The sequence below is a fragment of the Stenotrophomonas sp. STEN038 genome, assembly GCF_056759895.1.
On the sequence record NZ_JBRRDW010000027.1, the window covers coordinates 1 to 57671 of the forward strand.

The window sequence follows — 57671 nt, forward strand, 5'->3', positions numbered from 1 at the left end:
GCTGGTAGGTTGGTGTGTTTGATTGGGAGGGCGCTTGCTCTGCGGGGATTGGGTTTGCTCTTTTCCGCCCCGGCCTTGGGGGGCGCCCCACTACCCAGTTAGAAGCTACCCCTCCCCAACCCTCCCCTTTGCTGCGCGAAAGGGAGAGGGCAAAGTGACAAAACCGTGCGCTCGTTAACACTATCTGCTGCAGCGCATCGCAACCCTAAAGATCACTGGCATATCGCCGCTATCTCTCCCAGTAACGTTTGTTCGGAGCAACGATGAGCACTGTGGCCCTGGCGCAGGATCTCGGCATCGAGTCCACCAGCGAGTTGAAACAACACCTGGCAACCCACCTGCCGCAAGCAGGCGAGTTGCGCGTGGATGCCAGCCAGGTAGGCCGTGTGCACACCGCCGCGATGCAGGTGCTGTGCGCCTTCGTGCTGGCCCGCCAGCAGGCAGGCAATGGCACCGTCTTCGACAACGCTACCGACACCTTCCGTGATGCCGCGCGCCTGCTCGGTGTCCTCCGGACCCTTGGTCTGGAAGCAACCCCTGACACAACGAAATCTGTGGAGAACGCTGCATGAGCGCACGAATCTTGGTGGTGGACGACTCGGCGTCGATGCGCCAGATGGTCTCTTTCGCCCTCACCTCGGCCGGCTTTTCGGTTGAAGAGGCCGAAGACGGCGCGGTCGCCCTGGGCCGGGCCAAGGGACAGCGTTTCAACGCCGTGGTCACCGACGTCAACATGCCGAACATGGACGGCATCTCGCTGATCCGCGAACTGCGCCAGCTGCCGGACTACAAGTTCACGCCGATGCTGATGCTGACCACCGAGTCGGCCGCCGACAAGAAATCCGAAGGCAAGGCCGCCGGTGCCACCGGTTGGCTGGTCAAGCCGTTCAATCCAGAACAGCTGGTTGCCACCGTACAGAAAGTCCTGGGCTGATCAGCCCACCTGCCCCACCGATCGGATACCGCGCCAATGAGCATGGACCTGCAGCGTTTCCACGCCACCTTCTTCGAAGAAAGCCGCGAAGGACTGGATGCAATGGAAGCCGGCCTGTTGGCACTGGAAGACGGCCAGCACGACCCTGAAGTCATCAACTCGGTGTTCCGCGCCGCCCACTCCATCAAGGGCGGTGCTGGCACCTTTGGCTTTGAAACCATTGCTGCACTCACCCACGTGCTGGAAACCCTGCTCGATGAGCTGCGCGCTGGCAAGCGCGCACTCGAAAGCAACGCGATCGATGCGATGCTGGGGTCGGTGGATGTACTGCGCGCTTTGCTGCGCGAAGTCGAACACGGACAGCCTGCCGACCCGGCAGCGGTCAAGGCGATAACCGACCGCTTGCAGGCCGTGCTCTCGGGCGCGGCGCCGGTTGCCGTAGCAGCAGTCAAGCAGGAAGAAACCCCGGATGCCTGGCAGATTGGCTTTGCCCCGGCACCATCGCTGTTCATGAGCGGCAACGACCCGCTGCGCATCATCCGCGAGCTGGAAACCCTGGGTTCCCTGCATGTGGAACCGCGCATGGCGCGCCTGCCCAGCTTCGACCAGCTCGATCCGCTGGAAGCCTACCTGGCCTGGGATCTGGGTCTGGTCGGCAAGGTGCCGCGCAGCCGCATCGAAGACACCTTTGCCTGGGTAGTCGATGACTGCGAACTGGATATCCGCCCTGCCGCGCCGCCCAGCCTTGCAGTGGATGCACCGGCCGCTGCGGTTGCCAACATCGCCGAGGCTGCCGTCAAGGCACCTGCCAGCGGCCAGCAGCACGAAGCCGAAAGCTCGATCCGGGTCAGCGTCGACAAGGTAGATGCACTGATCAACCTGGTCGGCGAACTGGTCATCACCCAGGCCATGCTCAAGCAGGTTTCCGGCGGACTGGATCCAGCCCATGCCGAGCAACTGCTGGCCGGCCTGGACCTGCTCGAACGCAATACCCGCGACCTGCAGGAGGCCGTCATCGGCGTGCGCATGCTGCCGGTGGATGCCGTATTCCGCCGCTTCCCGCGCCTGGTCCGCGACCTCTCCAGCCGCCTCGGCAAGCAGGTACGCCTGCGCACCATCGGCGAAGGCACCGAGCTGGACAAGGGCCTGATCGAAAAGATCGCCGATCCGTTGGTGCATCTGGTCCGCAATTCCATCGACCATGGCCTGGAAATGCCGGACGTGCGCCGCGACTCCGGCAAGGACGAGACCGGCACGATTACCCTGGCGGCATCGCATCAGGGCGGCCACATCGTCATTGAGGTCAGCGACGACGGCCGTGGCCTGAACCGCGACAAGATCCTGGCCAAGGCGCTGGAACGCGGCCTGAGCGTGCCCGACAACCCCAGCGATTCGCAGGTCTGGGATCTGATCTTCCAGCCCGGCTTCTCCACCGCCGATGCGGTCACCGACCTGTCCGGTCGTGGTGTCGGCATGGACGTGGTCCGCCGCAACATCCAGGCGCTGGGTGGCGAAGTACAGCTGGAGAGCCGCACCGGTGCCGGCACCCGCGTGCTGATCCGGCTGCCGCTGACGCTGGCCATCCTCGATGGCATGACCGTCTCGGTTGCCGGCGAAACCCTGATCCTGCCGCTGGCCTACGTGCTGGAAGCATTGCAGCCGCAGCCGGACGATATCCGCACCATGGCCGGCGAAGGGCGCGTTCTGCGCGTCCGCGGCGAATACCTGCCGATCCTGTCGCTGGGCCAGTACTACGGCTATCCCGACAATCCACAGGCCGACCCGCTGGTCGTCGTGGTGGAAGGTGACGGCCAGAAGATCGCGCTGGAAGTGGATGAGTTGATCGGCCAGCAGCAGGTCGTGGTCAAGAACATCGAGAACAACTACCGCCGCATCAGCGGTGTATCCGGCGCCACCATTCTTGGCGACGGCCGCGTCGCGCTGATCGTCGATATTGGTGGGCTGGTGCGCTCCCTGCGCACCCAGCAAGCAGCCTGAGGACACCGTAACAAGCACCTGACGCCGCACCCCCAGCTTCTGGGCGTGCGGCGTTTTTCCGTGCTCGCGTGCATGCAGGAAATAACTGCGATCGCAGGACAAACGCACAAGGCAGCTTGGCTGAATCATCGCCGCACAACGCCTTCAAGAACATTACAGGCGTGCCGATACCGCATCGCAATGCAATCAGGTATGTCAACCAACCTGGGTCGCCGTCGCGACCAGCAGCACGCACGACATTCCACAGGAGCGCCGGACCTGTGGATCGCCCCCTATGCCCGCCTACGGAGATGTCTGCAATGAAGTGGTTCCAGAATCTGTCGATCACGCGAAAGCTGGTGCTTGCGTTCTGCAGTACCAGCCTGCTCACCCTGCTGCTTGCGCTGTTCGCGCTGTGGCGGATGAACGTGGCCGACACCCAGATACAGCAGGTCAACAACAACTGGATGCCGGCCGTCCAGCAGCTTGGCGAAATGCGTGCCCAGCTCGGTGAATACCGCACCTTCGAGCAGGCCCAGCTCAACTACCAGGGCAATCCGGAACAGCTGGCCGACTACGACAAGCGCATGGCTGACAGCCGCAAGCTGATTGAAGCTGCTGAGAAGGCCTACGACGACATCGAAGCCGACTACAGCGCCACCGAGCTGGCCATGTACGACAACATGAAGCAGCAGCGCGCTGGCTATTTCGAAGCGCACGACCGTATCGCCGCCGCGATCGCCGCCGACGACTTCGTCACCGCCAACGCCATCTCCAGTGGCGATTCACGCAAGCTGCGCCGCGCCCTGTTCGATCAGCTCAAGCAGATGTCGCAGTACAACCAGGAGCAGTTGACCAAGCAGACGGCCGAATCCCGCAGCGCGCACCAGCGCTCGTTGATCGCCATCGTGATCGGTCTGGGCCTTGCCCTGCTACTGGCCGCCGCATTGGGCTGGGCGATCATCCGCGCCATCATGCTGCCGCTGGCCGATGCCGTGCGCGTGGCCGATGATGTGGCCGCCGGCAAGCTCGACCGCCGCATCGACGCCTCGCGCCGCGACGAGGTTGGCATGCTGCTGCAGTCCATGCAGCGCATGCAGGCGCAGCTGCAGTCAGTGATTGGCGCGCAACGCGAGATGGCGCGACAGCACGAGACCGGCATGATCAGCTACCGCATGGACGAAAGCGCCTTCCCCGGCGACTACGGCGTGATGGTCAAGGAAAGCAACGCACTGGTCGCTTCGCACATCCAGATGCTGCTGTCGGCTCTGGACGTCATCAAGCGCTATGCCAACGGCGACCTGTCCGTCGACATCGAACGCCTGCCCGGCGAGAAGGCCGTCATCACCGAGACCGTCGATGCGGTCAAGGCCAGCCTGTCGTCGATCAACAGCGAGATCAAGCGTCTGGCCGGTGCCGCCGCACAGGGTGACTTCTCCGTGCGCGGTGATGCCGACGCCTACCAGCATGATTTCCGCGACATGGTCAGCAGCCTCAACCAGCTGATGGAAACCACCGACGGCAACCTGTCCGAGCTGTCGCAGCTGCTGCAGGCCATCGCCCGTGGCGACCTGACCGCAAAGATGCAAGGCGATTTCCACGGCGTATTTGCCAACATGCGTGACGACGCCAATGCCACCGTTGAGCAGCTGACCGACATCATCGGCCGCATCCAACACGCCGCATCCAGCATCAACCTGGCCTCCAGCGAAATCGCCACCGGCAACAGCGACCTGTCGCGCCGCACCGAGCAGCAGGCCGCCAACCTGGAAGAAACCGCGGCCTCGATGGAGGAACTGACCTCCACCGTGCGCCAGAACGCAGAACACGCACGCCAGGCCAACCAGCTCGCCATCGGCGCGCATGGCGTCGCCAGCCAGGGCGGCACCGTGGTCGGCCAGGTCGTTACCACGATGAGCGCGATTGAAGCCTCGTCGAAGAAGATCGCCGACATCATCAGCGTCATCGACGGCATCGCCTTCCAGACCAATATCCTGGCGCTGAACGCTGCGGTGGAAGCCGCCCGCGCCGGTGAGCAGGGTCGCGGCTTCGCGGTGGTCGCCTCGGAAGTACGCACCCTCGCCCAGCGCTCTGCGGCTGCCGCCAAGGAGATCAAGGGCCTGATCGACGACTCCGTCGGCAAGGTCGGCGAAGGCTCGGTATTGGTGCAGCAGGCTGGCGCTACGATGGACGAGATCGTCACCTCGGTGCAGCGCGTAACCGACATCATGGCCGAGATCTCGGCGGCCTCGCAGGAGCAGAGCGCCGGCATCGACCAGGTCAACCAGACCGTGATGCAGATGGACGAAACCACCCAGCAGAATGCCGCACTGGTGGAAGAAGCCACCGCCGCCGCGCGTTCGATGGAAGACCAGGCCAACCAGCTGAGCGAAGCGGTGGCCGTGTTCCGCACCGACGCCGTGCAGGCCGTCGTCGCGCAGCCGCAGCCGTCCAAAGCAGCGTTTGCGCCGGCAGCCCCTGCCCCGGCACGTCGCCTGCGTGCAGTCGCCCCGGCACAACGCGGCAATGCCGCAGTGCGCGTCGACAACGATGGTGACTGGCAGGAATTCTGATCGCCAGCTTCACACGTATGAACGACGCCCCTGAATAGGGGCGTCGTCATTTCAGTGCAAGAAAACGCTCCAGCTCGGCCTGCAGATGCCGATGTACTGACAAACCCCCTACCTATCAGGCCAGCAGTAACCCATGTCTTTGCCCACTAATTTCCTCACCCGCAGTATTGCAATGCGCTTGATGCTGGGAACGGCATTGGTCGCGACCTTCGCATTCGGCCTCACCGCATTGTTCATCTACCTGCGCAGCAGCGATGCGCTGCTGTCGGCCTCGCGGGTCAGTCTTGAGAACATCGCCCAGCTCGAGGCCCAGCGCATCTCCACCGAGCTCGGCCACGGCTTTGAGGCCAACGACACCTTGTCGCGCAGCTTCCTGGCATTGCGACAGCAAGGCGGCTTCAGCCGCCTGAGCGCTGCGCAGGTGCTGCATTCGCAGGCATTGAACAATCCGCAGTGGGTCGGTGTTGGCACCTTGTGGGAGCCGCAGGCCTTCGACGGCGACGATGCCAACCATATCGATGCCGACGGCCATGACGCCAGCGGCCGCTTCATGAGCTACTGGGCCTGGCAGGACGGCGCACCGGTACAGGAACCACTGCGCGGCTACGACGTGCCCGGCGATGGTGACTGGTACCTGCAACCGGCCGCGACCAAGAAGCCGTCCGTGCTGGAACCCTACATCTACGAGATCGGCGGCAAGAAGATCCTGATGACCACGCTGGCAACGCCTATCGTCCAGGACGGTCAGTTCCTCGGCGTGGTGACGGTGGATTTTGCCCTGCAGTCGCTGCAGGATCGCCTGTCCAAGATGCGCCCGATGCAGGAAGGTTACGTCCGCCTGCTGTCGCCCGTGGGCACCATCATCGCCGACCGTGATCCGGCCAAGGTCGGCAGCAAGGCCGATGATGCGGACACGCGCACCATGCTGGCCAACACCGCCAGCGACAAGATCACCTTCGAACAACGCCATGATGCGGCTCTCGACGAAGAGGTAGTGGAAACCTATGTTCCGCTGAAGATCGGCAACGCCGAGCAGACCTTCGCCTTCGGCGTCGTGGTGCCGCGCGCCCTGTTGATGGAACAGGCACGGGCCCTGCTGTGGACCATCGTCGTGGTCGGCGTGATTGCCGCCCTGCTGCTGTGCGGCGCGCTGTTCCTGCTGCTGCGCAGATTCGTCTTCAAGCCGCTCAACGAGGCCGTCAAACTGTCCGACAACATCGCTGCCGGCAAGCTCGACAATGCCGTCAGCGTGCAGCGTGACGATGAGCTGGGCGCCCTGCTCACCTCGATGCAGCGCATGCAGTCCCAGCTGCAGTCGGTTATCGGCGCGCAGCGTGAGATGGCCAGGCAGCATGATGTCGGTGTCATCAGCCACCGCATGGATGAGACTGCATTCCCGGGCGACTATGGCGTGATGGTCAAGGAATGCAACGCACTGGTCGCTTCGCACATCCAGATGCTGCTGTCGGCTCTGGACGTCATCAAGCGCTATGCCAACGGCGACCTGTCCGTCGACATCGAACGCCTGCCCGGCGAGAAGGCCGTCATCACCGAGACCGTCGATGCGGTCAAGGCCAGCCTGTCGTCGATCAACAGCGAGATCAAGCGTCTGGCCGGTGCCGCCGCACAGGGTGACTTCTCCGTGCGCGGTGATGCCAATGCCTACCAGCATGATTTCCGCGACATGGTCAGCAGCCTCAACCAGCTGATGGAAACCACCGACGGCAACCTGTCCGAGCTCTCGCAGCTGCTGCAGGCCATCGCCCGTGGCGACCTGACAGCGAAGATGCAGGGTGACTTCCACGGTGTATTCGCCAACATGCGCGACGACGCCAACGCCACCGTCAGCCAGCTGACCGACATCATTGGCCGCATCCAGCACGCTGCCTCCAGCATCAACCTGGCTGCCACCGAAATCGCCACCGGCAACAGCGACCTGTCGCGTCGTACCGAGCAGCAGGCCGCCAATCTGGAAGAAACCGCGGCCTCGATGGAGGAACTGACCTCCACCGTGCGCCAGAACGCCGAGCACGCACGCCAGGCCAACCAGCTCGCCATCGGCGCGCATGGCGTCGCCAGCCAGGGCGGCACCGTGGTCGGCCAGGTCGTTACCACGATGAGCGCGATTGAGGCCTCGTCGAAGAAGATCGCCGACATCATCAGCGTCATCGACGGCATCGCCTTCCAGACCAACATCCTGGCGCTGAACGCCGCGGTGGAAGCCGCCCGTGCCGGTGAGCAGGGTCGCGGCTTCGCGGTGGTCGCCTCGGAAGTACGCACCCTCGCCCAGCGCTCTGCGGCTGCCGCCAAGGAGATCAAGGGCCTGATCGACGACTCCGTCGGCAAGGTCGGCGAAGGCTCGGTACTGGTGCAGCAGGCCGGTGCAACGATGGATGAAATCGTTACTTCGGTGCAGCGCGTGACCGACATCATGGCTGAGATTTCAGCGGCCTCGCAGGAGCAGAGCGCGGGCATCGACCAGGTCAACCAGACCGTCATGCAGATGGACGAAACCACCCAGCAGAATGCCGCGCTGGTGGAAGAAGCCACCGCCGCCGCACGCTCCATGGAAGACCAGGCCAACCAGCTGACCGAGGCAGTGGCGGTGTTCCGAACTGCTGCGGATAGCGGCAGCAAGTCAGCAAACAAGGCGCCGGTGGCGACCGTCACACAGCATCCGCAACAACGTCCGCGCCCGGTTGCCGTCAGCAACCGCAGCGGTCAGGCAGCGCGCAAGCTGGATGAGGCGAACTGGCAGGAATTCTGACCGTCCCGCCGTTACACAAAGCCCCCGGCCGCCAATGCCGGGGGCTTTTTTGTTTCCGCGGTTCACCAGCTTGAGCAACACGCTGAAAACCGCCACTTGAGAATGATCGTAAGAGAGCTGATGAAATAATCTGAAATGGTGAATGGGCGCACATTCACTCCAAGCGGCGCATCACTAAACCATCCTGATGTTTTTGAACGGCTAAGACTTGTGACGTGCACTCAGCTAATTGTGCTGAATCCTTCAGAATTCCGGACGTAGAACCCCCTACAGCGCAGTAAGAAAACGCCGTTATCGGCTATGACAACACCCGCATAGGCTTGCGGCGTGGACACTACGCTGCGCAATCCAGGGTTGGATGAGACCCCTCCGCAGCGTCCAAATCTGCAGTCGATCCGGAGAGTTAGAGATGGAGTTCTTTCGCAACCTCAGCATCGCCAGAAAACTCGCAGTTGCTTTCACCCTGACCACGCTCACCACGCTGGCCATGGGCGGCTTCGCCGTAGTGCGGCTGAACCAGGCCACGACCCAGCTGGAACAGGTCAGCTCGCGCTACATGCCGGCCGTGCAGTATCTGGAGCGGATGCGCGCCGATCTGGCTGAAATTCGCATCGCCGAGCTGTCGCAGCTCTCGCACCTGCATGAACCCGCCTTCGTCGCCGAGTACAACCAACGCATCAGCGATCAGCGGCAGAAGCTCGCTGAACACCGCAAGCAATACGAAGCCTTGCCAGCCGACACCACCCAGCAGGGCCTGTACGCGGAGATGGGCAAAACCTTGGATGCCTACTTCAGTGCACACGCGCTGATGGAGAAGGCGATAAATGAAGGCCAGTTCGAGCTGGCCCAGAGCGTCTCCAACGACCAGTCACGGATCAGTCGTCGCGATCTGTTTGATGCGGTCGAGAAGCTCAGCAGCCACGTCGCCTCGGTACTGGACAAGGAAGTGGCCAACGCCAATGCCGCGCAGGCCCGCAGCACCACCGCGATCCTTGTCTGCATGTTGCTGTTGGGCCTGTTGTCTGCCGCCTTGGGCGTGGTGATCGTGCGCGCCATCGTGCGCCCGGTGAATGATGCCCTGCGCGCCGCCGACGACGTTGCCAACGGCCGCCTGGACAGCAGCATCGACAGCAGCCGCAAGGATGAAGTCGGCGCCCTGCTGGCTTCGATGCAGCGCGTGCAGAACCAGCTCAAGGCCGTCATCGGCGCGCAGAACGAGATGGTGCGCGAGCACGACCAGGGCGCGATCAGCTTCCGTATCGACGAATCCCGTTTCCCCGGCGAGTACGGGCGGATGGTGCGCGAGGTCAACACCCTGGTTGCCCAGCACATCGGCGTCAAGATGCGCGCTGTCGAGGTAGTGCGCCACTACGCACGCGGCGATCTTTCGGTGGACATGGACCGTCTGCCCGGCGAGAAATTCGTCATCACCCAGGCGATGGACAGCACCAAGGCCAGCCTGTCCGCGATCAACAACGAGATCAAGCGGCTGGCCCATGCCGCAGCGGCTGGCGACTTCAGCCAGCGTGGCAATGCCGATCAGTTCGAGCACGATTTCCGCGACATGGTCGGTGGTGTCAACTCGTTGATGGAAACCACCGAAATCAACCTTGGCCACCTCTCCAAGCTGCTGCAGGCAGTAGCGCAAGGCGACCTTACCCAGCGCATGGAAGGCGACTTCCATGGCGTGTTTGCCCGCATGCGCGACGACGGCAATGCCACCGTTGACCAGCTGGGCGGCATCGTCGCAGGCATCCAGGCGGCCAGCGGCAGTATCAGCCTGTCGGCCAGCGAGATTGCCACCGGCAACGACGACCTGTCCCGCCGCACCGAGCAGCAGGCAGCCAATCTGGAAGAAACCGCGGCATCGATGGAGGAACTCACCTCGACCGTCCGCCAGAATGCCGAACACGCACGCCAGGCCGATCAGTTGGCACGTGGCGCCGCCGAGGTTGCCGCGCAGGGCGGCAGCGTGGTCGGACAAGTGATCACCACCATGAGCGCGATCGAGGCCTCGTCGAAGAAGATCGCTGACATCATCAGCGTCATCGACGGCATCGCCTTCCAGACCAATATCCTGGCGCTCAACGCTGCGGTGGAAGCGGCACGCGCAGGCGACCAAGGCCGCGGTTTTGCGGTAGTGGCATCGGAAGTACGCACGCTGGCGCAGCGCTCGGCCGCAGCGGCCAAGGAGATCAAGGGCCTGATCGACAGTTCGGTCGACAAGGTCGCCGAAGGCTCGCAACTGGTCCGCAACGCCGGTAACACCATGGACGACATCGTCGCCTCGGTGCAGCGCGTGACCACCATCATGGCCGACATCTCGGCGGCGTCGCAGGAGCAGTCCACCGGTATCGACCAGGTCAACCAGACCGTGATGCAGATGGATGAATCCACCCAGCAGAACGCCGCACTGGTCGAGGAAGCCACGGCCGCAGCGCGTTCCATGGAAGATCAGGCGCAGCACCTGTCCGCTGCGGTGGCACAGTTCCGCCTGGCTGGCTCGGTAAGCGCGACCTTGGCGAAAGTTGCTGCCAGCGCAAGCGCAGCACCGCCGCGCGGCCGCCCTGCACTGCGTTCAATCCCGAAGCCGGCGACTCGTGCATCTGTCACAAGCACCGACGATTGGCAGGAGTTCTAAGGCACAACTGCTTGCGGCGGGCGGACACTCTGCGGTCCCCCCGCCACCTGCAGGCTGCTCCGCACATTCCAGTCAGACAACGCGCTCGCTGACATCCGCCGCCAGCAGCGACACGCCCGGAAACACCCCATGCGCGTCATAGCGCTGCCGTAGTTTCTGCAGACGCCGCCAGGCATCGGCGGAGTAGCAGGTCGCGACCTCGCTCGAACGCGCCTCAAGATCGAACTCATTGATATAGCTGCCGGTGGCAAACTGCGCCAGCTGATCAAACACACCGCGCAGCCAATCACGGTTCAGATCGTCCTCGTCCTCGTCATTCCACTGCGCGTAGGCGGAGACGGAGAGCCGCCCATGGATCGAGTACGCAGCATCGGCATGCTCATGGTTCGGCCGCAGGATCAGCAGGCAGAACGTAGCTGGCGAAGGACGTTCCTGCATACCTGCAACCAGCACGTCAGCAACCTTCCCCACTGCATCGGTGAGGATGTTGTCGACCCGGTAGCGCTTGCTGACCATGGCCTGTTCGGTCTGGCGGTAAATGGGATCGAAGCTGTCGAGCACATGCTCGACGAACTCGCCCAGCCAGGGCTGCAGATCCATTTCCAGAGCCGCATGCAATGATCCGGCATTGGCGGCATCGTCGCAGAACACGCTGACGCTCAAGGCCGCAGGCACACCAGGTGCACCACCAAGCACAAGCATGACTTGAACACGATCATCATGCTTGCGTGCACACAAGGCCATCAGCAAGGGCTTGAGTTTGGCCGTATCCAGCGCGTAACTGCGCGCCAGCATCGCCCTGGGCGCAGGCCAGGCCCGAAGGTGAAACCGGACCACCACGAAGAACAGGCAGGGGCCGCCGCCTCGTGCCGCCCAGAACAGTTCCGCATTCTCGGTTTCGCTGACGTGCAACAAGCGGCCATCGGCGGTCACCACATCCAATGCAAGGATGTTGAAGGTGCTCATGCCGCCCCAGGCATCGCAGTTGATGCCCAATCCACCGCCCAGCAGGAACCCGGAAAGACCAACCTTCGCGCCGTGACCGGTAGGAAATGCCAATCCGTGCGGTGCCAAGGCATGCGTCAGCTGAGCACTGGTTGCACCCGGACCTGTGGTCACTGTTTCCTGCTCCGCATCCACCTCGATCGCGTTGAGCTGGGCCAGGTCCAGCAACAGGCCACCGCGATGCAGGAAGCTGCCTGCGTAACTGTGGCCCGAGCCTTTCACCGCAACCCTCAACCCGTGCAGGCGTGCGAAGTTCACGCTTTTGATCACGTCCTCCACCGACGCCGCTCGCACGATGTACTCCGGAAAGCGTTCAAAATGGCGCCGATTCCATGCCGTGCTGTAATACCAACTGGCGTACTCGGCATGATGACGGGACCTGACCTTGCCCTCCAATGTCTGCGAGAAGGCCCGATAGTCGTCGGGGAGCATCTTTGCGTGCTGCGGGTCCATGGTGGTTCCCTCGGATCATCCAGAAGACTGAAGTCAGACGGCGATAGCGCTTGTCGCTGAGTAAAGTGGCAACGGTTGCAGGCCAAGCCGAGTCTTGATGCGCGCGTTCAAGCGACCGGCTTCGATGGTGCGTATGCCTGCCCCCAGGGCCCATTCGTATGCATAGGCAAAACTGACGGTATAGGGGCTGTAATCGGTGAGGTCGTAGCGCATGCCGGCCGACCAGATGCACATCAACGTTCCATCCAGGAAGCAGATCAGGCCCCCGACCACCACGCCCTGGTCTTCCACCACCACCAGCCGGATCAGACCTGCACACGTCCGCACGAAACGTGCCAGCGTCTGCGCCGGGAAGTATTGCGGCGTTCCATTGCGCGCCGTGGTCTGCTGGCACAACTCGGTGAGCTGGTCCAGGCGGTGATCGAAGGGCGGACTGAGCAGACTGATGCCGCCGCATCCGGCAGCGAACTTGCGCAACTGACGGGTCATCTCATAGCGCCCATCCTTTGGCAACGCCTTGATCACGGCGTCGATATCTTCAAACCGGGTCATGTCCATGAAATAGCGATCGACGAGGTAGCGCACCGCCAGCCCCTGCTCCGCCAATTGCTGCCGGGCCTGATCACTGGCGACGTTCAACAGCCCCACATACTGCGCGTCCAGCTGCACCGCCAGCGTCTTGAGCGCAGCAACCAATTCATCCTCTGCTGCCGCTCCTGGCAGCACGATCACGCCGCTGTCAAAGCAGTGCATCGCGTGGCTGAAAAGCGCGCATTGCTCACGATCACTTTGAATGCCCGCAGTGCGCCCAAGCAAACCAAAAGGATCCACGGTCTGCACCAGCTGCAGGTACGCAGGCACGAAGCCGACCAGCCTCCCGTCTTCGCGGGCGAGCAGGTAGAACGCCCCCTTGATCGCCAACAAAGGTGAACGCTCGGCAGCGCACAGGAAGCGCCAATCGTAGAAGAACGAGGCGCCACTGGCGTGGTGAAACACGCGGTACTCAGCTTCATCCATCTGTTCGATGGAATTCAGTATTTCCACTTCAATGGGCATCGCTCTACCCTCGGGGACGCTCGCCGCCCCGGTGACCAGACCGAGGGCAGGAGCGAAGGCATGGTTCATCTACTGCAAGTGCATCTTGCCGAGCACCGCTGGTGGTAGCCAGCGCTGCTAGCGCTTGCGGCACTCGATGATTGCCGCGTGCGGCTCATCGACATAGGCCTGCAGCGCCGGCGGCACCTCGCCCAGATCGTGATCCGCCATCAGCCGCGGATTCGACCAGTTGATATCTTCCGCACCCGCTCTCAGCAATGCCGCCTCGATTGCCTGCTGCGACCAGTACCAGGCATGCACACTGGCTTCGTACTGGCGGTAGCGCAGATCCAGGCGCAGACGCCCGCCTTCCTGCCAGGGATTGGCGTCATCATCCGGCGTCAGCGTGAAGCCGCAGCCTTCGTAGTAACTCGGCGCTGGTGCGTAATGTGCATGGATCGGCAATGCGACCAAGCGACCACCGGGCTGCAGTGGCGACATCATCTCCGCCGCCATTTGATCCAACTCCGCCAAGGTCGTGGCGTAAGGCAGCACATAGACCGCCAGTACAAGATCGAAGTTGCCGTTGGTGGTTTCATCCAACGTGGAGTGGAAGCTGATATCCAGACCATCACGCTGCGCGCAGCGGCGTGCGTAATCGAGCATACCCTCGGCAAGGTCATATCCAACCACCTTGCGTGCGCCTGCGCGTTTCAACAGACGCGAGTAGTAACCGCTGCCACAGCCATACTCCAGGACATCAAGTCCATCGAGTGGGCCCAGCGCCGCAAACACGCTTGGGGTTTCGATGTACTTCCGGAATGGCCAGGTTGCCATGTCCTCGTAGAGCGAACCCAACTGATCGAACTGATCTGCGGCTTCCTTGCTCATCTGCTGTTCCCTTGCGTTGAGGGTACTGCCCGGAAGTTGCAGATGCTCACGGATCACCGAATGTTAACTTGTGACCTAAATCGCCTTTTTAGACTATTTCACGCTGTCATCTCGAACATTAAGCCGCCACTCAGGTTCCTCCGTATACCCGTCAAAAGCCCGGCAGTCCGGACATTCGGCAAACCGCTAAATTCCGAGCACGCGCAGACAGGTAGGTAAATCACCGGGTGCGATTACCGGGCTCGTAACAGACGGACTAAAGATGTTAAAAAGGCGGCCGTTATCACAGTTTGTACCGCGTCCGACGCGGGCACACTGATCACCGCCCAACCGTAAAGTGTCCATGCCCGACCACGAATCGACTGCACCGACGCCCTCGCCACATGCCGGCAACCTGTATGCCGATGACCGCTACATGGTGCGCAACCCGCACCAGGTAAGGCATCTGCTGCAGGCCATGATCGACCAGCGCTCGATGATCAATGTGCACCCGGACGGCCGCGACCAGTCCTTCCCTTCGGCGGTGCTGGAGGTGGACATGCAGGGCCTGATGCTGGATGCCAGCCCGGTGCCATCGATCAACCGCTCCGTGGAAACCGCAAGCACCCTGCTCTGCTTTGGCCAGGTCGACAAGGTCATGGTGCGCTTCCAGTTGCAGGACCACCACCGCGTTGAACGCGGCGATCACACGGCCTTTGAGATGCCGCTGCCGGAGGAGGTTTACCACCTTCAGCGGCGCGAGTTCTATCGCCTGGAAACGCCGGTTGGCGATTCGCCGTATTGCGTACTCCCAGACCCGGACGGCGGCGAAGCCACCCGTTGGCGCGTGCTGGACATCAGCGCAGGCGGCATGGCGCTGCTGCTGCCGCCGGACCAGAACCTCCTCAAACTGCAGAGCCGCTACAGCTGCTTGCTGGAGGTTCCCGAAGGGGCCCCGATCAAGGCCTCGTTTGTGGTCTGCAACCTGCGCCAGCAGAAACAGCCAAACGGTTCGGAGATGACCCGCATCGGCCTGCGCTTCGACGACCTGCCGCGCGGCGCCGACAACATCATCCAGCGCTACATTTTCAGGATCGATCGGTTGCGCAAGGCGCGTAGCAACGGGGAGTAAGCCAAGGCAAGAGCAATTCCCGCCTTTTCGTGGATGACCGCATAGGGCAAACGCACAAGCGACGGCCAACGACGCAGCCACCGCCAACCCGGCCCGAAATCACAGTCCACGCTCCTTGCGCCGCGAAACCCACCCTGGTCCCTAAAGTCCCACCCGGTAGCGCCGATACCGGTGCATCAGCCGCATCGCATCGGCAGCCCGCCAGGACCAGGATCCGCCATGAATGACTCCCGCAGCACGTCCGCCGATACCACCGGTGGCGAGTACCTCAGCTTCACTCTCGGCAACGAGCACTACGGCGTGGATATCCTCAAAGTGCAGGAAATCCGCGGGTATGACGCCGTCACCCGCGTCCCCGATGCCCCCGACTACATCAAGGGTGTCATCAACCTGCGCGGCACCATCGTGCCTGTCATCGATCTGCGCCTGAAGCTGCGCCTGGATGAGGCCCGCTACGACGCCTTCACCGTGATGATCGTGCTCAACGTCGAGGACCGCGTTGTCGGCATCGTCGTGGACAGCGTTTCCGACGTGATCCCCCTCAGTGCCGAGCAGATCCGCCCGACACCGGAATTCGGCGCTGCAGTCGATACCCGCTTCATTTCCGGCATCGGCACCCAGGACGATCGCATGCTGATCCTGCTGGATATCGAGACCCTGCTCGATACCGCCGACCTCGGCCAGCCGAGCGTCGCCGAAGAAGCCGCCTGAGCAGCAGTTTCGCAAAGTCGATCACAGTTCCATGCATGCAATTCAAGCCCGACGACTACGGGCCGATAGCGATTGCATGCCTGTCCTCCCCGACCGGCCACCTATCCTTTCCCGGAGTTTCCGATGTACAAGCATGTACTTCCGCTGTTTGCTGCCACCGTACTGGCGACCGTTGCGTTCGACGCCGCCGCCGATGCCGAGATGATCCCGCCGGAAACCGCCGCGCGCTTCGCCGGCAAGGACGGCATGGTCTGTGGCAAGGTCGAGAAGGCCCGCTACGCCGAAGGTTCCGAAGGCCAGCCGACCTTCCTGCACATGGGCGGCATTTTCCCGCGCCACACCTTCTCGGCACGCATCGCCGGCAGCAACCGCAGCAAGTTCGGCTTCCCGCTGGAAACCCTGGAAGGCAAGACCGTCTGCGTGATCGGCAAGATCCAGCGCGACGCATCGCGCGCCGAAATCGAAGTGGCGTCGCCGGCCAACCTGAAGCTGGCAAACATCAAGTAATCCGCCTTTCGTCACGCCGGCCCCGCCGGCGTGCCACCCCGCCCCTGTGACATGGCGGGGCCTGTTCCCGGAGATCGCGCAAGATGCAGTGGATCAACTCGCTGAAACTGAAGCCGAAGCTGATGCTTACTTTCGGCGTCGTGCTGTTCGTCATGTTGTTGCAGGGAATCGTCGCCTACCGCGGCCTGCACTCGCTGAACAACGTCACCACCGACCTCGCTGAAAACCGCATGCCCAGCCTTCGCACCACCGGTGAGTTGAGTGGCATGGTCAGCGAGTACCGCAATGCGTCCTACCAGAGCCTGGTACGCGCGAGCGATGACGTCAAAGCCGACGCGAAGGCACGTGCCACCGAACTGCGCATGCAGATCGACACCACCATCGCCGCCTATCCGAAGCTGATCGACAGTCCCGAACAGAAGAAGCTGTTCGACAAATTTGTCGCCGACTGGGGCAAGACCGCAGCATCCTATGACGCGGTCACCGAGATGCTGGCATTGGACCTGCCGGATGACGCCATCGACACCTTCGTCGGCGAAACCCGCAACCTGCATCGCAATGCCTACGCGGCCCTGCAGGCGCTGGCTGCAAATGACAACAGCCGCGCCCAGGCAGCCGCCAAGCAAGCCGCGGAAACCTATCGCGCATCGGCCCTGCTCATCATCATCGCTGTATTGGTCGGCGGTGCCGCCGGCCTTGCGCTGATCTGGCTGTTCGCCGGCTCGCTGGTGAAGGCAATGCGCGGCGCCGTGGATGTTGCCACCGAAGTGGCGAGCGGCAAGCTGGACGGCTCCATCGACGTTTCGCGCGCCGACGAAGTGGGTGATCTGCTGCGCGCCATGCAACGCATGCAGCGCGACCTGCGCGAACGCATCGAGCGCGACCAGATCATTGCCAATGAGAACCTGCGCATCCGCACCGCGCTGGATTACTCGTCCACCGGCGTGTTCCTGACCAACAGCGACCTGGAAATCGTCTACGCCAACCGCGCCCTGCTCGACAAGCTCAACGAACACCATGAGCAGATCACTGGCGCACTCGGCCACTTCGACGCCAGCAAGCCGCTGATCGGCCAGCCGGTTACGGTGCTTGAGCACCGTGGCGAAGTCGACGGCAAGGTATTGGAAGCACTCGACAAGACCGGCGTCGTCAAGCGCGAAATGCGCTTTGGCGAAGCCGAGTTCGCGCAGACCATTTCGGTGATCCGCGACGACAACAATGTCGCCGTTGGCCACGTCGTTGAGTGGCGCGACCGCAGTACCGAAGCCCAGGTCGAGAAGGAAGTTGCGCGCATCATCGAGGCTGCCGCCGCAGGCGACCTCAGCGGCCGCATCGGGACAGCAGACAAGGACGGCTTCTTCCTGCAGCTCGCCAGCCAGATCAACGGCCTGCTTGACGCCAATGCCAGCAGCCTGGAGCAGATTTCCGCACTGTTGTCGGGCCTGTCGCGTGGCGACTTGACCGTGCGCATGCACGGCCAGTATCAGGGCGTGTTCGCTACCATGCGTGACGATGCCAACGCCACCGCCGAGCAGCTGACCGGTATTGTCGGCCGCATCAAACAGTCCTCGGTATCGATCAACTCCGCTGCCACCGAGATTGCCGCCGGCAACAACGATCTGTCGCGTCGTACCGAGCAGCAGGCCGCCAACCTGGAAGAAACGGCTGCTTCAATGGAGGAGCTGACCTCCACCGTGCGGCAGAACGCAGAATCGGCGCGCCAGGCCAACCAGCTCGCCATCGGCGCTGCCTCGGTAGCCTCGCAGGGTGGCGAAGTGGTCAGCCAGGTGGTGACGACCATGACCCAGATCGAGCAGTCCTCGCGCAAGATCGCCGAGATCATCTCTGTCATCGACGGCATCGCCTTCCAGACCAACATCCTTGCCTTGAATGCAGCGGTGGAAGCCGCACGCGCCGGCGAACAGGGAAGAGGCTTTGCCGTCGTCGCCTCGGAAGTGCGCACGCTCGCACAGCGTTCGGCGGGTGCGGCCAAGGAAATCAAGGGCCTGATCGACGACTCGGTCGGCAAGGTCGCCGACGGCTCGGCCCTGGTCCGCAAGGCCGGTACCACCATGGGCGAAATCGTTGCCTCGGTGCAACGCGTGACCGACATCATGGCCGAGATCTCCGCTGCCTCACAGGAGCAGTCGGCCGGCATCGAGCAGGTCAACCAGACCATCGTGCAGATGGACGAGACCACCCAGCAGAACGCTGCATTGGTAGAAGAAGCCACTGCATCGGCCCGCTCGATGGAAGAACAGGCCGCACATCTGGCAAACGTGGTATCCGTATTCCAGCTGGAAGAAGGCGCTGCAGTCACCGACAACCCGGCTTACGTACGTGAACCGGCCCAGCGCCCTGCCGTCCAGGCCGCCGTACCGGCACCCCGCCGTCGCGCAGCCGCTGCCCGCACCGCTGTAGCCGAACTGGCTGACTCGGATTGGCAGGAGTTCTAAGTACCACTGTTGGCGTCCGCGGCAACAATGCCGCAAACCAACGCGATTGAGTCACCCGGAGTCCGATGCCAGTCCCTGGCATCGGATTTCTTTTTTTTGGGCGGCGTAAGCCGCGAAGCCGACACAACGCCGATCAAGGTAAGGCCAGCAACCCGAACCAGCACCGGATTCGCGGCTTACACCGCTCCCACAATCAAACGACGCGGCGAGTCGGCCAGCCTTCTTCGCATACGTGAACGGATTGACCAGTTTGGCTGACATCCTCCTCCAAGCCGCTCAACTCATGCCGCTCGCGGCCGATAAACCGTTATCCCCTCACGCAGCGCTGATACCGCAAGGTAACCAGCGGATTCGATGACTATTTCCTCGCTCTGGAACAACTACATTTCCAATATCTCTGTCAGGCGCAAGCTGAACCTGCTGACCGCGCTGATCGTCATTGGCGTCATCGCCTTGTCGGTCATCGCGGCGCGCATGCAGTACCTGGACCTGTACGAGACCCGCAAGGCCGCGCTGCGTGCCCAGGTGGAAATGAGCTATGGCGTGCTGGATCACTACGCCAAGGAAGCCGAAACCGGCGCAATGCCGCTGCAGGACGCGCAGAAGTACGCACTTGCCGCGCTGCAGAAAATGCGGTCCGATGGCGACGTCAACTATTTCAACATCTACAGCAACAAGTACGTGCTGTTGATGCATCCGTTCCGTGCCGACCTGGTTGGCAAGGATATGAAGGACTTCCGCGGTGAAGATGGCGTGCGCCTGTACTACGACCAGGTCGAGGCTGCACGCAAGGGCGGCGGCTACGTTGCCTACAGCTGGGCGAAACCAGGCAAGGATGGTGTGGTCGGCAAACTTGCCTATGCAGGGATGTATAGCCCCTGGAATTGGGTCGTCTCCAGCGGCGTCTACATGGACGATCTGCAGGCTCAGGCCCTGAAGTTCACCGCGATCATGACGGTAGCCGGCGGCGTACTGGTACTGCTGGTACTGGCGCTCAGCTGGATCATCGGCAATCGCATCGTACTGCCGCTGCGCAACGCAACCGCCGTGGCCACAGCCATTGCCAATGGCCGCATGGACAACCGTATCGCTGCCCCCAGCAAGGACGAGACCGGCCAACTGCTGAGCAGCATGTCGCACATGCAGGACCAGCTGCGCGCGGTGATCGGTGCGCAGGCCGAGATGGCACGCCAGCATGACGCCGGCATGATCCGCTATCGGATCGATGCCAGCAGCTTCCCCGGCGACTACGGGGTAATGGTGGAAGAAACCAATGTTCTGGTAGGCAATCACATCGACGTCAAGATGCAGGTGATTGCCTTGGCACAGCGCTATGCCGTTGGCGACCTCAGCCAGGACATGCCTTTGCTGCCGGGCGACAAGCGTGTCATCACCGACACAATGGCTGCAATCAAGAACAACCTCGCCGCCATAAACAACGAAATCAAACGCCTGGGCAGCGCGGCAGCGGCCGGTGATTTCAGCCAGCGCGGCGATGAAGACCGCTTCGAGCACGACTTCCATGCGATGGTCCGCTCGCTGAACACCATGATGCGGGTCAGCGATGACAATCTTGGGGAAGTATCACGCCTGCTGCAGGCGCTTGCTGACGGCGACCTCACCGTCAAACTCAGCGGCGACGCCCAGGGTGTCTTCGCCAGCATGCGTGAAGACGCCAATAGCACCGTCACCCAGCTTGCCGGCATAGTCTCGGGCATCCAGCAGTCGGCTGACAGCATCAATCTGGCCGCGGGCGAGATTGCCACCGGCAACGCCGATCTCTCGCGCCGCACCGAAATGCAGGCCGCCAACCTTGAAGAAACCGCTGCGTCGATGGAGGAACTGACCTCCACCGTGCGCCAGAACGCAGAATCCGCGCGGCAGGCGAACCAGTTGGCCATCGGTGCAGCCGGCGTTGCCTCCCGCGGTGGCCTGGTGGTCGACGAAGTGGTGACCACCATGGGTCAGATCCAGCAGTCCTCGCGTCGCATCGCCGACATCATCAGTGTGATCGATGGCATCGCCTTCCAGACCAACATCCTGGCGCTGAACGCTGCGGTGGAAGCTGCACGCGCGGGTGAACAGGGCCGCGGCTTTGCGGTGGTTGCCGCCGAGGTCCGAACCCTCGCCCAGCGCTCGGCGGCTGCCGCCAAGGAAATCAAGACGCTGATCGAGGATTCGGTCGAGCGCGTGGACGAAGGCTCGCAGCTGGTACAACAGGCCGGCACCACCATGGGCGAGATCGTGACCGCGGTACAACGGGTCACCGACATCATGGCCGAGATTTCCGCCGCCTCGCAGGAGCAGTCCGCAGGTATCGAACAGGTCAACCAGACTGTCATGCAGATGGACGAGACCACCCAACAGAACGCCGCCCTGGTTGAAGAAGCCACCGCGGCGGCACGCGCGATGGAAGAACAGGCCACGTTGCTTGACGAGGCAGTGGCGGTGTTCCAGCTGAGTACAAAACCTGCTGCGGCAAACCCGTCACCAGCGCTGGCCTTGGCCAGCTGAGCGCACAGACACCATGATCGATATGGACAGCAACGAGCGGGATTTCGAGTTCAACGACCGTGACTTCCGCCGCGTCTGCGAGCTGATCCACGCGCGCGCGGGCATCGCACTGGCGCCGGCCAAGCGCGACATGGTCTACGGCCGTCTGTCGCGGCGGCTGCGCAACCTGGGCCTGCGCTCGTTCAAGGACTACCTCGACCAGCTGGAGCAGCATGGCGGTGAGGAATGGCAGGCATTCACCAATGCGCTCACCACCAACCTGACCTCGTTCTTCCGCGAGCCGCATCATTTCGACAAGCTGCGCGAGGAGCTGCAGGCGCGTGCGTCACATGCACCGCTGAAACTGTGGTCGTGCGCTGCTTCCACCGGCGAAGAACCATACTCCATGGCGATAACGGCTTGCGAGGCGTTTTCGTCGATGACGCCGCCGGTACGCATCATTGCCACCGACGTCGACACCCAGGTACTGGCCACGGCCAGCCAGGGTGTCTATGCGATGGACCGTATCGCAGGCCTGGACCCAGCCATGAAGCGGCGCTACTTCCAACGCGGCAGCGGCCCCAATGAAGGCAAGTGCCGGGTTGTGCCAGCGCTGCGGGCCCTCATCGAATTCCGCCCGCTCAACCTGCTGGCCAACCGCTACGACGTGGGCGGCCCGTTTGATGCGCTGTTCTGCCGCAATGTGATGATCTATTTCGACAAGCCCACCCAGCGCGGCATCCTGTCGCGCCTTGTGCAGCACATGGACGACGACAGCCTGCTCTATACCGGCCACTCGGAGAACTACCTGCATGCAGCCGATGTGATCCAGCCCTGCGGGCGCACGTTGTACCGCCGCAGTCGAAGGAACGGCGCATGAAGAATCCACAGCAACATCCCGATGAGGTGATGCGCTACCGCGACACCCGTTTCCAGACGATTGCCGCCAAGCTCCTGCCCACCCAGTACCTGGTGGTGGATGACGATACCGCGTTGACCACCATCCTGGGTTCCTGCGTTGCCGCCTGCATCCGCGACCCCATCCTGGGGATCGGCGGCATGAATCACTTCCTGCTGCCCGAAGGCAACATCGGCGACGGCGCGCCTGCGCGCTACGGCAGCTACGCCATGGAACTGCTGATCAACGACCTGCTCAAGCGTGGTGCCCATCGCAAGCGGCTGGAAGCCAAGGTATTCGGCGGCGCCAATGTGCTCAAGGGCTTCACCAGCAATCCGGTCGGCACACGCAACGCGGAGTTCGTCCGCCAGTACCTGCGTGCCGAACACATTCCAATCGTTGCCGAAGATCTGTGCGGTATCCATCCGCGCAAGATCTGGTTCTTCCCGATAACCGGCCGCGTAGTAGTACAGCGCTTGCCGCATGCACACGATGCCGAAGTGGTTGCCACCGAAACCGCCGTCCGCGCCCGTCTGTCGCACACCCCGGTCAGTGGTGGCGTGGAGCTGTTTGAATGAGTCTGCAGGCGCCTTGCCGGGTTCTGATCGTCGACGATTCGGCCCTGGTCCGCCAGGTGCTGACCGAGATCCTCGCAGCCGACCCGGCCATCGAAGTTGTGGGTACCGCCGCAGATCCGCTGCTGGCGCGCGAGAAAATAAAACGGCTCAACCCCGATGTGCTCACCCTGGACGTCGAAATGCCGCGCATGGATGGTTTGGCATTCCTCGAGAACCTGATGCGCCTGCACCCGATGCCAGTGGTCATGGTGTCCTCATTGACCGAGCGCGGGGCCGATACAACCCTACAGGCTTTGTCGTTGGGTGCCGTGGACTTTGTCGCCAAGCCAAAGCTCGACGTCGCACGCGGGCTGGATGCGTACGCAGAGGAAATCCGTAGCAAGGTGAAGATGGCCGCGCGTTCGCGGGTACGCGCCATCGCCGGCGGTCCACGTCGACCGCTGCAAAAGCCGGCCAGCGCCAGCAGTCTCGGCTTCCGCACCACCGACCGTCTGATCGCCATCGGCGCTTCCGCTGGCGGCACTGAAGCCCTGCGCGTGGTTCTGGAGGCCATGCCAGCCGATGCACCGGCCATCGTCATGACCCAGCATCTCCCGGCCAGCTTCAGCACCGCCTTTGCCGAGCGCCTGGACCGGCACTCGGCAATGTCGGTGCGCGAGGCCAGCGACGGTGAGGCCATTCTGCCCGGCCACGCCTACCTGCCCGCAGGCGGTCGCCATCTACGGGTGATACGCGATGGTGCGCGCTGGCGTTGCCGGGTTGACGACAGCGTGCCGGTCAACCTGCACAAGCCCGCGGTCGATGTGCTGTTCCGCTCTGTCGCACAAAATGCAGGCGCCAACGCAGTTGGGGTAATCCTTACCGGCATGGGCGAAGACGGTGCACGCGGTCTACTGGAGATGAAACAGGCCGGTGCGACCACGATGGCCCAGGACGAAGCAAGTTCGGTTGTATGGGGCATGCCGGGCAGTGCAGTGCGCTTGGGTGCCGCCGACGAAGTGCTGCCGCTGGACAGGATCGCCGAACGGATTCTTGGCATCGCCCGCGGCTGACACCGCGGGCCCAGCTGTTGTGCCTGCCGATCAGCCTACGCTTCCGGCACGCACATATCGGCCAGCACCGCGATGATCGCGGGTAGCTCACTGGCGATGAACTGCGCATTTGCCGTGACCTCTTCGAGCTCGACTTCGGGCTGATCGCAAAGAAATTCAATTCGCTCGCAGATATCCATCAAGTGCGCAATCTGCAACAGGCGCACACCACCATTGATGCGATGTACAAGGTTGAACATTGCCCGCGGCTCGAACTCTGGCAGCAGGGCCGTCAGATCGGCCAGGTCACGCACGAAACTACTATGTGCCTCAGCGACCAGACTGCGTGTCATCGCTCTGTCGCCACCGGTCAGTTCCCGCAATGTCGAGTCGATGTCTTTGATCTGTTGCTGACGCGTCTGCGTTGCGCTTGCGCCCGTCGCCTCACCCAGCGCGACCAGCATGCTGGACAGTGTGCTAAGACTGACCGGCTTGAAGAGGCAATCATCCATACCCGACGCAATGCACTTTGCCCGCTCTTCCGGCTGCGCATTGGCGGTGAAACCGATGATCACGCAAGGTAGCAGGCCATGTGCTTTTTCATGTCGCCGAATCGCGCGGGCCATCTCATGGCCATTCATCACCGGCATATTGCAATCGGTGACCACGACATCAATGCGTTCCTCCAACCAGCAATCCAGGCCTTCACGCCCGTCAGCCGCGCTGCGCACGCTCTGCCCAAGGAATGCCAGCTGCTGGGTAAGCAGGCTACGGTTGGCCGAGTGGTCGTCCACCACCAGAACTTTCAAACTTGGATGAACGGCGTCTACCGTCTGCACCGCCTCGACAGCTCCCGGAATCGCAGGCACAACCTCCAACGGCAAGTTCAGCATCACCGAAGTCCCCTTCCCCAGCGAACTGCGAATGGAGATGTCACCGCCCATCAACTCGCAGAGAAACTTGCAGATCGGCAAGCCCAGGCCGGTTCCGCCGCGCATACTGCGGCCATGGTCGGCCTGTGCGAACGGATCAAACAGACGTGCGATGTCTGCATCAGCGATACCTATGCCAGTGTCTGCGACCTCCAGTTGCAGACGCAGTTGCGTCTCTGCCACTGAAGCCGTGCTGACCCGGATGGTTACCTGCCCACGATCGGTAAACTTGATGGCATTGCCGACGAGGTTGGACAGCACCTGCTTGAAACGCATCGGATCGATGGAGACGTCGCAGTCCACGCTTGGGTCAAGCTCCAGTATCAGGTGCAAGGTCTTCTGCCGGGCCAGGCCTTTGAACACCCGCGCTACCGATTCGATCATCTCACGCAGATTGGCATGCTTCGGGCTCAGGCTGACATGGCCAGATTCTATGCGAACCACATCCAGGATATCACCGATCAACTCCAGCAGGCCATGTGCCGAGTCATACGCAACCGCAATAGCCTGCCGATCAAGGCGACCTTGATCGGCGTGCCTCTGCGCGAGCTCCAGCATGCCGATGATCGCACTCATTGGCGTGCGTATCTCGTGGCTCATGGTCGCCAGGAAGGTGGTCTTGGCCCGGCTCGACTGATCCGCGGCGTCAAGCGCACGGCGCAACTCCTCCATCAGATGCAGACGGTCGCTCACATCGATCCATCCGCAGACCACGCCTTTGGCCTGCCCCTGCGAATCCAGATACGGGTAGATCCAGTGGTAGATGCTCAGCACGCGCCCGGGCAAGTGCAGCGTACGATCCACCTCCAGCGGCTTGCCGTTGGCCATCACCCATAGATAGTCCTCGTGGAAACTCTGGGCTTCCAGCGGATCGAGTTTCGCACCTTCCATCGAGGTTTTGCCGAGCACTTTCTTCTCGGTCACCGCCAACATGTCCAGGTAGTTGGTATTGCAGGTAACCAACCGTCCTTGCTCGTCACGAACATAGATTGGGTGCGGGGTGCCGTTGATCAACGAGCGCATGAAGTTCAACTGCTCACCCAACGCGTCCTCGGCCACCTGGCGACGACGGTACTGCGAGCGGATATGTACATTCCATATCAACGACACAAGAACAAGCAGTAAAGTCCCAGCGGTGATCTTGTAGATCAATGCACGGAAGTCCGTCCATGCAGCGGGTGACGCATCGGGGCGTGGCCGCCAGCGGTTCTGGAAGATATCCACTTCGTCCGGCGGAATCTGCATCATCGCCTTGTCGATGATGCTGGCCAGCTCAGGCATATCCTTGCGCGTGGCAATAGCCAACCACGCAGGCGTATCTTCAACCACGTCAGACACGCGCAGCTTTTCGTCATGCAGGACCGAAGTGTAATAGAGCGCCATCGGAAGGAACGCAATGGTGGCGTCTGCCTTGCCATCCTTCACCAACTCCATTGCTGCGGCCAGGGTGTCGGCCTCCATGAACTGGTAGTCCGATGCCAGCAACAGAATTTCCTTCAATGCGTGACTGGACGGCAAGGCAATGCGCTTGCCACGAAGGTCACTCAGTGACGGTGGATTCCTCTCATCCTCGCGCGTGATGATGCCGTATGACGTCTGCACGAACGGCCGCGAAAAGGTAAAGCGCTGCGCACGCGATGCGGTCGGCACCAGCATGGTCACATCTGCAGTTCCGGCCTCCAGTGCAGCCATCTGCTGATCAAGCCGGGACACCCGAACCGGCTCGAACTCCACGCCAGTCCGCTGCGCTATCGCACGCATGATGTCCGCACTCAAGCCACTGAAGCGACCGTCGGTATCAAAATAGGAAAGCGGGGCCGTATCGTTGCTGGCGACAAATCGCACCACCGGGTTCGCGTCAATCCAGCGCTGCTCTGCAGGGGTAAGCTCAATCCGTGCCGATGGCACGATGCCACCACCACCGGACCAGCGCTTCAGAATCTCACTTCCATGGGTCTGCTTGATCTGGATCAGCGCAGAATTTACCACCCGCTCCAACGTCAATGCATCCTCACGCACGGCGAACGCAAAACCACCTGTGTCGATGTCCGGAACCACCATCGTGCGCACGTAGTTGAAGTAGCTCAGATTGACCAGATAGTTGCTGGAGACCTTGTCGCCAAGGTAGAGATCTGCGCTACCAAAGGCGAGCGAGGCAAGTGCCTGCTCACGCGAACGGTAGTTGGAGATGACCGCGTCTGGATACAGATCGCGAATCTGGGACTGCGGGAGATAGTCCTCCGCCACCGCGATACGCATCCCTGCCAGCGTCGTAGGCATGCGCCGATGCTCGGCTTTGCGCACGTAGATTACCGGCGTATCTTCGACATAGCGGTGCGTCAAACGCACCGCATGCCCCGACAGCTCGTAGTTGTTGGCGCTTCCAACCATGTCGACGGCGCCGTCCTCCAGTGCACGCAAGGCTGCCATCCTGTCCGGATAGCGAACCACCCGGAGCTTCATACCAAGCATTTCACCAATCGCCCCGAATGCATCGGCAGTGATGCCCTCGAAGCCGTCATTGCCGGAGAAAACTTCAAGTGGCATGAAGCTCGGCGAGGCAACACCAAGCACCAGCGTGCCTTTGGTCCGCGCCCAGTCTTCGTCCCCTTTCCCAAGCTCAAGTGCGACAGTTGGAGTACTGCTACGCGCCAACAAGGTCACCTCCCTGGTCGGGCCGGCAGTCACGTCGTAGCTGACCGCCAGCAAGAAAAGGGCCACAGGAAACCATGCCGCACGGAGGAAGCGGCGCCTCGAAATGATGTGCGGCACGGTAACAATACTCAGATTCAATCAGTTGGTTGCGAGGCTGTGCTGCAGTTTGAAAAGCTCTGCATCGGTACGAACCCCCAGTTTCCGAAAGGCGGCTTGCTTCTGCCCACTAATGGTTTTCATGCTACGCATGAACTTCCGTGATATCTGCGATACCGACATACCGTCAAGACAGCAGCGCAGCACCTCGCGTTCCTTGGGCGAGAGCGACGGATCATTCAACAGGCGTTGCGCGCCCTTTACATCGGGAGACAAGCGCCCCGCAGGTGGCGGCTGTCGTCCCAGACGGTAGGCCAGCCCTGGCGATACATAGGTTTCACCCGAAGCCACTTTGCGTATTGCCTCAACCAGCAGTTCCGCGCTCTCTGACTTTCCAAAGAAGCCGTTCGCACCAACACTGAGCGACAGATTCACAACGGACGGTGTCTCCGTCGAGGACGAAATGAGTATGCAAAGCGTAGGAAATCTACGACGAATCAATCCGATCAGATGTAGCCCATCGAGCTCGCTTGCACCCAGCGCATAGTCAAGCACCAGCAGATCTGCCGGAGTTTCACTCAACGAAGCAAGCAGATCCCGACTGTTTGCATGGACGCCAACAACTTTCATATCCGGTTCGCGTGATAGGCGCAGCTCCAAAGCCATCTGAATTAAATAGTGATCGTCCAACACCGCAACACGGAGTGGCGCCATGATTGACCATTTCAATGAATCAACTCCTCTACACCGCAGATCCCAGTAACACCAGGTGGATACCGGACAGCATGCTGGTCGGCGCTCCCCATCACCCCTGGCAAGCGGCCAGGGCGATCACTCTTTCATCCAACACAAATGTGGCTATAGATCCAACGATCAAAGCCACCCGCCTCACTATGTCCTCAGCTATCCAAGAATGGCCCCAAGCCAGTCGCTACCGTCGATGTTTGGTGTATCAGGCGCACTGCTGTTCAGCCCCTTCGTAGCAACCGTGCTTCCCCACTATTTGGTCAACGGCAATCCTCAAACACGGTGGTAGATGCGAAACACCGCGATTGATCACCGGGTTGAGAACTAGGTCGAACCAACACTGACCCGGTGCCCGATTTTCTGCTGAAGCACCAGCAACGCCGACACTACCTATCACGTCGATACGACTTGTCTTCCCGCTGCCGTGGCACAAACTCTCGAAGTTCGATCGAAGCAGGCTATTGCCTGACGTGCACATTCCGTCAAAATTTTTGAGCGGTGGATGCTTGGTGAACCCGCCATCACGAATAGTCAGCCTGGGTGCATCGAAATAGCGGTACTGACGGCGAGGCTGAACCATGGAGATGCTTGGCAGCCGCTGATCCTGATGGCGCTTCAAGATCAGCGCTGCGGGATACCGCCTCGGCCACTGGCAACAGGGGACCTCCAGAATCTTTCAGGATCCTGAGATAAGAGACCGCCCCCACCTTTGAACGTCGCTGCGTACAGATGGTGGCCCCTTCCCGCGCCGATTGGCACACCATCAAGACTGGAAACCAAGTCGCCATGCCCCGCGCACTACTACCGATACGCATGCTCCTGATTGTCTGCCCGGAGATTCTGCGAACTGCATCCGATCATATGCGCTCGGTCATCCATGCAGTTGTCGACCAGAAGCTCGCGAAGGCTACTGGAAAGAGCGACCGTGGTTCCAACAGCCGAACCGTCACCAACCAGCGTCCTCAACATCGTCTGTGCGCGCTGCTCTGCCAGCGCTCTATTGCTAGCTTCAAGGCCAATTGCAGTGATGCGAACGACCTGGTCCATGGGACCATGGCCTACTCCATCCTTCTTCGATTGGCTGGAAACCACCACTACTGCGCCGCGACCTTCTGCGCGGAGATCGGAGTAAGCCGTCTTGCCGAATGCGAACGCTACGTCGCCGGACAAGCTGTACTCCTGCGCCGCCACCGTTGCCGTGTAGTTGCACTCCATCACAGCAGAGGCGCGCGACAACAAGTGAACCTGGCGCTGGCTGTTGGCAAGTTCCCTTTCCGCGTCCACCCGGCTGACCGCCGTCGGTAGCAATGCGCCCTTCTCGCCAACCTTCAGGAAATAGGTCTTGCCTCCTTCCAGGTTGGTTCGTGGCTGCGCGGCCTTGCCCTGATAATGAGGAACATCCCCCAACGCTGCATTCAGGCCATGCGTGCCCGGTGCAATGCACAACACTGTAAAAGCGCCAGGCAGGAGGCTGGTATGAAACTCACTATCCACATACACGTTGGCCGCGCTGGCATCCTGACCTGCGGTCCCATCACGGTAGTACACCACCTGGCTCTGATTGGCTGCCACCGCTGGTACCGGCCGATAGGTTTCGGCAAACGCAGACGCCGGAACTGCCGCGTAAGCCCCTGTGTACACGAGGGCGCAAACCGTTGTCGCAGCAATAGCTGAAGCCGCGCGTTTCATCGTTTCATTCAAAGACATGCCTTATTCCTCAATAACGTATTTGTATTTCGCAGCCTGGAGTAAAAGCGAATGATTCGCGCTCACAAAGAAGGGATACCCTCATCCAGGCTCTCAACCATGACCCGCTGCTCTACACCTACATCGCACCGACAAGCCACGATCCGTCACCTCGTTGCTGCCAGTATGTTTTCCGGGAAAGACCCCATACATAGGGAAAGTCTCAAAACGAGCATCGCAGCTTGCGATGCGGCACTCCCGCGATGCAGGTTCGCAGCGACATCCAAACGGTCCCTCGCCTGCAAATTGCCTTCCAGAAGAATCGCTTAGCCACCTGCACCCAGCCAGCCAACCAGCACCCCGGCGCTTGCGTACTGCCTCACTACGGCCTGATAACCATCAAATCGGCTCGATATTTCGGCGACCTGATTGTTGTAATGTTCGCTTTCTGAAGACAGGACATCGAGCAAGGTCCGCCGACCCAGGTGGTACCACTGCTCGTAGAACGCGGCGCGGATCTTGTTCGACTCCCCAGACAGGCCGCGGTAGAGATCGGCACGGTCAGCGAGCGAACGGGCATCTTGATTGGCGGCGCGAATACGGTGCTCCAGATCCCGGACCCGCTCCTCGGCCGCCATCCAGCCTGCCTGCGCTCGCTGCCGCGCAGCTTGTTCCGATGCACGGCCGGAGCCACCGCGGTACGCGGACCAGGACAACGTCAGCCCTGTCTGCCATGCAGACTCGCGGCTATAGGTGTTATCGCCCGTGTCCTTGCTCAACACCCAGTTGACCTGAGGCAGAAGCGCAGAGCGCACTGCATCGGCCTGCAGCTCCGCCGAGCGTGCCGACGCCCTGGCCTGCAGCACGGTGGGGTGGTGCTGCGCGGCGGCCAGCAGCCAGGTCAGCTCTGGCAATCGCATATCCCAGTATTGGGAGGCAGGCAAACCAGGCAGTGGACGGTCACCTACCATCCTGCGCAGGTTGATCTCGATATCACGTACTTTGGAGTCTGCCGTGCTGCGCGATGCTTCAGCCTGCAGCATTCGCGCCCGCGCCTGCGTCAACTCACTTACCCTACCGGCATCTACTGCAACGATGCCTTCCAGCATTTTCACCAGCTCAACCATGCGGTCTACATAGCGTTGACTGGCTGCGACAATGATGCGCTGCTTGGCGAGCTCGACCAGATTCGAGGTCACATCGTAAGCCGAGGACTCCAACTGTGCCTGCACCGCGGAATCAGCCGCGTCGACCAGATGACTACGACTCTCGATGGTCCTGCGGGCCCGCCCCCAGTCGAACAGCGTGGTGGTCATGCCCAAGCTCAGCGACGGATCGCGACTACGGGTAGCGGTGGCGGAGCCCAACTCACGGGAAAGCCCGCGAGCTCCGATGTTCAACTGCGGGTAGCGCTGACCCTTGGCTTCGGAGACATCAGCGTTGGACGCAGCGTACTGCGCCAATGCACCTGCCACCGCAGGGCTGCGGGTTGCAGCAGCATCAACCATACTCAGAAACAAACCGCGTAGCTCGGCCTCGGTGACCAAGCCTGGCCCTGAAGCGGATACCGCCATTGCGGCGATACCCTGCAAAGGCGAAGAAGCAACGAATCGCCCGACTACCGCAACCTGATCCTCATTCCGTGCTGAAGCCGCCTCGCCTGGATCTTCTGGCGTATCCGCGCTCGAAACTGGAAGTTGCTCGAACACAAGCACTTCCTCTTCCGGCCCAGCTGACGCCGGAATAGTGCAACTCTCGCGACCTGACCGGACGATGGCAGGAGTTGGTCTTTCCATCATCACGCCATCTTTCTGTCCGCTCCGTAGTGCCGCAGAACGCTGCGCGCGAGTGCCGACGTCGGCCATTCGATTGGTTGAGGAAACCTGCACGAACCGAAGACGCTCATTCGCAGCATCTGCAAACGCACTTGAAGAAACCATGAAAGCCAATGCAACGGCCTTGTATGTGACAGACACCTTCTCGACCCTACCCTTCTTCGGGAAGGCCAAGCCCTTGTCAAAATTGCTCATCCGCCACCTCAAAGTATTTACATCCAGAACACGGAAGACTGCTATTTCAGAACAGACAGTGGACCCGGCCGGCATTCCGCAATCGAGATCACTATGGCGATCCAATCTCGTTGTCCAGCCAGGCCAGTCAAGCAAATGCAAACCGTGGTGGCGTCCCTCCGGAGAAGTTCGTCTGAGCCAGCACAGCGCAGTGAGAGCCAACCCAGGAATGGGCGCTGCAACCTGGATGCAACACCTCCGTCTAGCGTGTGATCAACCACACACGGGACCGCCCAAGACACCGCGGGTATACCCACGACCTACTGAAACGGCGAGGAGCACGATCGTCATCGCGCATGACCATTGAATCCCCACTTGCAACTTCTCGAGACTCTGTATCAGATCAAACGCAACCTGCCTCATCACCCCGACGCGGCAACCCAGAAGCGCCGCTGTTGATCAACACAATGGCTGCGATCCGTCCATCCGAGCGGCGACACCCATCGCACACTGCAGAATCGACACAGGCAGTCTCCACGGAGTGCCGAGAATGATTCCCACACCCAGGCCAAACAACTGCGCATGGCTCAAAAAAAAGTCCTCAATGGTCAGCAGCGCCTGTTCGGAACCGTCTGACACTTTGACCAGCAGCAGATGCATCTCTGACCGCTTGACGACGATGTCCTCCGGTACACCGCTGCCATCGGCCCCAGCCAGGAGATAGCAGCCGTCAGCGATAGCCAAGGTGCGCGGCGCTACAGCTGCACCAGCCTCCTGCAGCACCAGGGTCTGGGCAACGGAGCCGCTATTCAAAACAGATATGATCGCAGCCATTTGATAATCCACCTTTGTAGTTGATTTCTATTGTGGAACTGCAACTGAACTTTCATCCAGAAACGCGGCTCCATCGATTGCCTCTTGAACCATTCCGCAGCACCTTCCGCGCGCCGGATCCAAACCACACACTGCCAACCTTGAAACGAGCGAACTCGCCATAGCATTTCAGGGCTTCATTCACGCTGCAGAATGCAAGCTCGGAATACACATCCCGGCTTACATTATGTTTTTTGACCAGTACGTGACATATAGGAAATTCATCGGAATCCCTATAAAGAGAACCGCCATGAAAACCAGGATAAGTTCGGGAACAGGGATCAAGCTGAGAACGAACGGCTTCAATCGCACACTAGAGAAACAGGCAACTACTGTTTCCTTGGTTTCCATCATGTCGTGAGCAACCACCCCGAATCATGGATTTACCGTGCCTGCAGCGTGCGCTCAGCCCTCTTCGCAACAGTGGAACGCAGGATCTGTTCCATACCCAAACCTGGTCTTGTACATTCACTGCATCCACATCACCCTGATAATCAGGGAGAACAAACAGGACCCGCAGGGTGAAGATCAGTCAACCTACCAATTGCTGCCCCAGGAGATTGACATCAACAATAGCGTTGCAGGCCAGCCAGTTTGCTCCGCCGTGAGTATCATCGGTGTTGATTGCCCAGCTGTCATGCAACGTGGTTCCGCTGGAAAGGTGAACTGAAGCAGTTGCGAAGGCTTCAGCAGTGCTGGCGCTACCGGCGATGACGTCGAACATATCCATGTCGCCATCCACCAGCAGCTCCTGCAGGGAAGGCATTGCATTTTCCCCCGCAATATCTCCCGTCGAACGGACTGCCGCAGCAACTACCACAGTCCATGCCTCCGATGCGTCGCTCAAGTTGCCCGCGACATCGAATGAAATGAAGGTGAAGCTGTGCGCGCCATATGCGAGCGGCGCGGGCGTATACGTCCAGTTGCCGTTCTCATCAACCGCCGCGAAACCAATTTCCTCACCGTTACTGAAGACCACGATGGTCGAGTTTGCTTCTGCTTTGCCAGAGAACGTCGGTGTCCGGTCATCGGTTGTCTGTCCGCTCACGATATCTCCGATCCAAACGCCGGCATTGTCATGTACCGACTCGATGCTGGGGGCATCGGGAGAGACTGTGTCGACGCGGATCTGATAGCTGTTGCTGACGTCACTTTCAGCACCACCTGCACTCACCGCGACAGCCGTAAACACGCGCACTCCATCGTTCACTGCCGTTGTTGGAGTGAAGCTCCAGCGACTGTTATCACCGACCAAAGCAGTGCCAAGCAGATCCCCATCCATGCGGATCTCGATGGTTTCGCCAGCCTTGCCATTTCCATTGATCGTCGGCATGGCGTCATCGGTCGTTCCGCCGTTCAGGAGGATACCCGTGTACTCGCCAACGTCGTCACGGATATTGGTGATCTTTGGCGTGGTGGGACTCGTATCATCTACCGAGAACGAGAACTCGCTGGATGACGAGCTTCTGTTGCCTGCAGCGTCAATCGCCTCAGCGCTCAACTCATGCTCTCCAGTTGCCAGTGCCTCAGCTGGCTCGAAAACCCACTTGCCGTCCGCATCCGCAACTACACGGCCGATCTCGGCTCCGCGATCCCTGATGACAACCGTACTGCGCGCCTCGGCCTTTCCACTGATGGTCGGAATGGCATCATCGGTCGTCTCACCCTGGCCCAGGTTGCCTGTCTTGGCCCCCTTGTCGTCATACACCGTATCGATGACCGGCGCATCTGGTGCGAGCGTATCCACAACGATGACAGACACAGCCGACGCGCCACTCTCGTTGCCTGCCTTGTCCTGGGCTGTGACGGTGAAATCATGCCCGCCATTGAGCAAGGGCGGGTTCGGGGTGAAGCTCCAGTCGCCGTTGGGATTGGCCACAGCACTCCCCAGCAGACTGCCTTTGTCATAGATGTTTACTGTCGCGCCTGCATCTGCCTTGCCCGACAATGTCGGTGTAGCGTCATCTGTATGCTGCCCCTGGGCCAACGCACCCTGCAACGCACCGACATCGTCGTTTATCTCCTCGATTGTCGGCACATTCGGCGGGGTCAGGTCGACGACCAAGTCGAACGGACCAGCGCGCTCGCTCTCGCCGCTGGCGGTGGTCGTAACGGTAGCTGTCAGACTATGCGCGCCTTCACTCAGTGGCACCGAAGGAGTGATACTCCACCTTCCTTCGGCATCGACTGCCGACTCACCCAGCAGTACGCTGCCTTCGTACACTTTGACCGTGCCCCCAGCGGTTCCCCTGCCATGCAGGATCGGAGTGACGTCATCAGTGACGCCATTCCTGCCGATTTCACCGGTAACGCTACCCGCATTGTCGATTGCGCCATCGATGCTGACCGCGACGTTGGTGGTATCGACCACGAAGTCAACCGGGTCGGACTTTGGACTCACGTTGCCGGCCTGGTCCACCACTTCGTAGTTGAGACTATGGTTGCCGTCGCCCAGGCCCGGTGATGGAGTAAAGCTCCAGTTGCCATCGACATCACTCTGAACGCAACCAATTTCCGAGCCGTTGTCATAGATGATCACCGTGCCGTTCGGCTCGCCCTTGCCTTCAAAAGTTGGGGTGGCGTCATCCGTCACGGTGCCGTTGGTGATCGGACCAGTTACGCTGCCTGCGTCGTCAAAAAGTACAGCATCGTCTGAGCTCGGCTTTCCTGCGGGCGTGGTGTCGACAGTGATTGGATACTTTCCAGTCTCCACGCTGTAGTTACCCACACCATCGCTGGCTTTGGCGGTGAAATTATGCCGACCGTCCGCGAGGTCAACGGCGGGGGTATAGCTCCACACTCCATTTTCTGCAACCGCGGCGGTGCCGGACAGCACGCCGTCAATGTAGACCGACACAGTCATGCCTGCGTGTGCGGTGCCGCTTATGGTCGGGCGTGCATCATCGGTAATCCCGTTCTTCTGGATGTTGCCGATAACGTTGCCAACGTCATCGACCACTGAAGTGATCGCCGGGGCCGCGGGTGCGCCCTGGCCGACCAGCACCAGATCGAAGCCGTCCGATGGCTCGCTGGCTGTCCCAGCTTCGTTTACGGCTACGGCAGTCAAGGCATACGTGCCTTGCGCCAACGGAAGCGACGGCTCAAATGACCACCGGCCATCCGCATCCACCGGCACACGACCGATCTCAACGCCGCCGTTCCTGATGATGACAATGGTTTTGGGGCCAGCGCGCCCTTCGATGGTCGGCTTGGCGTCGTCGGTTGCCTCTCCCGTGCTCAGGAACCCGGTCTTGTCGCCTTGATCGTCGTATACCGTCTCGATCACCGGCTTGTCAGGCAGCTGACTGTCGAGATGGATCACATACTTATCCGACGGTTCCGAGCTGTTGCCAGCTGGGTCCGTGAGCACAACTTCAAAGGCGTGCTCACCTTCGCTCAGCGCCTCCTCTGGAGTGAAGGTCCAGAAACCGTTGCTGCCTACCTGCACTTCGCCAATGACCTTGCCATTATCCATGACGGTCACGGTGTCGCCAGCATCCCCCCTACCGGAGAGCGTTGGCTGGGTATCGTCGGTATAACCGCCATTGCTGACAAGACCGGTGACAGCGCCATGATCGTCAACAATGCTCTCGATACCCTGCTTGGCTGGTGGCGTAGTGTCAACGATCACCATGTACTCATCCGACGACTCGGAGCTGTTGCCAGCAGGATCAGTAACGACAACCTCGAATACATGCTCGCCTTCGCTCAGCGGCGCGTCCGGAGTGAAGGTCCAGGTGCCGTCCTCGCCAACCTCGACTTCACCAATGACATTGCCGTTGTCGATGATGGTGACGGTGTCACCTGCGTCGCCGCTGCCCGACAGCGTTGGCTGCTTGTCGTCGGTGACACCACCGTTCTCGACCGGACCGGTGACAGCCCCCTGATCGTCAGTAATGCTCTCCACGCCTGGTTTGGCCGGCGCGGTGGTGTCGACGATGATCACGATTTCTTCGGACGGATCCGAGCTGTTGCCGGACGGGTCCTTGACCACGATCTCCAGCGAATGTTCGCCATCGCCCAGATCCGCATCCGGGGTATAGGTCCAGTTGCCATTGCCATCAACGATGACTTCGCCAATGACCTTGCCATTGTCAATCACGACGACCTTGTCGCCAGGCTCCTGGCCCGAGCCCCCCAGCGTAGGACGGTTATCGTCCGTCACATCACCTGGATTTATGCTGCCTTTCAGTGGACCCTTGTCGTCGACTATCGAACCAATGCCTTTGTTCTCTGGCGCGACGGTGTCTTTTGGTTTGTTGCCTCCGTCGTTGTGGCGCCCGACTATCGCACCGCCAGCCAGCCCAGCAACCCCGGCCAATACCCATGGCAACACGCCAGCGCCTGCCAGGACCAGGCCGTCACCGAAGCCAATAAGCTGCGGGGAGCCCAACGCCAACGGCGAAGACATACCCTCCATCAGGAATGCGGCCGCGCTGTCGGTATCGCCATCGGCGGCAATGTACTCGTGGTACAGACCATCCTCACCCAGGCCAACTAGTTGACTGTCAGAGTCAACGAAGTTCTCGATGATCAGCTCCGGCTGATCCGGGTCAGAGCCCTCAAGTGCAACATGCAGATTTTTACCCACACGCTTGACGGTAATATTCTCCGGGCCCACACCAGCGTTGTTCTCTGCGAGCAGGTACTTTCCACCTTTGACCGCCTTGACGCGAACAGACTTGCCACCGCGGGCATCGGCCAGCGACTTATTCAGAACAATGGCTTTATCGTTGACTACGGAAACACTGACGTTCATCACTGAATTACCTGAATGATCATGGATTGATTGGCGGAGCAGTTATTGCAGGCGCCATATAATGCGAATCGATCGCCGGGGATCAGACTCATCAATGGAGAGATTATTGACTTCGCAATCCCGCCCTTACATAGGACAGGTCTCAAACCAAATCAACATATACATGCAGGTTAAAAATAAGACTTAAACTTTCAAATATGAAACATGAAATATCCGGAGCATCGTTCACGACCTGCACGGTTTACGGCGAAATAACCCTGAGCGGAATTCGCTCAGCACTATCCCAATCCGGAATCGCAATCGCGCCATCCACATCTAAATATTCAATAAATTCAGGGTGCTACGCCGTAACTACCGCTTGACCATGCTCCGCCAACCAACGTGCTTGGGTGCACTCGAACCATCACTGAAACAAGCAGAGGACCACGGCAACGTCCCAACCGACGGACATACCCCTGCCACCTTCAAGCATATCCACCGCTTTGCAGGGCAACAATGGTTTCATATTTGATCCCGCGCGACCAGAAAGCAACCAACTCCCTAGGCCAAGACCAATCGTTAGTTACATGGCGATTTACGCTGCGTTTCATCCGAGAACTCCAAGCACCAGAAGTTTCACATTTGATAACCGCAGCGGCATACATTTTCACACATTTGCTTGGCGCGATATTCCGACAGGAAATCAGTCAAGGTATTACTACGACCGTCAGGCTACTAGGTCAGGTGAGCAGGGTGCCATCCGGCGACTGCTGAAGGAGATTCCGAGAGTCTGCGAGACCCATGCTCGCGTCTTCGCTACGGCTTACCACGGTCACAGCACTATCGCTACTGAAGCATCATTCTGTTCAGGACAGTCGATGCGGGCACCATTGGCTGTAGAAAGCGGTCCGGTCACCGTCACTACCATATCGATCCACTGCACTGGCAACGCCTTTCCTTGCCCTGCCTGGCGTGAAGCACCCAACACCGCGAGCAACTGCGTGATCCAACTCATGTGTTGTTGCAGACAACAACTCCCCGCACCACCTCAGCGGCCAATGCAGTCCCGACTGGACAGGGCTGCAGAAGGCAGCAACGATAAGCGCCGCTGCCTTGTTCTATCAATAAGCTTCCAGCCTATAGTCCTGCGTATCCAGCCCGAAGCCATGCGCATGATTGAAGTCAACATCGTTCACCACGCTGCCGCCTCTGCCATACGCCAAGGTTGGCGAAGGGAAGAACTCATCATCGACCGCCGCCAAGACCTCCGATAGCACACCGAGCGCGGGTGCAACCGAGAACTCTGCAGCCCCCACCATCGCGGAGTTCATTACCACCACGCTCACACCCTGCTGAACCAGCAATTCCGCAGCCAAGGAGGAGTGCTGGAAAGCGTCATAGGTCACTCCTTCGCTCACCACAGCGGTGCTCTTCACCCAGTCGCCGTGATCGATGTTTCCGGTGAGCAGATCGCTAAGATTGACCCTGTCACCCGCATTGCCCTTGACCATCATCTGCACGCGAACCGCGTCGCCAGCGTGGAAGATGTTCGTGCCACCATTCCGCAGCACGTCCGACAGATTCAGCGTCAGCGTATTGTTTCCGCTACCCGTCAGATCAATGACTTCCATCGAACTGATCTTGCTGCCCGCTGCGGTCATATCCAGCAGATGATAGGCGCCAGCGATCTTCAAAGTGTCGATTCCAGCACCACCGTGAACGGCCGCGGTAGCCTGCCCAAAGTAGGTATGTGCGTACAGCGAGAGTGAAACAACGTCACCCGCTGCCGAGCCATGGAATGTCTCTGCAAGGGCATCGATCAGGTGCTGGTCACGCCTGTCTTCCGTATGCGTGACCACGTACTGACTGAACGAATCCAAGGTCACACTGGAACTCATTGCAGTTACGGTGAACGAGCCGATGTCCGCCAACCCGCTCTTGGTCCAAGTGAAATTTGCCGTATGTCGCGCTGTTGCATCACCAAAGACGGTCTGCTGGTGAAGAAGATTCCCGCTCTCATCGAACACGCGGATCTGCGCCCCCAGTGCGTTGTCGGCGCCACTCAGGCGCAGCGTTATCTGGTCCGCGGACTTGTTCAGTGTGAACGTTGCGTTTGCCTGCAGGGGATCGCGCAAGGTCAAACCGGCCAGACTATTGGTCGTAGCAACGGTCTTGGCCAAACTGCCCGTCGTCGTCACGACGAAGCCATTGCCCGTGTAGACATCATCCACCGGCGCAAGCTGCAGCATGTCGCTCAGCAAAGCCCGGGTATACGTTCCCACGACGCTGTACGGCGTCGACTGCGCGCCGATGGAACCGTCCTGGCCGATGATCTGCGCGGTTACTGAGAAATCGTAGTTGTAGCTCGCCGTGGAGTACGTAACCGATGCCGGCACATTGAGGATGACAAAGCCATTGCTGATGTTCAGTGGGGTCAGTATCTGGTCGTAGGTACTGGTTCCCCACTGGATGTGTACATTGTCGCCTGCCTTTGCACCGGTGGCAGCAAGCGACACAGTCATCTCCGAACCGTCCCGTGCCAACGCCGAGGTGTAAATGCTTGCAGCCTCCGGAATGCTGGTGATGATCGGCGCTGCCGAAGGCTCTGCCAGCGTCACCTCCTGTACCAGCACCTGGGTACCATGGTTAACGCCATCGCTTACGCGTACCTGCAAGCCCCAGCTGCTTGAATGGTCCGACATGTCGATGAAGGTCCAGTGTTTTCCATGCGTCACGGCGTCCAACCAGGTCTTGCCGCCATCCACTGATACCTGCACTTTCAGACTGCTTGCCAGAGGCCGTGACAATGTTCCCGTGACCTCCCGCCCTGCACTGCCATCGGCGGTCAGAAAATCGCCTTGCACACCCGTGTCCTTGCCGAGCGTGTCGATCTTCAGCAGGTTGTGGTCAGCGGAAGGCTCCAGACGGATGTACAAGTTGGCTGACTGCGAAACACCATGTATGTCAAGCGCCATATAGCCAAAGGTCTCTTCTTTTATGCCCTCACCGTGGTACAACTGCGAGAACTTTGACTTGTACACGTAGTCGCCTGCCTGATGAGCGGCGGACGCATACATATAGACCTCCAGCGTACCGCTCTCCGTAGTGATGCTAAGCAGTCCGATTGCCGAATCATAGATTCCTTTCACATTGACGCTGACGTTCGTCATGACCAGCGAGTTGTTGGCGGCAATGCGAAACACGCCCCCATCGAACGTGATCTGATTCAGATACTCATTGCCGTCACGGGTCAATTTGGCATCGTTGTCCAGGAGATTTCCAGAGACGCGGTCACCGATCACTGCCCCCAGAAGGACATCCGGCAACCGTTCCGGCGAAGGCAGTTCGATGGCTTTGCCGCCCGTGGCCAACCAATGGAAGGAGTACTCGGAGCTCGGATAGAACGGCGTCACACTAATTGGCGTGGAAACGATCGGGACATCCAAAACTTCATTACCAGTGGGATTGAGCAGCATGGCTTGCCATTTTTCCGCAGTAGCCTGCGAAAGGCTATTTTCCGTATCACCAAGGATGAACACCTGGTTCGCACCGTCGTTGGCTAGATGCGCTGCTTTGATGCTGTTCGCAGCTGCCAGAATGGTCTGCTCGTAGCTAGCGCCGCCATTTCCAGACAGCGAATACACCGCAGCAATATACCTGGCGTAGTCAGCATCCGCTTCGCTGCTGAAGGTGTACTTCATCGGTGCACTATTGGTCATGCTCAGCAGTGTCAGCGTCACAGCTTGACCATTGGCTACACCGAGGTACTCAGCCGCCAACAACTTCAACGTAGTCTGCACTGACCGCAAGGGTGCCCCCGCCATACTTGGCGAGTTGTCGATCACGACGATCGCATTGATGCTCATCGTATCCGCAGTCCGAAGTTCCCGCGGATGGTCGTCACCATTCTGCGCAACGATGAAGTCGAACTGGTCCGATGGCATGCTGATGTTGCCTGCTACGCCCATCGATTCTGCAGTGAGCCGGTGTGCACCCTCTACCAGATCCAGCTGCGGCGTGAAGGTCCACACGCCCCCTGCATCCGCCAGCACGCGACCGATCTCAATGCCGTGATCCTTGATGATGACGGCACTGCCCGCCTCCGCCGTGCCGCTGATGTCTGGACGGTAGTCATCGGTTTCCTCGCCCATCGCCAGATTGCCGGTCCTGCTACCAGCATCGTCGTAGACGCGATCGATGCTCGGCGTTGCAGCCTGAACGGCAACGATAGCGATCTCAAACACTTCCGAAAGCCCGCTCTGATTGCCAGCCGCGTCCTCGGCAGCCACGGCGAGCCCATATTTGCCATCAGCAAGCGCCATGTCGGGCGTGTATGTCCACTTGCCTGTGGCATCAGCGAGCACGCTACCCAGCAGCATGCTGCCATCATAGATGTGCACTGTACTGCCGGCTTCGGCCTTGCCCAGAAGGGTCGGTTTGTTGTCATCGGTGATCGCACCATTCTGCAACACGCCCTGCAGCAAACCCACGTCGTCCAGCACCTGCTCGATGCTGGGCTTTTCAGGCGAGGTCACGTCCACGGTCAGTTTGAACGGCTTGCCACGCTCGCTCTCGCCCTTGGCGACCAAGGTCACCGTCGCTTGCAAGCTGTGCGTGCCCTCGTTCAGTGCAACAGCCGGCGTGAACTGCCAAGTTCCATCGACATCGGCGATGGCCTGCCCCAAAAGCACGCTACCTTCGTAGATTTTGACAACCCCGCCGGCCGTGGCTGTTCCAAACAACGTTGGTGTACTGTCATCGGTTACACCGCCATTGAATACCTCGTCGATCACGCCACCTACGTCATCCTCCGCGTAATAGATGTTGATCTTTTCAGGACGTGTATCCACAACGAACTCGGACACGGCGGTGCGCTCACTGCCATTGCCGGCGCGATCCACTGCGGCATAGCTCAGAATGTGCACCCCATCAGCCAACCCGTGCTCAGGCGTAAAGCTCCAGCTTCCGTCAGACCCGACCAGTGTGCGACCAATCTCCTTGCCCTTGTCATAGACAATCACTGTGGCGTGAGCTTCGGCAGTGCCATTAATGGTGGGACGATCATCGTCCGTGATCATGCCTTCGGTGATATTACCGGTGATGCGACCTTGATCATCCAGCATACCAACAATGAGGGGCGCTTCAGGAACCGTCCGATCCACGAAGATCACATATGGATCAGAGAAGTCGCTGACGTCACCATCCGGATATTCGAGAATGATGCTTATTGCATGGCGACCATCGGGGAATGGCAACCTCGGCCTGAACGACCACTCACCGTTTGCACCCGATACAACCTGCCCCATCAGCTCCACGCCGCGATAGATGTAGACCAACACGCCTGGATCGGCCTTGCCAACGACAGTTGGCCTGCCGTCATCGGTGTTACCGCCATTTTCAACTACGCCCTGAATTGCACCCTCACCATCCAGAATGGCGTCGATGACCGGAGCATGGCCGGCAGAGAAACCCGCTGCGGAACCGCCCGGCTCTGCATTGGACGCGGCCCGTATCCATCGCATTGAAGCCTGCTCAGCACTTCCATCTGGATTTGCAGCCGTACCAGCAGCCGCAGTGTCGGGCTTGCCGAAAGCAACCACATCGCCCAATGCCATCGATCTACCAACGGTTGGCTCTTGGCAGCCAGATGAAACGGCAGCAACCTCCCCCACTACTGCTCGATTGTTCGCAGCCAGCGCAGTCTCGCCCTGGTCGTCGGCAGCAACACCCTCAGCTGTTCCCAGTGAAAACCCAGCAGCCATTGCAGGCACAGCTGACAGTGCACTGCCAATCGCCGAGTCTCCAGCGCCTGTGTTTTCAAGGGTCGTCAACGTCAGCTCGGAGATCGCGGTTACGAGAGAAATCATTGAAGTTTCGCCATCGCCCAGCTCATCGACAGTGACGAAACCAGCCGCAGTGATGGCTTGATAGTCCGTGTATTTGCCATCGACACCAAGACCTTGCAATTGCGCCGGGCAAGCATAGAAACCTTCGATAACCAAGCACGCAGGTGCAGCGCCGTCAATTCTGTGCTGCAAAGCCAGGCTATCGCCAACCCGGGTGACGTTGATCTCAGCCGCGCTGGACAAAATTTGGTTCTCCAGTACGTAGCGGACACCTTCGGCCGCTTTGATACGCGCAGCATTTCCGATCGCCCCCGCTACGAGCCGCTGTGAGCTGATCACAGACCCACCACCAATCACCGATATCATCGCTGTCATGTTCGATCACCGTTATTGTTGCCCACGTAAAAGTTTCACTAATGGCCCTTGGATATTGGAGGCCAGCTGAGAAATTCGTAGCTTTCCTGCCGAACTGATCAATCATCAGTTTTAGTGGCGAAACCAAAGCACTGATACTGCGATCAAACATAGTCGTCACTTCGAACAATCACTGATGAAGTAACTTCGGAACAGCTGCCGATTGCTTCGTCGGCAGTTCGTACCGTTCGTACAGTTCGTACAGTTCGCCACGACAATAGGCTTCAAGACCAAGCCCCCATATAGGGATAGTCCTGAAGATTGAATCAAGGACAGCGCTGCGCGCACTACATCAACCGTTGTGATGATCGACATCAACAAGTGCAGACCAACGTCCATTACTCACGTCTGCGCAACCCGCCCTCACGCCTGTTGCTGCAGGTAGCCGGCAAACCTCCCATGCGTTCGAATTGCAACGCTGAGCAGAAACCCGCTGCAACAGAGCGGGAATTTCTGCGCTGTGCAGGAACTGGAAATCGGACCCGCACTTGGCGCCAAACTAGCAGCGCGCATTTGGGACCGATCCTATTCGCCAACAACCTGATCAACCGCAGACTTCCGCTCCTCCTCGAGCGCGGTTATCTGATCGCACTCCTGGATAGCACCCATCTGCTATCGCAGATGCATCCCTCTGGATCTGCCATGACCACTACAAACACTGCGGCTGACAAAGAAGCAGCGATGACACAAGACCAGACAAACACCGAGGACACGTTGCTGCAGAGCGTTTCCTGGATGTGTGATCACTACGGCGTGAGCCGCAGCCCAGCCGCATTGGTTGTCGGCTTACCGTGGAACGGCACGCTGTCGTCCTCACTGGCTTTGCAAGCATTGAGCAACGCCGGCGTGACCGGTGGCGTGGTGAAGCGCGCTCTGGCACAGCTACCTTCACAGGTGATGCCGATCATCCTCCTGCGCAAGCAACAAGGTGGCTGTGTTTTGCTGGAACGCAGGGAGGTCAGCAACGAGGAGAACAAGCGCCAGCTGCATTACACGATCATTCTTCCAGAAGTCTCCGCGGAGCCCGTTGATCTCTCGCATGACGACCTGCACGCGATCTACGCCGGCCACGCCATCCTGGTAAAGCCCCGTGCCCATGTAGACAATCGTGCCGGCGACGCGCTGCCGGCAGCCAAGGGACACTGGCTGTTCAGTACCTTGTGGCGTTACCGTCGCTATTACCGCAGCGCCGCCATTGCCGCCGTACTTGCCAATGTACTGGCATTGGCCAGTATCTTCTTCACCATGAACGTCTACGACCGTGTGGTGCCCAACCAGGCCTTCGTCACACTGTGGTCGCTCGGCATTGGTGTGATCATCGCGATGGTATTCGAGGCCGTCATCCGCTTTGTGCGCGCGCACCTATTGGATGTGGCCGCGAAGAAGGCCGATCTGCTGCTGGGCGCAATGCTGTTCCGCCAGGCGCTGTCGGTGAAGATGGAACACAAACCTGCTTCGTCCGGCAGCTTCGCCAATCAGTTGCGGGAATTCGAGTCAGTACGCGACTTTGCTACCTCGGCTACCCTGGCGGCAATTTCCGACCTTCCGTTCGTATTGATGTTCGTCGGCGTCATTTTTGCCATTGGAGGCCCGTTGGGTTGGATTCCGTTGATGATCCTGCCGCTGATCATCATCGTTTCCCTGAGCATCCAGTGGCCGTTGGCCAACGTGATGAAGGAGAACCTGCGTGAGTCTTCGCTCAAACAGGGTGTGCTTATCGAATCCATTGAAGGCATGGAGACGCTCAAGTCCACAGGCGGCGCTGCCAACATGCAGCGCCGTTGGCAGCACTTCAGTGCTCTGCAGTCGGCCACCTCGATGAAGTCGCGGCGCCTGTCCAGCATAGCCACGGGTACCGTCGCCTTGCTACAGCAGCTGCAGACGGTGGCACTGGTCATCACCGGCGTCTATCTGATCACCGCGGGTACGCTCAGCATGGGCGCGTTGATCGGCACCGTCATGCTGGCCGGCCGTGCAACCGCACCGCTTGGACAGGTGATCGGCCTGGCCGTGCGCTTCCAGCAGGCCAAGGCTGCGCTGGAATCGTTGAACAAGCTGATGGAGATGCCGCAGGATCGCGACCCGACTCGGGACTATTTACCAGGTCCAGACCTGAGTGGACAGATCGCACTGAAGAAAGTCGGCTTCTCCTACCCCGCTCCACCCATGCAGCCTAATCCGCCGGTGCTGACCGATATCAATCTATCCATCGCCCCGGGAGAGCGCGTTGCTATCCTTGGCCGCATAGGCAGCGGAAAATCGACCTTGTTGCGGGTGATGTCGCGCCTGTACTCCCAAACCGAAGGGCAGATCTTCAGCGGCGGTCTGGATGTCGATCAGATTGATCCTGCCGATTGGCGCAAGGCGGTCGGCTTCGTCAGCCAGGAAGCACGCCTGTTCCATGGCACCTTGCGCGAGAACGTGATGCTGGGTTGTCCGGATGCCAGCGTGGACGAGTTCATGCGTGTGTTGCGGCTGACCGGTCTCGATCAATTTGCCGCTGCGCATCCCCGCGGCGTCAACCTGCCCATAGGGGAGAATGGAGATGGCGTATCTGGCGGACAGCGCCAGCTGATCTCGCTGGCCAGAACCCTGCTCGCTCGTCCGCGCCTGTTGCTGATGGATGAGCCCACCAGCGCAATGGACGCACAGACGGAAGCCCAGTTCCTCGAACACCTGCATCGCGCAACCCAGGGCCAAACGCTGGTATTGGTCACCCACCGACCTTCGTTGCTCAACCTGGTGGAACGAGTGATCGTTATGGATAACGGCCGCGTCGTTGCCGACGGAGCTAAGGCCGATGTACTCGCCGCGCTCAGCACCAACGCCAATAGCGAGACGCGTGCACCGGGCGCTGCACCAGCAACTGCAACCGCATCTCTTGGTTTCGCCGCTGCAGTTCCGGGCGCGGCAAAACCCCCAACAGCAGGCGGTGCTGCGGCCACAATCCGGCCTGCGCCGGCACGTGTCCGCCATGGAAAACCGCAGCAACAGGAGGTGCAGTGATGCTGCACTGGAGGAAGCCCAAAAACCACACTGCATCGATCAGCGCTGCCGATGCGGCGTTCATGGACGATGTCTCCGAATCCCTGCTCGCCCAGACAACGCCGGGCTCGCGCATCGTCACCTACCTGATGCTGCTGGTCCTCCTTGCCGGCATCACATGGGCACATTTCGCCCGCGTTGAGGAGATCACCAAGGGTGAAGCCAAGATTGTCTCCAGGAGCCGCGAGCAGATCATCCAGAGTCTGGAAGGCGGCATCCTGGCAGAGATGTCCGCGCAGGAAGGCGACGTGGTCGAACGCGGCCAGATACTGCTTAAGATCGACCCAACCCGCGCCAATGCCAGCTACCGCGAAGCCCTGCGCAAGATCATCTCGCTCAAGGCTACCATTGCCCGGCTGCGTGCCGAAGCCTATGGTGAGCCATTGGTATTCGATGCACAGGTCAGCGAATTCGAAGAAGAAGTCGCCAGCGAAACCCGTGCATTCAATGCCCGTCGTCGCGCCCTTGAAGAAGGGGTTGCGTCGCTGGAGCAAAGCTACGCGCTGTCCATGCGCGAGATCAATCTTGCTCAGCCGCTGGCCTCCAAGGGTTTGCTTTCGGACGTGGAACTGCTGCGCATGCGTAGGCAGGCCAATGACATCCGCTCGCAAATCGTCGAGCGTCGCAACCGCTATCGTTCCGATGCCAACTCCGAGCTGGTCAAGCTGGAGATGGAGCTGTCGCAGACCAGCGAAAACCTGGTCGGTCGCGCCGACGTGGTCGAGCGCACCACGATTACCGCGCCAGTCCGAGGCACGGTAAAGAACGTGCGGGTGAATACCGTCGGAGGCGTGATCCAGCCGGGCGAGCACATTCTGGAAATCGTGCCCTTGGAAGACCAGTTGCTGGTGGAAGGCAAGATCCGCCCTTCCGACGTAGCATTCCTGCGGCCAGGCTTGCCAGCGAAGGTGAAGATAACCGCATATGACTATGGCATCTATGGCGGCCTGGATGGCAAAGTTGAGTTGATCAGCCCGGACACGTTGAAAGACGAAGAGAAAGGTGGCGCTGGTCGTCCTGACAGCACCTATTACCGGGTGACCGTGCTTACCGACAAAAGTGCACTGGAAGCCGGTGGCAAAGAGCTGCCGATCATCCCGGGCATGATCGCCTCAGTGGAGATCCGCACCGGCGAGAAGACTGTACTGGAGTACCTGCTCAAGCCAGTACTGAAGGCACGCGAAGCGTTCCGCGAACGGTAATCGCCGCAGGCAGGCACCACCTTGCGTGGTCCCGGCAAGCACAGCGCGACTGGGGCTCCCCAGGTACTTTCCGCCAAGAACGGTACCTCCCAGCCGCGCTGTGCTTTCCCGGGCCACGCAGGGTTTTCTGCGTTTGTAGGAGCGGCGTCAGCCGCGAAGCTGGGGGCAACGAAGAACCGTGCACTCCGCAACCTGCCAATCCATCAGCTTCGCGGCTTACGCCGCTCCTACAAAGCTGCAAGTTTTGTTTGTGGGAGCGGCGTCAGCCGCGATGCTGGGGCAACAAAGAACCGCACACTTTGCAATCTGCTGGTGCATCGGCTTCGCGACTGACGCCGCTCCCACAAAAGCAACAACAATTACTGGTGTTCTTCGGCAACAAAAAACCCCGGCTTACGCCGGGGTTTTCCGTTCAACCTTTACTGCTCAGCTACAACTCAGGCGTTGACCGAATCGGCCACGTCCTTGTAATCGCTGATCTGGTCGAAGTTCATGTAGCGGTAGATCTCGGCGCCTGCCGAATCCAGCACGTCAACGTCGGCCATGTACTCCTCCTTGGTCGGGATGCGACCCAGACGCGAGCAGATCGCGGCCAGTTCGGCCGAACCCAGGTACACGTTGGTGTTGCGGCCCAGACGGTTCGGGAAGTTACGGGTCGAGGTCGACATCGCGGTGGAGCCTTCGCGGATCTGCGCCTGGTTGCCCATGCACAGCGAGCAGCCCGGCATTTCCATACGTGCGCCAGCGGAACCGAAGGTGCCGTACACGCCTTCCTTGGTCAGCTCGGAGGCGTCCATCTTGGTCGGCGGTGCAACCCACAGACGGGTCGGGATGTCGCGCTTGCCTTCCAGCAGCTTGGCGGCGGCACGGAAGTGACCGATGTTGGTCATGCACGAACCGATGAACACTTCGTCGATCTTGGCACCAGCCACTTCCGATAGGGTCTTCACGTCATCCGGATCGTTCGGGCAGGCCACGATCGGCTCGTGGATGTCGGCCAGGTCGATTTCAATGATGGCGGCGTACTCAGCATCCGCGTCACCCTGCAGCAGTTCGGGGTTGGCCAGCCATGCTTCCATCTTCTCGATGCGGCGGGCCAGCGAACGGGCGTCCTGGTAACCCTCGGCAATCATCCACTTCAGCAGGGTGATGTTGCTCGTCAGGTACTCGATGATCGGCTCCTTGTTCAGGTGCACCGAGCAACCAGCAGCCGAACGCTCGGCCGAGGCATCAGACAGTTCGAACGCCTGCTCGACCTTCAGGTCCGGCAGACCTTCGATTTCCAGGATGCGGCCGGAGAAGATGTTCTTCTTGCCAGCCTTGGCCACGGTCAGCAGACCGGACTTGATCGCGTACAGCGGGATAGCGTTGACCAGGTCACGCAGGGTCACGCCCGGCTGCATCTTGCCCTTGAAGCGCACCAGCACCGACTCCGGCATGTCCAGCGGCATGACGCCGGTGGCAGCAGCGAAGGCGACCAGGCCCGAACCGGCCGGGAACGAGATGCCGACCGGGAAACGGGTGTGCGAGTCACCGCCGGTACCGACGGTGTCCGGCAGCAGCATGCGGTTGAGCCAGCTGTGGATCACGCCATCGCCCGGACGCAGCGAGACGCCGCCACGGGTGGAGATGAACTCCGGCAGGGTGTGGTGGGTCTTGACGTCCACCGGCTTCGGGTAGGCAGCGGTGTGGCAGAACGACTGCATCACCAGGTCGGCCGAGAAGCCCAGGCAAGCCAGGTCCTTCAGCTCGTCACGGGTCATCGGACCGGTGGTGTCCTGCGAGCCCACCGAGGTCATCTTCGGTTCGCAGTAGGTGCCCGGGCGCATACCCTTGCCTTCCGGCAGGCCACAGGCGCGGCCAACCATCTTCTGTGCCAGCGAGTAACCCTTGCCGGTGTCGGCCGGTTGCACCGGCAGGCGGAACAGGTCGGTGACCGGCAGACCCAGCGCTTCACGCGCCTTGGCGGTCAGGCCACGGCCGATGATCAGCGGAATGCGGCCACCGGCGCGCACTTCGTCGAACAGCACGTCGCTCTTGACCTGGAATTCAGCGATTACTTCGCCGTTCTTCAGTGCCTTGCCGTCGTACGGACGCAGCTCGACAACATCGCCGTGCTCCATCTGCGACACGTCCAGCTCGATCGGCAGTGCGCCGGCGTCTTCCATGGTGTTGTAGAAGATCGGGGCGATCTTCGAACCCAGGCACACGCCACCGAAGCGCTTGTTCGGGATGAAGGGGATGTCTTCACCGGTGAACCACAGCACCGAGTTGGTGGCGGACTTGCGGCTGGAGCCGGTGCCGACAACGTCGCCGACGTAGGCAACCAGGTGACCCTTGTCCTTCAGCGACAGGATTTCCTGGATCGGGCCGCGCTTGCCGTCTTCTTCCGGCACGAACGGGGCATCCGGACGCTTGTTCTTCAGCATCGCCAGCGCGTGCATCGGGATGTCAGGACGGGTGGTGGCGTCCGGTGCCGGCGACAGATCGTCGGTATTGGTTTCGCCCGGCACCTTGAACACGGTGATGGTCAGGCTCTGCGGCACTTCCGGCTTGCTGGTGAACCACTCGGCATCGGCCCAGCTCTGCAGCACGCCCTGTGCATTGGCGTTGCCGGCCTTGGCCTTTTCCTGCACGTCGTGGAATGCATCGAACACCAGCAAGGTGTGCTTCAGGCCTTCAGCGGCGATGGCGCCGACTGCGGCGTCGTCCAGCAGCTGGATCAGCGGCGCGACGTTGTAACCACCGAGCATGGTGCCCAGCAGTTCGGTAGCGCGCTCACGGCTGATCAGTGCGTTCTTCTCGCTGCCGAAGGCGATGGCGGCCAGGTACGAGGCCTTGACCTTGGCAGCATCATCGACACCAGCCGGCACGCGGTTGGTGATCAGATCGACCAGGAACTCGGCTTCGCCAGCCGGCGGGTTCTTCAGCAGTTCAATGACGTCGGCCGTCTGCTGTGCAGTGAGCGGCAACGGCGGGATGCCAAGCGCGGCGCGCTCGGCTACGTGGTGGCGGTAGGCTTCCAACATGACAACTCCCGGGTGTAACGGTTAAAAAGTGGATGGGCTCAGGCTTGCGGCACGATCAGCTTCAAGCCCTTGAAGTAATCGCGATAAAACGTGTCGTTCCAGGTGATCAGGCCATCGCACTGCAGCAGTGCATGCGCGCCCACCATGAAATCGTCGATGCGGCGGGTATCGCCGCTGCGCTGCCGGTGGCGGCGGTGCATCTCGCCGGCACGCAACGCGGATTTGGCTTCCAGCGGATTGAAATGGACACCCATTTCCTCCAGAGCACCCTGCACCTCTGCGCCACCGCGCAGCGAGGCGCAGATTTCGGCCAGCGTGGTACCGCAGAGGACCACCCGGCCGCCGACCAAGGCCTGCCGCAGGCAGGCCTCCACCGCGTCGGCACGGGGGCCGTCGCTGAGCAGCTCGATCAGGACCGGGGAATCAACGGCGATCATCATGCCTCGCCGGCCTCGTCACGGACGGTCCGCACGGCCTGTTCGGCCGATTCAAACCCGTCCAGCGCGAACTTGCCGCGGGCGCGGGAAATGGCATCGTCCACGCTCTTGCGCAGGATGATACGGCTGCCATCCAGCTCAACCTTGAGCTGGGTGCCCTTGGTCAGGCCCAGCGCGTCACGTACGGCCTTGGGCAAGGTGATCTGCCCGCGTTCAGCTACGGTGGCTTCCATGGGACCTCCAATGAAGTATGTACGAATTATACATACTTCGGCCGACATACCCCAGCCATCCCCTGTAGAGCCGAGCCATGCTCGGCTGAGCTTCACCTGTAGTGCCGAGCCATGCTCGGCTGGGGCGTTGCCGGTAAAACCCCTCCCGAGCGCGGCTCGGCACTACCCCCTCCCTTTGGCGCAGCCAAGGGGAGGGTTGGGGAGGGGTAGCCCTTTGCTGTCCGGTGCAGCTGCGGCTTCGCGGCTTACGCCGCTCCCACAAACCAGATCTCCTTGGTCTGCCAGTTCCTGCTGGCAATGCCCCTGCCGAGCATGGCTCGGCACTACTGTGTCCGCGGGTGCACACCGTTACATGCGCGCAACAAGCCGTTGCCTAAACTGTGGCCAGCAACCATGCGCCCGACGGCGGATGCTTCGTCCATACTCGGAACAGTATTCACCTGACAGGGCCCATGGCTCTGAAAAGCCCGCGCAGCGCCCCGGCGCCGCCGCAAGCCATCTGCACTAAAAGGAGTCAGCGGTATGAGCGATACATTCTCCACCCGTAGCCAACTGGAGGTTGGCGGCCAGCAGTACACCTACTGCAGCCTTCCCAAGCTCGGTCAGAAGTTCGACATCTCCCACCTTCCCTACTCGATGAAGATCCTGCTGGAGAACCTGCTCCGGCACGAGGACGGCGGCCAGACCGTAGGCCCTGATCACATCGAAGCCATCGCCCGCTGGAACCCCAAGGCCGAACCGGATACCGAAATCGCCTTCATGCCGGCGCGCGTGGTGCTACAGGATTTCACCGGCGTGCCCTGCGTGGTCGACCTTGCCGCGATGCGTGATGCGGTCACCAAGCTGGGCGGCAAGGCCGAGCAGATCAACCCGCTGATTCCCTCCGAACTGGTCATCGACCATTCCGTGCAGGTAGACGTGTTCGGCCGCCCGGACGCACTGGACCTCAACGGCAAGATCGAATTCGAGCGCAACCAGGAACGCTACAGCTTCCTGCGCTGGGGCCAGAAGGCCTTCGAGAACTTCAAGGTGGTGCCACCGAACACCGGCATCGTCCACCAGGTCAACCTGGAAAACCTCGCCCGCGTGGTGATGGAACGGCAGATCGACGGCAGCAACTGGGCCTTCCCGGACACCGTGTTCGGTACCGACTCGCACACCACCATGATCAACGGCATCGGCGTGCTCGGCTGGGGCGTCGGCGGCATCGAGGCCGAGGCCGCGATGCTGGGCCAGCCCTCCTCGATGCTGATCCCGCAGGTGGTCGGCTTCAAGTTGACCGGCAAGCTGCCCGAAGGCACCACCGCCACCGACCTCGTTTTGACCGTCACCCAGATGCTGCGCACGCTCGGCGTGGTCGGCAAGTTCGTCGAGTTTTATGGCGAGGGTCTGCAGCACCTGCCGCTGGCCGACCGCGCCACCATCGCCAACATGGCCCCGGAGTACGGCGCTACCTGCGGCATCTTCCCGATCGACGCCGAATCGCTGAACTACCTGCGCCTGTCCGGCCGCAGTGATGCGCAGATCAACCTGGTCGAAGCCTACGCAAAGGCGCAGGGCCTGTGGCACGACGCCAACAGCCCGCATGCGCAGTACAGCGCCACGCTGGAACTGGACATGGCCGAGGTCAAGCCATCAATGGCCGGCCCCAAGCGCCCGCAGGACCGCGTCCTGCTGGAAGACGTGCACAGCAACTTCACCGAAGCACTGAAAGGCCTGACCAGCCACCGCGAGCAGCGCAATGGCGACGTCGCCGACTTCATCAACGAAGGCGGCGGTGCAGCGGTTGGCAACGAGCAGCTGGCCAAGGGCCATGCCGACATCGTGATCAACGAACAAGCCATGCGCCTGAAGGATGGCGCAGTGGTGATCGCCGCCATTACGTCGTGCACCAACACTTCCAACCCGGCGGTGATGCTGGGCGCCGGCCTGCTCGCCCGCAACGCGGCACGGCTGGGTCTCAAGGCCAAGCCGTGGGTCAAGACCTCGCTTGGACCGGGCTCGCGCGTGGTCACCGACTATCTGGAAAAAGCCGGCGTCCTGCCGGACCTGGAGAAGCTCGGCTTCTTCGTGGTCGGCTACGGCTGCACCACCTGCATCGGCAACTCCGGCCCGCTACCCACCGAAGTCAGCGCCGGCATTGCCGCCGGTGACCTCGTGGTGGCCTCGGTGCTGTCGGGCAACCGCAACTTCGAAGGCCGCGTGCACCCGGAAGTGAAGGCCAACTACCTGGCCTCGCCGCCGCTGGTGGTCGCCTACGCCATCGCCGGCACGGTCCGCATCGACTTGAGCAAGGAACCGCTGGGCAAGGGCAGCGACGGCCAGGACGTCTACCTGCGTGACATCTGGCCGAGCAACAAGGAAATCGGCGACACCATCGCCGCCACCGTCGGCCCGGAGATGTTCAAGCAGAACTACGCCGATGTTTTCAAGGGTGACACCCGCTGGGCGCAGATCGAATCGCCGGAAGGCCAGGCCTACGAATGGAACAGCGATTCGACCTACATCAAGAACCCGCCCTACTTCGACGGCATGACCATGCAGGTCGGCAGCATCAGCGATGTGCATGGCGCGCGGGTGATGGGGCTGTTTGGTGACTCCATCACCACCGACCACATCTCCCCGGCCGGCAATATCAAGAAGGATTCACCGGCAGGCCGCTTCCTGCAGTCGCGTGGCGTACAGCCAGCCGACTTCAACAGCTACGGCAGCCGCCGCGGCAATGACGATGTGATGGTGCGCGGCACCTTTGCCAACATCCGCATCAAGAACCTGATGTTCGGCGGCGAAGAAGGCGGCAACACGCTGTACTACGCCCCGGGCAGCAATACCGGCGAGAAGCTGGCGATCTACGACGCGGCGATGAAGTACAAGGCCGATGGCGTGCCGCTGGTGGTGTTGGCTGGCAAGGAATATGGCACTGGCTCATCGCGCGACTGGGCCGCCAAGGGCACCAACCTGCTGGGGGTCAAGGCGGTGATCGCCGAGAGCTTCGAGCGCATCCACCGCTCCAACCTGGTCGGCATGGGCGTGCTGCCACTGCAGTTCCATGACGGTGAGAACGCGCAGACCTTGGGGCTGGATGGCTCGGAAGTGTTTGATGTAACCGGGCTGGAGGATGGCAAGGCCAAGACTGCAACGGTTACTGCGACCAAGGCCGATGGTAGCCGCAAGAGCTTTACCGCCAAGGTGCTGCTGCTGACGCCCAAGGAGGTTGAGTACTTCCGTAATGGTGGCTTGTTGCAGTATGTATTGCGGCAGCTGGCGGCTAAGAAAGTTGCTTGATTTGCTTCGTTGATTGTTGAGTAGAAAGAACGCCCCTTTTTGGGGCGTTCTTTTTTTGGTTGACTGTCGTTTTGCAGCTGAAGCAAGAGCACCCCTCCCCAACCCTCCCCTTGGCTACGCCAAAGGGAGGGGGCAGAGCAGCCCTGGCTTGTCTCCCTCCCTTTGGCGCAGCCAAGGGGAGGGCTGGGGAGGGGTGCCTTTGCGCTCTAAAGCTCCAAATCCTTCAATCGCCTACCAGGCAAGCAAGTCACCCTTCCCCACCAACAGGCCCCCAATCCGCGCTATACACCTGCCACTCCCCATCCTGCTCTCGCCAGCCAGTCACCACCTCCTGCATCTGCCCACGCTCGGGCAGCACCCCCTGGTTGCCGCCGGTCAGCAGTACGGTGAAGCGCACCGTCGCAGTATCACCCTCGCCCATCTCCACCCGCAGTGGCCCGGTCTGCACACCTACCTTGGTGTTTAGCAGCAGCTGCCCGCGCAACAGCCGCTCCATCCCGGCGCGGTCCAAGCCCTCGTTACCAACGAAGTCTTCGGCCACTCCGTCCATGAAGCCGCTGGGCTTGCCCGCCTCAACACTTTTTTGCATTGCAGCAAAACTTTCGCGTAGACGCTGTTCCGGTGGTTCGCGGCCGCAAGCGACCAGCAAAAGCATGATCACCGCACAAAGCACGCAGTTGAAGACTGATCGCATCATCTATCCCTTCGCCTTTTCAATTCGGAACGGTATGCTGGCAACAATAACGCCGGTGCCCGATGATCGGGCCTGACCACTAGATCATTCCATTTCCTGGAGGGGAAGATGACGCAAGAACGTCCTTGGCTGCAGAGCTACCCGGCTGGTGTACCGGCTGAAATCGACGTCAACGAATTCCACTCCGTCGCCGATGTCTTCAATGCCTCGGTCGCCAAGTTCCGTGATCGCCCGGCCTACTCCAACTTCGGCAAGGTCCTGACCTATGGCGAAGCGGACGCTCTGGTCACCCAGTTCGCCGCCTACCTGCTGGGCGAGCTGCAGCTGAAGAAGGGCGATCGCGTTGCGATCATGATGCCCAACTGCCTGCAGTACCCGATCGCCATCTTCGGCATCCTGCGCGCCGGCCTGACCGTGGTGAACGTCAACCCGCTGTACACCGCGCGCGAGCTCAAGCACCAGCTGGTCGATGCCGGCGTCTCCGTGCTGCTGGTGGTCGACAACTTCGGCGAGACCGTGCAGCAGGTCATCGCCGATACGCCGGTCAAGCAGGTCATCACCACCGGCTTGGGCGACATGCTCGGCTTCCCCAAGGGCCCCATCGTCAACTTCGTACTGAAGTACGTGAAGAAGATGGTGCCGGACTACGACCTGCCCAAAGCCATCCGCTTCAAGGATGCGCTGAAGCTCGGCAAGCGCCATAGCATGCCGGTGGTCGAGGTGGACCACGAGGACATCGCCTTCCTGCAGTACACCGGCGGCACCACCGGCGTGGCCAAGGGCGCGATGCTGACCCACCGCAACCTGATCGCCAACATGCAGCAGGCCTCGGCCTGGATCAGCGCCTCGGGCGTCAAGCCCGGCGAGGAAGTGATCATCACCGCGCTGCCGCTGTACCACATCTTCGCGTTGACGGCGAACGGCCTGGTCTTCATGAAGCTGGGCGGCTTGAATTACCTGATCACCAACCCGCGTGACATGAAGGGCTTCGTCAAGGAGCTGAAGAACAACCGCTTCACCGCCATCACCGGCGTCAACACCTTGTTCAACGGCCTGCTCAATACCGAGGGCTTCGACGAAGTCGACTTCTCCAACCTCAAGGTTGCGCTCGGCGGCGGCATGGCCGTGCAGCGCGCCGTGGCTGACAAGTGGAAGAAGGTCACTGGCGTCACCCTGGTGGAAGCCTACGGCCTGACCGAAACCTCACCGGCAGCCTGTATCAACCCGCTGGACCTGAAGGAGTACAACGGCGCCATTGGCCTGCCGATCCCGTCCACCGATGCCTGCGTCAAGAACGACGACGGCCAGATGGTGGCATTGGGTGAAGTGGGCGAACTGTGCATCCGCGGCCCGCAGGTGATGAAGGGCTACTGGCATCGCCAGGACGAGACCGACAAGGTCATGGATGCCGACGGCTGGCTGCATACCGGCGACATGGCACGCATGGACGAAAACGGCTTCTTCTACATCGTCGACCGCAAGAAGGACATGATTCTGGTGTCCGGCTTCAACGTCTACCCGAATGAAATCGAAGACGTGCTGGCGATGATGCCGGGCATTCTGGAAGTTGCTGCCGTTGGTGCTCCCAACGAGAAGTCGGGCGAAGTGGTGAAGGTGGTCATCGTGAAGAAGGACCCCAACCTCACCGAAGAACAGGTGAAGGAATTCGCACGCGCCAATCTCACCGGC

33 protein-coding genes (1 of these 33 running past the window's edge) are annotated in these 57671 nt (G+C 60.7%); 18 read left to right on the top strand and 15 right to left on the bottom strand.

From position 1 onward, the window contains the following. Positions 1 to 263 precede the first annotated feature (263 nt). The 6 genes from ACVOLS_RS12420 to ACVOLS_RS12445 all read left to right on the top strand — a co-directional run bounded on the left by ACVOLS_RS12420 (position 264) and on the right by ACVOLS_RS12445 (position 10892). Positions 264 to 572 (top strand): STAS domain-containing protein, encoded by a 309-nt coding sequence (locus ACVOLS_RS12420; protein WP_303749795.1) that lies wholly within the window; start codon positions 264 to 266, stop codon positions 570 to 572. Next, on the top strand, positions 569 to 934 hold the full coding sequence (locus ACVOLS_RS12425) for a response regulator (protein ID WP_038688521.1): 366 nt from the start codon (positions 569 to 571) through the stop codon (positions 932 to 934). The genes ACVOLS_RS12420 and ACVOLS_RS12425 overlap by 4 nt, the downstream gene beginning before the upstream one ends. A gap of 36 nt (positions 935 to 970) precedes the next feature. After that, positions 971 to 2932: a chemotaxis protein CheA gene (locus tag ACVOLS_RS12430; RefSeq protein WP_481545832.1), complete on the top strand. Its 1962-nt coding sequence runs from the start codon at positions 971 to 973 to the stop codon at positions 2930 to 2932. A gap of 299 nt (positions 2933 to 3231) precedes the next feature. Then, positions 3232 to 5484 carry a methyl-accepting chemotaxis protein gene (locus ACVOLS_RS12435; RefSeq protein ID WP_481545833.1) on the top strand — a complete coding sequence of 751 codons (2253 nt, stop codon included), beginning with the start codon at positions 3232 to 3234 and terminating at the stop codon, positions 5482 to 5484. Positions 5485 to 5617: 133 nt separating this feature from the next. Then, positions 5618 to 8251 carry a methyl-accepting chemotaxis protein gene (locus tag ACVOLS_RS12440; RefSeq protein WP_481545834.1) on the top strand — a complete coding sequence of 878 codons (2634 nt, stop codon included), beginning with the start codon at positions 5618 to 5620 and terminating at the stop codon, positions 8249 to 8251. Positions 8252 to 8660: 409 nt separating this feature from the next. Further along, a complete protein-coding gene (locus ACVOLS_RS12445) occupies positions 8661 to 10892 on the top strand; it encodes a methyl-accepting chemotaxis protein (protein WP_481545835.1) in 2232 nt (743 codons plus the stop codon). 72 nt (positions 10893 to 10964) lie between these two features. On the opposite strand, the gene ACVOLS_RS12450 is transcribed toward ACVOLS_RS12445, so the two are convergent. From ACVOLS_RS12450 to ACVOLS_RS12460, 3 genes are all read right to left on the bottom strand, one after another. Next, positions 10965 to 12350 (bottom strand): FAD-binding oxidoreductase, encoded by a 1386-nt coding sequence (locus ACVOLS_RS12450; protein WP_481545836.1) that lies wholly within the window; start codon positions 12348 to 12350, stop codon positions 10965 to 10967. 33 nt (positions 12351 to 12383) lie between these two features. Beyond that, positions 12384 to 13406 carry a GNAT family N-acetyltransferase gene (locus ACVOLS_RS12455; RefSeq protein WP_481545837.1) on the bottom strand — a complete coding sequence of 341 codons (1023 nt, stop codon included), beginning with the start codon at positions 13404 to 13406 and terminating at the stop codon, positions 12384 to 12386. Positions 13407 to 13523: 117 nt separating this feature from the next. Continuing rightward, positions 13524 to 14276: a class I SAM-dependent methyltransferase gene (locus tag ACVOLS_RS12460; protein WP_481545838.1), complete on the bottom strand. Its 753-nt coding sequence runs from the start codon at positions 14274 to 14276 to the stop codon at positions 13524 to 13526. A gap of 343 nt (positions 14277 to 14619) precedes the next feature. Here ACVOLS_RS12460 and ACVOLS_RS12465 point away from each other — a divergent pair, with 343 nt between their 5' ends. The 8 genes from ACVOLS_RS12465 (at position 14620) to ACVOLS_RS12500 (ending at position 24082) form a co-directional block, all read left to right on the top strand. Beyond that, entirely contained in the window at positions 14620 to 15387 is a 768-nt protein-coding gene (locus tag ACVOLS_RS12465; RefSeq protein ID WP_481545839.1) for a flagellar brake protein, read from the top strand. Between the two features lie 219 nt (positions 15388 to 15606). Then, on the top strand, positions 15607 to 16098 hold the full coding sequence (locus tag ACVOLS_RS12470; protein ID WP_481545840.1) for a chemotaxis protein CheW: 492 nt from the start codon (positions 15607 to 15609) through the stop codon (positions 16096 to 16098). A 123-nt stretch (positions 16099 to 16221) separates the two neighbouring features. Then, positions 16222 to 16605 carry a hypothetical protein gene (locus tag ACVOLS_RS12475; RefSeq protein WP_481545841.1) on the top strand — a complete coding sequence of 128 codons (384 nt, stop codon included), beginning with the start codon at positions 16222 to 16224 and terminating at the stop codon, positions 16603 to 16605. 83 nt (positions 16606 to 16688) lie between these two features. Beyond that, positions 16689 to 19061, top strand: coding sequence for a methyl-accepting chemotaxis protein (locus tag ACVOLS_RS12480; protein WP_481545842.1), 2373 nt, complete (start codon positions 16689 to 16691; stop codon positions 19059 to 19061). A 354-nt stretch (positions 19062 to 19415) separates the two neighbouring features. Then, the gene (locus ACVOLS_RS12485) at positions 19416 to 21575 is read left to right on the top strand and encodes a methyl-accepting chemotaxis protein (RefSeq protein WP_481545843.1); all 2160 of its coding nucleotides are present in this window, start codon (positions 19416 to 19418) and stop codon (positions 21573 to 21575) included. Between the two features lie 13 nt (positions 21576 to 21588). Further along, positions 21589 to 22434: a CheR family methyltransferase gene (locus ACVOLS_RS12490; RefSeq protein ID WP_481545844.1), complete on the top strand. Its 846-nt coding sequence runs from the start codon at positions 21589 to 21591 to the stop codon at positions 22432 to 22434. Continuing rightward, complete coding sequence (gene cheD / locus ACVOLS_RS12495) at positions 22431 to 23030, top strand: chemoreceptor glutamine deamidase CheD (protein WP_296248060.1); 600 nt, start codon at positions 22431 to 22433, stop codon at positions 23028 to 23030. Before ACVOLS_RS12490 ends, cheD begins: the two co-directional genes overlap by 4 nt. Continuing rightward, entirely contained in the window at positions 23027 to 24082 is a 1056-nt protein-coding gene (locus ACVOLS_RS12500) for a protein-glutamate methylesterase/protein-glutamine glutaminase (protein WP_481545845.1), read from the top strand. The genes cheD and ACVOLS_RS12500 overlap by 4 nt, the downstream gene beginning before the upstream one ends. A 35-nt stretch (positions 24083 to 24117) precedes the next feature. On the opposite strand, the gene ACVOLS_RS12505 is transcribed toward ACVOLS_RS12500, so the two are convergent. From ACVOLS_RS12505 to ACVOLS_RS12540, 8 genes are all read right to left on the bottom strand, one after another. Continuing rightward, a complete protein-coding gene (locus ACVOLS_RS12505; protein WP_481545846.1) occupies positions 24118 to 27714 on the bottom strand; it encodes a transporter substrate-binding domain-containing protein in 3597 nt (1198 codons plus the stop codon). 72 nt (positions 27715 to 27786) lie between these two features. Further along, positions 27787 to 28473 carry a response regulator transcription factor gene (locus tag ACVOLS_RS12510; RefSeq protein ID WP_481545847.1) on the bottom strand — a complete coding sequence of 229 codons (687 nt, stop codon included), beginning with the start codon at positions 28471 to 28473 and terminating at the stop codon, positions 27787 to 27789. A gap of 819 nt (positions 28474 to 29292) precedes the next feature. Next, entirely contained in the window at positions 29293 to 30198 is a 906-nt protein-coding gene (locus ACVOLS_RS12515) for a hypothetical protein (protein WP_481545848.1), read from the bottom strand. A gap of 305 nt (positions 30199 to 30503) precedes the next feature. Then, the gene (locus ACVOLS_RS12520; protein ID WP_481545849.1) at positions 30504 to 32207 is read right to left on the bottom strand and encodes a TolC family protein; all 1704 of its coding nucleotides are present in this window, start codon (positions 32205 to 32207) and stop codon (positions 30504 to 30506) included. Between the two features lie 438 nt (positions 32208 to 32645). Beyond that, complete coding sequence (locus ACVOLS_RS12525) at positions 32646 to 33020, bottom strand: hypothetical protein (RefSeq protein WP_481545850.1); 375 nt, start codon at positions 33018 to 33020, stop codon at positions 32646 to 32648. A 571-nt stretch (positions 33021 to 33591) separates the two neighbouring features. Further along, complete coding sequence (locus ACVOLS_RS12530; RefSeq protein WP_481545851.1) at positions 33592 to 37818, bottom strand: Ig-like domain-containing protein; 4227 nt, start codon at positions 37816 to 37818, stop codon at positions 33592 to 33594. Between the two features lie 811 nt (positions 37819 to 38629). After that, positions 38630 to 38812: a hypothetical protein gene (locus tag ACVOLS_RS12535; RefSeq protein ID WP_481545852.1), complete on the bottom strand. Its 183-nt coding sequence runs from the start codon at positions 38810 to 38812 to the stop codon at positions 38630 to 38632. Between the two features lie 106 nt (positions 38813 to 38918). Further along, positions 38919 to 44018 (bottom strand): Ig-like domain-containing protein, encoded by a 5100-nt coding sequence (locus ACVOLS_RS12540; RefSeq protein ID WP_481545853.1) that lies wholly within the window; start codon positions 44016 to 44018, stop codon positions 38919 to 38921. A gap of 681 nt (positions 44019 to 44699) precedes the next feature. On the opposite strand from ACVOLS_RS12540, the gene ACVOLS_RS12545 reads away from it, so the two are divergent. Beyond that, entirely contained in the window at positions 44700 to 47063 is a 2364-nt protein-coding gene (locus ACVOLS_RS12545) for a type I secretion system permease/ATPase (RefSeq protein WP_481545854.1), read from the top strand. Next, positions 47063 to 48304 carry an HlyD family type I secretion periplasmic adaptor subunit gene (locus ACVOLS_RS12550; RefSeq protein ID WP_481545855.1) on the top strand — a complete coding sequence of 414 codons (1242 nt, stop codon included), beginning with the start codon at positions 47063 to 47065 and terminating at the stop codon, positions 48302 to 48304. Before ACVOLS_RS12545 ends, ACVOLS_RS12550 begins: the two co-directional genes overlap by 1 nt. A gap of 437 nt (positions 48305 to 48741) precedes the next feature. Here ACVOLS_RS12550 and acnB read toward each other — a convergent pair whose 3' ends face one another. Genes acnB through ACVOLS_RS12565 form a run of 3 tightly spaced genes read right to left on the bottom strand, consistent with a single transcriptional unit; the run spans position 48742 to position 52003 of the window. Then, on the bottom strand, positions 48742 to 51333 hold the full coding sequence (gene acnB / locus ACVOLS_RS12555) for a bifunctional aconitate hydratase 2/2-methylisocitrate dehydratase (RefSeq protein ID WP_481545856.1): 2592 nt from the start codon (positions 51331 to 51333) through the stop codon (positions 48742 to 48744). Positions 51334 to 51371: 38 nt separating this feature from the next. Further along, positions 51372 to 51770: a type II toxin-antitoxin system VapC family toxin gene (locus ACVOLS_RS12560; protein ID WP_282271408.1), complete on the bottom strand. Its 399-nt coding sequence runs from the start codon at positions 51768 to 51770 to the stop codon at positions 51372 to 51374. Continuing rightward, positions 51770 to 52003: an AbrB/MazE/SpoVT family DNA-binding domain-containing protein gene (locus tag ACVOLS_RS12565; protein WP_481535712.1), complete on the bottom strand. Its 234-nt coding sequence runs from the start codon at positions 52001 to 52003 to the stop codon at positions 51770 to 51772. Before ACVOLS_RS12565 ends, ACVOLS_RS12560 begins: the two co-directional genes overlap by 1 nt. 522 nt (positions 52004 to 52525) lie before the next feature. Between ACVOLS_RS12565 and acnA the strand changes: the two genes are divergently transcribed. Further along, the gene (gene acnA, locus ACVOLS_RS12570) at positions 52526 to 55288 is read left to right on the top strand and encodes an aconitate hydratase AcnA (RefSeq protein WP_481545857.1); all 2763 of its coding nucleotides are present in this window, start codon (positions 52526 to 52528) and stop codon (positions 55286 to 55288) included. A 247-nt stretch (positions 55289 to 55535) separates the two neighbouring features. Here the strand turns inward: acnA and ACVOLS_RS12575 are convergent, their stop codons facing one another. Then, positions 55536 to 55985 carry a nuclear transport factor 2 family protein gene (locus ACVOLS_RS12575; protein WP_481545858.1) on the bottom strand — a complete coding sequence of 150 codons (450 nt, stop codon included), beginning with the start codon at positions 55983 to 55985 and terminating at the stop codon, positions 55536 to 55538. A gap of 105 nt (positions 55986 to 56090) precedes the next feature. Between ACVOLS_RS12575 and ACVOLS_RS12580 the strand changes: the two genes are divergently transcribed. Continuing rightward, on the top strand, positions 56091 to 57671 hold the 5' portion of the coding sequence (locus tag ACVOLS_RS12580; RefSeq protein ID WP_481545859.1) for a long-chain fatty acid--CoA ligase. Its footprint extends 102 nt past the window's final position; the window shows 1581 of its 1683 coding nt (coding positions 1-1581); it begins with the start codon at positions 56091 to 56093; the stop codon falls past the right edge of the window.

Coding starts and splice junctions, on each gene's coding strand:
- ACVOLS_RS12500 (WP_481545845.1), top strand. CDS start 23,027: ATGAGTCTGCAGGCGCCTTGCCGGGTTCTGATCGTCGACGATTCGGCC.
- ACVOLS_RS12470 (WP_481545840.1), top strand. CDS start 15,607: ATGAATGACTCCCGCAGCACGTCCGCCGATACCACCGGTGGCGAGTAC.
- ACVOLS_RS12545 (WP_481545854.1), top strand. CDS start 44,700: ATGACCACTACAAACACTGCGGCTGACAAAGAAGCAGCGATGACACAA.
- ACVOLS_RS12420 (WP_303749795.1), top strand. CDS start 264: ATGAGCACTGTGGCCCTGGCGCAGGATCTCGGCATCGAGTCCACCAGC.
- ACVOLS_RS12540 (WP_481545853.1), bottom strand. CDS start 44,018: ATGACAGCGATGATATCGGTGATTGGTGGTGGGTCTGTGATCAGCTCA.
- ACVOLS_RS12565 (WP_481535712.1), bottom strand. CDS start 52,003: ATGGAAGCCACCGTAGCTGAACGCGGGCAGATCACCTTGCCCAAGGCC.
- ACVOLS_RS12450 (WP_481545836.1), bottom strand. CDS start 12,350: ATGGACCCGCAGCACGCAAAGATGCTCCCCGACGACTATCGGGCCTTC.
- ACVOLS_RS12560 (WP_282271408.1), bottom strand. CDS start 51,770: ATGATCGCCGTTGATTCCCCGGTCCTGATCGAGCTGCTCAGCGACGGC.
- ACVOLS_RS12460 (WP_481545838.1), bottom strand. CDS start 14,276: ATGAGCAAGGAAGCCGCAGATCAGTTCGATCAGTTGGGTTCGCTCTAC.
- ACVOLS_RS12440 (WP_481545834.1), top strand. CDS start 5,618: ATGTCTTTGCCCACTAATTTCCTCACCCGCAGTATTGCAATGCGCTTG.
- ACVOLS_RS12515 (WP_481545848.1), bottom strand. CDS start 30,198: ATGTCTTTGAATGAAACGATGAAACGCGCGGCTTCAGCTATTGCTGCG.
- ACVOLS_RS12520 (WP_481545849.1), bottom strand. CDS start 32,207: ATGAGCAATTTTGACAAGGGCTTGGCCTTCCCGAAGAAGGGTAGGGTC.
- ACVOLS_RS12575 (WP_481545858.1), bottom strand. CDS start 55,985: ATGATGCGATCAGTCTTCAACTGCGTGCTTTGTGCGGTGATCATGCTT.
- ACVOLS_RS12475 (WP_481545841.1), top strand. CDS start 16,222: ATGTACAAGCATGTACTTCCGCTGTTTGCTGCCACCGTACTGGCGACC.
- ACVOLS_RS12455 (WP_481545837.1), bottom strand. CDS start 13,406: ATGCCCATTGAAGTGGAAATACTGAATTCCATCGAACAGATGGATGAA.
- ACVOLS_RS12490 (WP_481545844.1), top strand. CDS start 21,589: ATGATCGATATGGACAGCAACGAGCGGGATTTCGAGTTCAACGACCGT.
- ACVOLS_RS12480 (WP_481545842.1), top strand. CDS start 16,689: ATGCAGTGGATCAACTCGCTGAAACTGAAGCCGAAGCTGATGCTTACT.
- ACVOLS_RS12435 (WP_481545833.1), top strand. CDS start 3,232: ATGAAGTGGTTCCAGAATCTGTCGATCACGCGAAAGCTGGTGCTTGCG.
- ACVOLS_RS12525 (WP_481545850.1), bottom strand. CDS start 33,020: ATGGCTGCGATCATATCTGTTTTGAATAGCGGCTCCGTTGCCCAGACC.
- ACVOLS_RS12445 (WP_481545835.1), top strand. CDS start 8,661: ATGGAGTTCTTTCGCAACCTCAGCATCGCCAGAAAACTCGCAGTTGCT.
- ACVOLS_RS12425 (WP_038688521.1), top strand. CDS start 569: ATGAGCGCACGAATCTTGGTGGTGGACGACTCGGCGTCGATGCGCCAG.
- cheD (WP_296248060.1), top strand. CDS start 22,431: ATGAAGAATCCACAGCAACATCCCGATGAGGTGATGCGCTACCGCGAC.
- acnB (WP_481545856.1), bottom strand. CDS start 51,333: ATGTTGGAAGCCTACCGCCACCACGTAGCCGAGCGCGCCGCGCTTGGC.
- ACVOLS_RS12535 (WP_481545852.1), bottom strand. CDS start 38,812: ATGAGTTGGATCACGCAGTTGCTCGCGGTGTTGGGTGCTTCACGCCAG.
- ACVOLS_RS12430 (WP_481545832.1), top strand. CDS start 971: ATGAGCATGGACCTGCAGCGTTTCCACGCCACCTTCTTCGAAGAAAGC.
- ACVOLS_RS12485 (WP_481545843.1), top strand. CDS start 19,416: ATGACTATTTCCTCGCTCTGGAACAACTACATTTCCAATATCTCTGTC.
- ACVOLS_RS12465 (WP_481545839.1), top strand. CDS start 14,620: ATGCCCGACCACGAATCGACTGCACCGACGCCCTCGCCACATGCCGGC.
- ACVOLS_RS12530 (WP_481545851.1), bottom strand. CDS start 37,818: ATGAACGTCAGTGTTTCCGTAGTCAACGATAAAGCCATTGTTCTGAAT.
- acnA (WP_481545857.1), top strand. CDS start 52,526: ATGAGCGATACATTCTCCACCCGTAGCCAACTGGAGGTTGGCGGCCAG.
- ACVOLS_RS12550 (WP_481545855.1), top strand. CDS start 47,063: ATGCTGCACTGGAGGAAGCCCAAAAACCACACTGCATCGATCAGCGCT.